Genomic DNA, 52,353 nt, shown 5'->3' with positions numbered 1-52,353 from the left:
GGCGGGCTTTCCCCCGCCGGGTTCATGGGAGGAAAACTATGGTCAGGCGCTTAGCGGCTGCCGTAGATCTTGTCGAGAGTGCCGCCGGAGGCGAAGTGCTCTTCCTGGATCTTGTCCCAGCCGCCGAAGACGTCGTCGACATTGACGAGGCGGATTTCCGGGAACTTGTCCTTGAACTCGGCCCCTACCTTCTCGTCATGCACGCGGTGACCGAACTCGGCGGCGATGCGCTGGCCTTCCTCGGTGTAGAGGAAGTCGAGATAGGATTTCGCGAGTTCGCGCGAGCCGCGCTTGTCCGCGACCTTGTCGACGATCGCGACCGGGAATTCGGCAAGCAGGCTGACCGATGGGGTCACGCCCTCGACCTTGTCTGCGCCGTACTGCTTGGCGATGCCGCGCGTTTCCGCCTCGAAGGTGATCAGCACATCGCCGATCTCACGTTCGACGAAGGTCGTCGTTGCGGCGCGGCCGCCGGTGTCGAAAACCGGAACGTTGTCGAAAATCTTGGTGATATAGGCTTCGATCTTCTCCGCATCGCCATGATAGGCCTCGTTCGCCCAGGCATAGGCTGCGAGATAGGTATAGCGCGCATTGCCGGAGGTCTTCGGGTTCGGGAAGACTGCGTGCACGTCGTCACGGGCGAGATCGCCCCAATCCTTGATGTTCTTTGGGTTGCCGGCGCGCACCAGGAAGGACGGGAAGGAATAGAAGGGCGAGGCGTCGTTGGCGAAATCCTTCTGCCAGTCTTCGGAAACGAAGCCCTGCTTCACCAGGAAGTTCACATCGGTCACCTGGTTGAAGGTCACCACGTCGGCCTCGAGACCCTCGACGATCGAACGGGCCTGCTTGGAGGTGCCGGCATGCGACTGATCGACGGTGATGCCGGGGTGCTGCTTGATGAAAGCCTCGTTCTCGGCCGCGAAGAGCTCGCGGGCCACGTCATAGGAGGCGTTGAGGATGGTCGTCGGCGCTTGCGCGAATGCCGGCGCGGCGAAAAGCGCGGCAATGGCGGTGCCGAGGATCAGGAGGCGGTTCATGAAAGTCTCCGGTAATTCGTCTGATTGGCGACGAAACTACCGAGAGCGACGGAGAATCACGAGAAACCGGCAACCGCTGCCGGTCTCGCGGTTGGAATTTTCCTCCATTTTCAGAGGTATTTGGCGACGCTTTTCCTCAGCCTCCCGAGTCAGAGCCGGTGGTCGGGAAAGAGCACCGCATGTTCCGCCACCAGATAGCGGTCTATGTCAGCCTCGCTCACCTGCGAAAGCGCGGCGGGAGACCATTGCGGATTGCGGTCCTTGTCGATGATCGCTGCCCGAACGCCCTCGTAGAAATCGTGGTTGCGGAGAACCTCCGAGCCCGCCGCGAACTCCCGCTCCAGGCACTCCACCAGTCCGGAACTGCCGCGCCCAAGCCGGATCAACCGCAGCGCCAGCTTGAGGCTGGTCGGCGAGCGTTTTGCGATGATCTCCCGAGCATTCGCGGCAAACTCGCCCTCTTCCTTCTCCAATGCCGCAACTATCTCCTCGACCGTATCGAAACGGAAGGCACGATCGATGAGGGCGCGTTCCGCCTCCAGCCGGCTTTCGCCCGGCATCACGGCGAAACGGTCGATGACCGCCCGCACCTGCTCATCGGACGCCCCGCCCTTGAGCTCGCCGAGCGCTTCCACCAGCGCAGCGAGCCTTTCCGAAGGAACGCAGACATCCGCGAGGTTGGCGTAGATCGCATCCGCTGCGCCGATCACCTCACCGGTCAGTGCAAGCCAGGTACCGACCTCGCCGGGCGCTTTCGGCAGGAGCCAGGTCGCCCCGACATCGGGAAAATAGCCGATGCCGGTTTCCGGCATCGCGAGCCGCGTGCGTTCCGTGACGATCCGGTGCCGGCCATGCGAAGCGAGCCCAACGCCGCCGCCCATAGTGATGCCGTCCATCAGCGCCACATAGGGCTTGGCATAGTGCGAGATCAGGTAGTTCAGCGGAAACTCCTCCCGCCAGAAGCGCGTCACTTCCGGATCGCCGGCCTTCCCTGCCTGGTAGATGACGCGGATATCCCCGCCGGCGCAGAGCCCCCGCTCCCCCTCGCCCTTCAGCACGACGCAGGAAACTTCCGGATCGGCTGCGAAGTCCTCCATCGCCTGCCGCATCTCGCGAACCATTGGAAGATTGAGGCTGTTCAGCGCCTTCGGTCGGTTGAGGCGAAGAAGCGCTACGGTGCCGGCACGGCCCAGAAGGATTTCATCGTTCTGGATCAGGGGATCTTGCATGCTTGTCTCCGGTTCGATGCCAAGTGTTAGCGATTGTCGGCCAGGATCATCTCGGCCGCCTTTTCGGCGATCATGATAGTCGGCGAATTGGTATTTCCGGAGGTGATATTGGGCATGATCGAGGCATCGGCGATACGAAGCCTGCCGAGAGCGCGCATTTTCAGCCTGATATCGACGACGCTTTCCGGGTCAGCGCCCATGCGAGCGGTCCCGACCGGGTGGAAGATCGTCGTGCCGATATCGCCCGCCGCCCTTTCCAGATCCTCGTCCGTCTCATAGGAGGGGCCAGGTTTGTACTCCTCCGGGTGGTAGCGGGCGAAGGACGGCATCTTCACGATTTCCCGCGTGAGACGCATTGCCTGCACGGCGATGTCGCGATCGGCAGGCGCGGAGAGGTAATTCGGCGCGATGGCCGGCTGCGCGGCGAAATCCGGGCTCTTGGCGTGCACCGAACCCCGGCTTTCCGGCCGCAGATTGCAGACGCTCGCGGTCATGGCCGGGAAGGCGTGCACCGGATCGCCGAACTTGTCGAGCGAGACCGGCTGGACATGATACTGCAGGTCCGGCGTCTCCTTGTCCGGTCCCGAGCGGGTGAAGATGCCAAGTTGGCTTGGCGCCATGGACATAGGCCCCGAACGGCGGAAGGCATATTCGAGTCCGATCGACGCCTTGCCGAGAAGGCGCGAGGCCTTTTCGTTGAGCGTCGGCACGCCTGTGACCTTGTAGACCATGCGCAATTGCAGATGATCCTGCAGGTTTTCGCCAACGCCCGCCACTTCCTTTACGATCTCGATCCCGGCATTTTGCAGCACATCGCCTCGGCCGATGCCGGAAAGCTCCAGGATCTGCGGCGTACCGATCGCACCGGCGCTGAGCACCGTCTCGCGCAGCGCGCGCGCCTGTTTCATCCCGCCTTCATGCTGGAACTCGACGCCCCTCACTTCGCCGTTCTCGATGATCAGCCGCCGGACATGCGCTTTGGTCAGTACATTCAGGTTCTTACGGCTCAATGCCGGCCGCAGGAACGCTTTGGACGTATTCCAGCGGATACCAGAGCGCTGGTTGACGTCGAAATAGCTGGAACCCTCGTTATTGCCGCGGTTGAAATCCTCGATAATCGGGATGCCGGCCTCTTCGGCCGCCTTTTGGAAGGCATCCAGCACCGCCCAACGGACGCGCGCCTTCTCGACCCGCCATTCACCGCCCGCGCCGTGCATCTCGTCGGCGCCCTTATAGAAATCCTGGGATTTCCTGAAATAGGGAAGCACATCGTCCCAGCCCCAGCCGGTGCAGCCCATCTGCCGCCAAAGGTCGTAGTCGCGCGCCTGGCCGCGCATGTAGATCATGCCGTTGATCGAGGAGCAGCCGCCGAGGATCTTGCCGCGCGGATAGAAAAGCGAACGGCCGTTCAGCCCCTCTTCCTTCTCGGTGGTGAAGCACCAGTCGGTCCGCGGATTGTTGATGCAATAGAGATAGCCGACGGGGATATGCACCCAGTGGTAATTGTCCCTACCGCCGGCCTCCAGCAGCAGGACGCGGTTACGGCTGTCGGCGGACAGGCGGTTCGCTAGCACGCAGCCGGCGCTTCCCGCTCCGATGATGATGTAGTCGTAGTTTTCCATGCTACCGTTCCAACGTTAGCCTGCTGCGTCTTACTTCCTGTCATTCCTGTCCTCGGACTTGATCCGAGGATCCGTCACAGGAATCCAGTGCGCCCAAGTCCTTGGGCGCAGGAGATTCTCTTGCGCATCATCATGAGAGCCCTTTCACGGCGCGGACGCGCCGTGGCTGGATTCCTGTGGCAAGCACAGGAATGACGGGGACGTGGCAACTCACCCGATAAGATGCACCCTCTCACCGGTGCTCGAAGCCGAGCTTCCGGCCGAGCCGCGAGGCGTAGAATTCTCCGATGAGGCCGCGCCGGAAGAGGAGAACGCAGACCATGAACACGACGCCCGTGATGATCGTTACCGGGAAATCTGAGGTCGCGAGATAGTTCTGCAGCGTCACCACCAGCCCGGCGCCGAAGATCGGCCCGATCAGCGTGCCGATGCCGCCGAGCAGCGTCATCAGGATCACCTCGCCGGACATCTGCCAGGTGACATCCGTCAGCGTCGCGAACTGGAAGACCAGCGCCTTGACGCCTCCCGCCAGCCCCGCGAGCGCCGCAGACATCACGAAGGCACCGAGCTTGTAGCGGGCGACGGAATAGCCGAGCGAGGTGGCCCGCGCCTCGTTCTCGCGGATCGATTTGAGGATCATGCCGAAGGGCGAGTTGATGAACCGCCAGATGATGAGCAGGCCGATGACGAACACCGCCAGCACGAAATAGTACATGTTGGTCGGCTGGTTGAGATCGACGAGCCCGAAAAGGTGGCCGCGCGGCACGGACTGGATGCCGTCTTCGCCTTGCGTGAACTCCGCCTGCAGGCAGAAGAAATAGAACATCTGCGAGAGCGCCAGCGTGATCATCGCGAAATAGATGCCCTGCCGGCGGATCGCCACGAAACCCATGACGAGACCGAGAATGGCGGCGCCGGCGACGCCGAGCAGAATCCCGAGCTCCGGTGTAAGTCCCCATTCCTTTACCGCATGGGCGGTGAAGTAGGCAGCTCCGCCAAAGAAGGTCGCATGACCGAAGGAAAGCAGTCCGGTATAGCCGAGCAGCAGATTGAAGGCGCAGGCGAAAAGCGCGAAGCAGAGGAGCTTCATCAGGAAGATCGGATAGAAGAAGGCCGGTGCGATAACCAGGAGGGCCAGGCCCGCCGCGAGGAAGATCGCATAGGTCATCGATGCGGTGGCCGAACGCTCCGTCCGTTTCGCGGAAGTAGTGCTGTGGGTGAGATCGGTCATATCACGCATCCCTTCCGAAAAGACCGGCAGGCCGGATCAGAAGCACGATCGCCATGATGACGAAGATGACGATGTTGGACGCCTCCGGATAGAAAACCTTGGTCAACCCCTCCGCGATGCCCAACATGTAGCCGGTAAGGATGGCGCCCATGATCGAACCCATGCCGCCGACCACGACCACCGCGAACACCACGATGATGATGTTGCTGCCCATCAGCGGCGAGACCTGATAGATGGGCGCGGCCAGCACGCCGGCGAAGGCCGCAAGACCGGCGCCGATGCCGTAGGTGAGCGTGAGCAGCATCGGCACGTTGACGCCGAAGGCCTGCACCAGAACGGGGTTTTCCGTCGCCGCGCGCAGGTATGAGCCGAGCTTGGTCTTTTCGATGAGCAGCCATGTGCCGATGCAGGCGGCAAGCGACACGACCACCACCCAGCCGCGATAGATGGGCAAGAACATGAAACCGAGATTCGTTCCCCCGGCAAGCGCGGGCGGCACCGAATAGGGCTGGCCGGCAGCGCCGTAGAGATAGCGGAAGGTGCCCTCGATCGTCAGCGCCAGACCGAAGGTGAACAGCAGACCGTAGAGATGGTCGAGCTTGTAGAGCCGCGACAGCAGCGTGCGTTCGATCAGCGCGCCGAAAAGGCCGACGATCACCGGCGCGAGGATGAGCGCGAACCAGTAGTTGATGCCGAAATACTGCAAGAGCAGCATGGCGGCGAAGGCGCCGAGCATATATTGCGCGCCGTGAGCGAAGTTGATGACGCGCAGAAGCCCGAAGATGACCGCAAGCCCGAGGCTCAAGAGCGCATAGAACGAGCCGTTGATGAGGCCGATCAGCAACTGACCGAGAAAGGCCTGGAGCGGTATGCCGAAGATCATGGTCATGGCGTCATACCCCCAACACTTTATGCAGCTTGTCCATGCGGGCAGGCAGTTCTGAAACCGGGAAATCCGCCACCATTCTACCGTGATCCATCAGGTAGAAGCGGTCCGCGACGCGGCTTGCGAAGCGGAAGTTCTGCTCCACCAGCAGTACCGTCATGCCGCGTTCCTTGAGTTTCTTCAAAACCTCGCCGATGCGCTGCACGATGACGGGCGCGAGCCCCTCGGTGGGTTCGTCGAGGACAAGGAGGCGTACGCCGGTGCGCAGGATGCGGGCGATCGCCAGCATCTGCTGCTCGCCGCCGGAAAGCTTGGTGCCGGGGCTCGAACGCCGCTCCTCGAGATTGGGAAAGAGATCGTAGATTTCCCGGATCGACATGCCGCCTTCTGCGACGACCGGCGGCAACATCAGGTTTTCTTCGACAGTCAGCGTCGAGAATATGCCGCGCTCCTCCGGCACGAAGCCGAGGCCCACATGCGCCGTGCGGTGCAGCGGCACGGAAAGCATGTCCCTGCCGTCAAAACGGATTTCGCCTTTCCGCTCGCGAATGATGCCCATGATGGTGCGCAGCGTCGTGGTCTTGCCGACGCCGTTGCGCCCGAGAATGGTGATCGTTTCACCCTCGCCCACCGTCATATCGACGCCGTGCAGGACATGGCTTTCGCCATACCAGGCATTGAGATTGGAGACTTGCAGAAGAGGTTTCATCTTACGCCTCCTCCGTGCCCATGTAGGCGAGCCGCACACGCTCGTCCCGGCTGACGGCGGCGTAATCGCCTTCTGCGAGGATCTCGCCTCGCTGGAGCACGGTGACATGATGGCAGATATCGGCGACCACCGATAGATTATGCTCCACCATCAGCACCGCGCGCTCCTTTGCGACCTTGCGGATGATGCTGGAAACCGTGCCTATATCCTCCTGCCCCATGCCGGCCATCGGCTCGTCGAGCAGCAGGACCTTCGGGTCGAGCGCCAGCGTGGTCGCGATCTCCAGCACCCGCTTGCGGCCATAGGAAAGATCGGCGGCAAGCGCGTTGCGCTCGCGCTTGAGGCCCACTGCCTCGATGAGTTCGTCGGCGCGGGCGTTCAACCGGTTGAGCGAAGACATGGGCAGCCAAAACTGGGTCGAGAGACTGTTCGGCCGCTGCAATGCCACCCGCACATTGTCCAGCACGGTAAGATGCGGAAAAACGGCGGATATCTGGAAGGACCGCACCAAGCCCATCCGCGCCACCTTGTCCGGCGGTGTCTTGGTGATGTCGGAGCCAAGCAGGGTGATGGAACCGGCCGTCGGCTGCAGGAACTTGGTCAGCAAGTTGAACACCGTCGTCTTGCCGGCCCCGTTCGGACCGATCAGCGCATGCACGCGCTGATGCCGCACGTCCAGATCGACGTTCTTCACCGCAGCGAAGGCGCCGAAGTTCTTGCTGAGGCCGCGGGCGGAAAGCACCACCCGCGGCTCGTTGTCCGTCAATGTCGCGGAGACCGCCATGAGATTTACTTCACCAGCTCGCAGCCGCTCTTGGCAGGGTCCATATAGGCTTCCTTGCCGGGAATGGTGGCGAGCACGTTGAAGTAGTCCCACGGCTCCTTGCTGTCTTCCGGCTTCTTCACCTGCAGCAGGTACATGTCGTGGATCATGCGCCCGTTCGCCGCGACCGTGCCGCCGCGACCGAAGAAATCGTCCACCGGCATTTCGTGCAGCGCCTTGGCGACAGCCTCCGTCTCGTCGGTGCCGGCCTTCTCGATGGCCTTCAGATATTGCAGCACCGAGGAATAGGTGCCGCTATGCACCATGTTCGGCATCTTGTTGGTGCGCGCGAAGAATTTCTTGGCGAACTCGCGGCTCTGGTCGTCGAGGTTCCAATAATAGCCTTCCGTCAGCGTCAGGCCCTGCGCCGCCTCGAGCCCGAGGCCGTGCACTTCCGCAAGCGTGAAGAGCAGAGCGGCGAGGTTCTGGCCACCGGCGGTGATCCCGAATTCCGCCGCCTGCTTGATGGCGTTGGAGGTATCGAGGCCCGCATTCGCCAGCCCGATCACCTTGGCGCCGGAAGATTGCGCCTGAAGCAGGAAGGAGGAGAAATCGGTGGTCGCCAGCGGATGTCGGACCGCCCCGACGACCTGGCCACCGCTCGATTTGACGAAGTCGCTCGTCTGCTGCTCCAGCGAATAGCCGAAGGCATAGTCGGCGGTCAGGAAGAACCAGCTGTCACCGCCCTGCTTCACCAGCGCGCCGCCGGTGCCGACTGCCAGCGCATGCGTGTCATAGGCCCAATGGAAGCCGTAGGGGCTGCACTGTTTGCCGGTAAGGTCGGTGGTCGCCGCGCCGGTGACGATGTCGATCTTCTTCTTTTCCTTGCCGAGCGCCTGCACCGCGAGCGCGACCGACGAGGTCGTCAGCTCCATGATGGCATCGACCTGCTCGGTATCATACCACTGGCGGGCGATATTGGAGGCGATATCCGGCTTGTTCTGGTGGTCGGCATCGACGATCTCGATCGGCATGTCGAGCACCTTCCCGCCGAAATCCTCGACGGCCATCTTCGCGGCCTCGACCGAGGACTTGCCGCCGAAATCGGCATAAACGCCGGACTGATCGTTCAGAATGCCGATCTTCACCTTGCCATCGGATACGCTCTGCCCGAGCGCGGCGGTGCTGCCGGCCAGCAGAAATGCCAACGAGGCAATGAGATTCTTTCGCATGAATTTCTCCTCCCAGAGAGTGCCAGATTGCGAATCTGTTCAAAATTGGCGAGCCGCCCTCCTCAAAGCGGTCATTCCGACCCCATGGTTCCGGAAAACTCCGGTTGACGCAAGGAGGCGCACCCAATTAATTGCAAACAGCATCTGTGCATTTTTGAACAGAACTGCGGGAGGAGCATGAGCGGAAATCCGAATTTCACCTGGGACGATCTGCAATACTTCCTGGCGGTCGCCCGAACCGGGCAATTGTCGACGGCGGCCCGTCACCTGCGCACCAGCCACGCCACCGTTTCCCGCCGCATCGACCGGCTGGAATTCGCCCTCAAGGTGAAGCTCTTCGAGCGCAATCCGCGCGGCTATGTTCTGACCGCCATGGGCCAGCGCTTCATCGACACTGCGGAAAAGATAGAACTGGAGGCGGACCGCCTGCAGGCGGACATCGTCTCGGGCAGCACGGCGCAACGGGGCGTCGTCCGCCTGAGCGCGCCGGAAGGCTTCGCGAACTTCTTCTTCGCCCATCGGATGGGCGAGTTCACGGCGCAGCACCCGAACCTCTCGCTGGAACTGGTGACGATCCAGCAGATCATGTCGCTTTCCCGCAAGGAGGCGGATATCGCCGTCACCCTCGATCCGCCGAAGGGCGGGCCCTACCTCATCGAGAAGATCACCGACTACACACTCAACGTCTACGGCGCGAAAACCTATCTCGCCCGAAACGAGCCTATCGCCTGCAGGGAAGACCTCCTCGCCCATCCCTTCATCGGCTATATCGAGGATATGATCTTCGCGCCCGGCCTCGACTATTTGGGCGACGTGCACCCGGGCATCAAGCCGCGCTTCCAGAGTTCCAGCATTTTCGCGCAGCTGACGGCGACGCGAAACGGCCTCGGCCTTTGCGTGCTGCCGCATTTCATCGCCCGGCACCAGCCCGATCTCGAGATCGTGCTGCCCGATGAAGTCGACCTCTTGCGGAACTACTGGCTGATCCGGCATCGGGACCTCAGCCAGATCCCGCGCGTGCGGGTGGTGGCGGACTATATCGTCGCCGCCGTAAACGCCAACAAGGACGCCTTCCTCCGCAAATCGTGAGGAAGGCGTCCCGTGTCCATCATTCGGCAGCGATAGGAAAGTCCTTGCGCTCCTCGAAGAGATCGCGCTGGTCGGCGCCTGTCTCTTCCTTGTTTTTCGGCTCGCGGCCGAAGAACAAGGCGTAGCCGGCGGGCAGGACGAGTATGGTGAGCACCGTAGCGACCAGAATGCCGCCCATCATCGCATAGGCCATCGGTCCCCAGAACACCTCGCGCGAGATCGGGATCAGCGCGAGTATCGCGGTCATCGCAGTCAGCGTGATCGGCCGGAAGCGGCGAACCGCGGCACCCACGATCGCCTCCTGCCGGGGCATGCCGGCGGCGATGTCCTGATCGATCTGGTCGATGAGGATGATGGAATTGCGGATGATGATGCCGAGCAGCGCGATGACGCCGAGGATCGCCACGAACCCGAAGGGCGCGCGGGTGATGAGCAGCGCCATGGCGGCGCCGATCACCCCGAGCGGCCCTGTGGCGAGCACCAGCATGGCCTTGCCGAAATGCTGGAGCTGGATCATCAGCAGAAGCAGGATGACGAACAGCATGATCGGCGCCTTGGCGGCAATCGAGGCCTGGCTTTCGGCCGAGTCCTCCGCGCCGCCCTGGATCTCGACCCTGTAGCCGGCCGGCAGGCTGGCCCGGAGATCGGCCATGTTGCCGTAGAGGTTGAGGGCAACCTGGGTCGGCTCGATGCCGTCCGGCAGGGTCGCCTTGACGGTGATCGTCGGCAGGCGGTCGCGACGCCATTCTATGCCCTGCTCGAATACCGGCATGACCTTGGCGACCTGCGAGACCGGCACGAAGCCGCCGAAATCCGTCGGGATATAGACAGACTGCACGGCCGAAAGCAGATTGCGGCTTGCTTCCGGCTCGCGGGCGACGATCGAGACCGTCTCCTCGCCGTCGCGGAAATCATCGAGCGGAGCGCCGGAGGCGGCGGCCTGCAGCATCTGACGGATACGCTGCGAGGTGACCCCGAGCGCGCGGGCGCGATCCTGGTCGATCACCAGCTTCATGGCCGGCACCGGCTCCATCCAGTCGTCGTGGATCGCGCCGAAGTTCGGCTGTTCCTCGAAGCGGGCCTTCACGGCATCGGCGATGCGGCGAACTTCTGCCTTGTCCGGGCCGGTGACGCGCATCTGCACCGGCCAGCCGGTCGGCGGGCCGAGGAAGAGCCTGTCCACTTTGCCGCGCACGGACGGGAAATCCTCCGCCAGGATGGCGCGCAGCTTGACGATCAGCCGTTCGCGGGCATCCACGTCCTTCGCCATGACCAGAAGCTGCGCATAGTTCGGGTTACGAAGCTGCTGGTCGAGCGGCAGGAAGAAGCGCGGCGCACCCTCGCCGATATAGGTGGCGACGAAGGTCTTGTCTGGATCGGGCAGGATCTGTTCCTCGAGAGCCTTCGCTTGCCGCTCCACTTCCTTGATGCTCGTCCCTTCCGGCAGCCACATATCGACCAGGATCTCGGGCCGTGAGGATTGCGGGAAGAAGCTCTGCGGAATGAAGTTGAAGGCGTAGAGGCTGCCGCCGAAGGCGGCGAACGTCAGCAGGATGACGATGATCCGGTGGCGCACCGCCCAGCTGATCGTACCGCGCAGGCGATGGTAGAAGCGGGTGTCGTAGACATCCTTGTGCGTACCCGCATGGGCGCGCTGCTTGAGCAGCATATACCCGAGCCACGGCGTGAAATAGACCGCCACGAACCAGGAGGTGACAAGCGCGATGCCGACCACGAAAAAGAGCGAGCGCACGTATTCGCCCGCGGTCGAATCCGCAAAGCCGACCGGTATGAAGCCGGCAGTGGTGATGAGCGTACCGGTCAGCATCGGGAAGGCGGTCGAACGATAGGCGAAGCTCGCCGCATCGAGGCGCTCGAGCCCCTCCTCCAGCTTGCGCTCCATCATCTCGACCACGATCATCGCGTCATCGACCAGCAGGCCAAGCGCAATGATGAGCGCGCCAAGCGAGATGCGCTGCAGATCGATGCCGATATAGTACATGATGGCGAAGGTGGCTGCGAGAACCAGCGGGATGGCGATCGCGATCACGATCCCCGAGCGCCAACCGATCGAAATGAGCGAGACGATCAGCACGATCACCAGCGCTTCCATGAGCGCGCGGGTGAATTCGCCGATCGCTTCCGTGACGACTTCCGGCTGGTTCGATATCTGCTCGACGGCGACACCCACCGGCAGCGTCTGTTCGAAATTATGATAGGTATCCTCGACCGCGTGGCCGACATCGGTGACCTTGAACCCCTTGGCCATCACGACGCCGATCTGGACCGTATCGTGGCCGTTGAAACGGAACTTGCGCTGGAACGGGTCTTCCAAGCCTTCGCTGACGGTCGCGATATCGCCGAGGCGGATCACCTGATCGCCGCTGCGCAGGCGCAGTTCCCGGATGTCCTCGGGCGTGGTGATGTCGCCCTCGACCGCAATGCGCACGGATCGCTCGCTGGTCTCCACACTGCCGGCCGGATCGACATTGTTCTGACCGGCAATGGCGTCGCGGATATTGACGACGGTCAGCCCGCGCTCGGCCAGAGCCTTCGAGGAGACGTCGATATAGATCTTCTGCGGCTGGTCGCCGAGGATCACTGCCTTCTCCACGCCAGGCGTCCCAAGCAGCATGTCGCGCGCCTGGATGGCGATCTTCTTGAGTTCCGGATAACTGTAGCCATCGCCGCTGATCGCGTGCAGCGTGATGAAGGTATCGCCGAATTCATCGTTGAAATAGGGACCGAGAAGACCTTCGGGCAGCTCCTGCCGGATATCGCCTACCTTCTTGCGCACCTGATAGAAGGCGTCGGCCACCTCCTGGGCATTGGTATCGCCCTTGATCTGGACGGTGGTGATCGCAAAGCCGGCGCGCGTATAGGACCGGACGAAATCGAGATGCGGGGTTTCCTGCAGCTTGCGCTCGATCTTGTTGACCACCTGGTCCTGCATTTCTTCGATCGAAGCGCCCGGCCAGACCGATTGCACCACCATCACGCGGAAGGTGAAATCCGGGTCCTCCTTCTGGCCCATGTTCATCACGCCCAGGACACCCATGACGATGATGAGGCCAAACAGGAAGCGGGCGATACTCGGATGGCCGATCGCCCAGCGCGAAAGATTGAAGGGTTCCTTGCCGGAGGAAGGATTGGCCTTGTTGGAGGAGGTCATGGTCGTGTCCTTCGGTCCGATCTCAGGGCTTCACGGAAGCCGTGGACATGCTGTTGACGTTGCCGAACCGGGAACTCACCATTTCCGGCAGCTTGACCTTCATGTCTTCCTTCATGAACTGCGTGCCGGCGGAAACGACCACGTCCCCGGTCGAAAGACCTTCCGAAATGCGCACGCCGTGATCAGAAAAGGCGCCGACCGTGACGGGCTGCGACCTGACGGTTCCCGCCTGCCGATCCACGACCCATACCACGGCCTTGCCGTCCTTCTCACCGAGGGCGGCAAGCGGAATCGCATAGCCTGGAACGGCATTGTCCTCGGTCGCTTCGATCGTGGCGGTCATGCCGAGCAGGACGCGCGGGTTTTCCGGCAGGCTGACACGAACGGCAAAGGTGCGCGACTGGGCGTCGGCGCTGCCGGCGACCTCGCGGACGCTGCCTTCGAGAACGAGATCCGGATCGGACCAGAAGCGGGACTTGACGGTCTTGCCGGGACGGAACTGGCCGATATCCACTTCCGGAACGGCGATCTGCACCTCCTTGCCGCCATCGACCGCAACGGTGACGACCGGCGTCCCCGAGCCGACGACCTGGCCGATATCGGCGCTGACGGTCGTCACGATACCGTTCTGGCCCGACCTTAATTCGGTATAGGCAACCTGGTTGCGGGCCTCCTCGAGCGCGGAAGCGGCAGACTGCTGGGCGGAGACCGCCTGGTCATGGGTCAGTGTCGCCTGTTCCAGTTCGGACTTCGAGGCGATGTTCTTGGAAAAGAGGCTTTGAGCGCGACGGCGGGCGAGTTCGGAAATCTCTTCCTGCTTCGTCGCGGATGCGAGATCGGCCTCGGCGCGGCGCAAGGCAAGCTGGTAATCAACGGCGTCCAGCTTCGCCAGCACGTCTCCGGGACCGACGCGATCGCCCACGTCCACGAGACGCTCGGTGATCTTGCCGCCTACGCGGAACCCGAGATTCATCTCGGTGCGCGCCTTGACGGAGCCGGAATACTCCAGCCGCCGCCCCTGATCGGGTTCGCCGACCTCGACGACCTTCACCGGCCGGATAGTCTCCTGGGCGTTTGTAGCCCCCTCACCTTCCGAACATCCCGCAAGAAGAGCCAGCGCCGCTGCCACGACGCCTCCCTTGAACAATAGCGAAACATTACGCCGTGTAGTCGAAACGAACATGAGCCGCACTCCTGATGGCGGTGATGAACTTTAGCACTATCTCAAAGCCCGCAGGCCGAACTCGACGAGGTCTTCCGGTTTGCCGATCCGGCTCTCGAGCAGACAGTCGGCGACGAGCTGCGGATGGCACAGTATCACCATGCTCGACATGAAATTTTCCGCAGCGAGCTCGACATCCTGGTCGCGGAACTCGCCGGCCTCGACGCCTTCCTTGATCAGGACGGCGATAAGCGCGCGAATTTGCTCCAGATGCTCCTCGATAGCCGGCCATTGCTGCTCGATGGCGATGATGACCATCTCGTGAACCTTCTGCTCGTCTATCATGGTCTCGAGCGTGATGCGGTGCTGCTGCAGTATATGATCGCGCAGCCTCTCGGCGGCACTGACCGGGCGCCCGGCATTGGCCAGAGCCACCTGATAACTGGCCTCGAGCATGCGTTTGGCAAGAGCCTGGTGGATATCCGCCTTGGAAGAGAAGAAACGGTAGATGTTGGCCGGCGACATGCCAAGCTCACGAGCGATGTCCGCGACATTGGTCTTGGTGTAGCCGTAGTGTCGGAACAGCCGCTCCGCCGCATCGAGGATACGGGCGACGTTTTCCTGACGGTTCGCTTCGATGGCCTGAGCGTGGGGTTCCATCTCGGTTCGGCTTTCTTTACGTGTGACGAATTTCATTTTTCATCAGCACTAAATCGACATCGCTCCTTTGTCAACTTCCCGCTGCGGCTGCTGCGGCAGGAAATTCACCGAGAGGATGGAACAAAATTGGACGAATGGCATTATGATGCGTTGCCGCAGGGGTGCATTGCGGGGTGTCGAATAAACATGCTTGAAAACTCTGGTATCCCGCTGATGAACGAGGAGCGCTACCGGCTTCTCATCGAGGCGATTACGGAATACGCGATATACATGCTGGACGTCGAAGGCCGTGTCGCCAGCTGGAATCCCGGCGCTCGCCGGTTCAAGGGGTATGACCCCGACGAAATCCTCGGCGAGCATTTTTCCCGCTTCTACACCGAGGAAGACCAGTCCGCCGGCCTGCCCCAGCGGGCGTTGGAAACGGCTGCCACGGAAGGACGCTTTGAAAACCAGGGCTGGCGTGTTCGCAAGGACGGAAGCCGCTTCTGGGCGCATGTCGTCATCGACCCCATCCGGGACAGTTCCGGCAGGCTCGCGGGTTTTGCCAAGGTCACGCGCGACCTCACCGAACGCAAGCAGACCGAAACGGAGCTGAAGGGCAGCGAACAGAAGTTCCAGCTTCTCGTCCAGGGCGTCACCGATTACGCCCTCTACATGCTCGATCCGGAAGGCTACGTCACCAACTGGAACGTGGGGGCCGAACGCATCAAGGGCTATACCGCCGACGAGATCGTCGGCTGTCATTTCTCGCAGTTCTATACCGAAGAGGACCGCCTCGCCGGAGAGCCGCAGAAGAGCCTCGACACCGCCCGGCGCGAGGGTCGCATTGAGAGGGAAGGCCTGAGACAGCGCAAGGACGGAACCCGCTTCTGGGCGCATGTCATCATAGATGCCATTCACGACGAGCGTGGAGAACTGATCGGCTTTGCCAAGATCACCCGCGACGTCACGGAAAAGATGGAAGCGCAGAAGGCGCTGAACCAGGCTCGCGAAGAACTTTTCCAGGCCCAGAAGATGGAAGCGATCGGCCAGCTCACCGGTGGCATCGCCCATGACTTCAACAACCTTCTGATGGCGATCCTCGGCAGCCTGCAGATCCTGCGCAAGCGCATGCCCAACGACCCTTCGCTCAGCCCGCTGGTCGATAACGCCATCCAGGGAGCCGAACGCGGCGCCGCCTTGACGCAGCGCATGCTCGCCTTCTCCCGCAGGCAGGATCTGAACATGCAGGCGGTGGACATTCCCGCGCTGGTCACGGAGCTGATGGATTTCATGCAACGCTCCCTGGGGTCGACGGTTCGGATCGAAACCAGGCTTGCCGAGCATCTGGCTCATGTGATGACCGACCCCGTGCAGCTCGAAACAGCGCTGCTCAACCTCGTCGTCAATGCGAGGGATGCGATGCCCGGCGGCGGGGCCATCATCATCGAAGCACGCGAGATCGACATCCCGGCGAGGCGGGGCAGCCTCAAGCCCGGCCGCTATGTGGAGCTCAGCGTCGCCGACACCGGCGAGGGCATGGACGAGGAGACCTTGATCCAGGCCACTACACCCTTCTTCACTACCAAGGGGGTCGGCAAGGGAACAGGGCTAGGTCTTTCCATGGTCCAGGGCCTCACCGAACAATCCGGCGGCAAGCTGGCGATCGAGAGCAGGAAAGGCGAAGGGACAAAGGTTTCGCTGTTCCTGCCGAGCGCGGATACTCCGGCATCCTCCCAACCCGCGGAAGCGGCAGCATCATCGGTGGCGGTTCCCAGGAAACAACTCACCGTTCTTGCCGTCGACGACGACGCGCTGGTGCTGATGAACACGACCCTCATGCTCGAGGACCTGGGGCATCAGGTGATCGAGGCTTATAGCGGCGTCGATGCGCTGAACACTCTCCGCAACGGCGACAACCGGATCGACCTTGTGATCACGGACCACTCCATGCCGCGCATGAGCGGCTCGGAGCTTGCCGCGGAAATTCAAGCACAGTGGCCGGATTTGCCGATCGTGCTGGCCACGGGCTATGCGGAACTGCCGAGCGGCGGCGACAACCGCCTTCCGCGGTTGGGCAAGCCTTTCTCCCAGGACCAGCTTCAGGATGTGATCACGACTGTATTGTGCACCAAGGCCTGAACAAAAGCGGGCGTGACGGCGTTGTTTTCCCGGTCCGACCAGGGAGAACGCCGCAATGGTATTCAAGCACCAGCATTTTCATGAGACGCCTGCCGAGGTGGAGGCGGAGTTCCCACCCCGCGCGACGGTGGAAAGCGCAGTTTCGGATGCGCTCGCGTCCGCGGGCGGAGTCGATGCCAGCGATGTGACGGTAACCGTAAAAGGCGGTGAGGTCACGCTGATGGGCACGGTCCAGGTGCCGGAGGAAATCGGGCGGGCCGAGGAAGTGGCCCGGAGCGGGTCCGGCATCACGTCAGTCCGCAACCTAATCCGTCACACCGCGCCTTCTTTCTTCAACGGTGGGCAAAGGCCACTCTGACCTACTGATCTTCTTCCTGAAGGAAGGGCAACCGCGTGTACGATTGCCCTTCTTTCAAACAAAGATCACCGTGGCAGCGCATAGGCGATGACATAGTCGCCGGGCTTGGTGCCGACCGATCCGTGACCGCCGGCGACCATCACCACGAACTGCCGGCCGTCATCCACCGCATAGGTCATCGGCGTCGCCTGTCCACCGGCCGGAAGGCGGGCTTCCCAGAGCTGGCGGCCAGTCGTGAGATCATAGGCACGCAGATAATCGTCCACGGCCGCACCGAGGAAAGCCACGCCGCCCTTGGTGATCATCGGACCGCCGATGCCCGGAACGCCGACCTTGAAGTGCAGCGGCAGCGGCGTCATGTCGTAGACCGTGCCGTTGCGGTGCTTGTAAGCGATCTCGCCGGTGCGCAGGTTCGCACCCGCCACATAGCCCCATGGCGGCGCCTGGCAGGGAATCTGCAGCGGTCCCAGGAACGGCCCCATATAGACGCCGTAGGGCGCGCCTTCGTTGCGGTTCAGCCCCTGTTCGCTACCCTTCTCGTCCGCACCCTTTGGCGGGATTTCCGAACGCGGGACGAGCCGCGAGGTAAAGGCGAGATAGGTGGGCATGCCGAACATGACCTGGCGCTCGGGATCGACCGCGACGCTGCCCCAGTTGAACGTGCCGAAATTGCCGGGATAGACGATCGTGCCCTGCAGCGACGGCGGCGTATAGCGGCCCTCGTATTTCAACTGGTGGAACTTGATGCGGCACACCATCTGGTCGAACATGGTGATGCCCCACATGTCCTTTTCTTGAAGCGTCTCGGGCTTGAACGTCAGCGCCGAGGTGGGCTGGGTCGGCGCGGTGAAGTCCTCCGGGATGGCTCCGCCTGGAGCCGGCTCTTCCGTCACCGGAATGATCGGTTCCCCGGAACGCCGGTCGAGCACGTAGATATCGCCCTGCTTCGTCGGCCCGACGAGCGCCGGCACCACGTTGCCGTCCGGTTGCGTGATGTCGAGCAGAACCGGCTGCGCGGGAACGTCCATATCCCAGAGGTCGTGATGAACGGTCTGCCGCACCCATCGATCGGCGCCGGTATTAATGTCGAGCGCGACGATCGAGGACGAATATTTCTCCACGTTTTCGCTGCGTCCCATGCCGAGCTGGTCCGGCACCTGGTTGCCGAGCGGGATGTAGACGAGGCCGAGCTCCTCATCGACGCTGAACACCGACCAGCTGTTCGGCGAATTGGTGCTGTAGGTCTGGCCAGGGGCCAGCGGCTGGGTCTGGGTGGGATTGCCGGAATCCCAATTCCAGATGAGCTGTCCGCTGTTGACGTCGTAGGCGCGGATGACGCCGGACTGTTCCTGGGTCGAATAGTTGTCGTTGACTGCACCGCCGATGATGATCTTGTTGCCGACGATCGCCGGCGGAGATGTGGAATAATAATATCCCGCCGGGTTGTACCTCATCCCGGTTTCCAGATGCAGCACACCCTGATCGGCGAAGGACGTGCATATCTCGCCGGTCTCCGCATTGAGGGCTATGAGGCGCGCGTCGGACGTCGGCAGATAGACGCGCTGGGCGCAGGCCGTGCCGGGTGCCGCTGCCGGATCGGCGTAATAGGTCACGCCGCGGCAGGTCTGGTGTTGCCGGTCGGGGTTCATTCCGGAATTGGAATCGAACTTCCACTTCTCCTGCCCGGTCGTCGCATCGAGCGCGATCGCCCAATTGTGCGGCGTGCAGAGGTAGAGCATATTGCCGACCTTCAGTGGCGTCACCTGATAGGTGGTCTCGCCGACATCGTCCGGCAGCTTCACGTCACCGGTCTGGTAGCGCCAGACTTCCTGAAGATCGGCGACGTTTTCCACATTAATCTGGTCGAGCGGCGAATAGCGCTGACCGTAAGGCGTGCGGCCATACTGGTGCCATTCCCCCGGAGGCACGTTGCCGCCAAGCGCGGGCGCCGCCGCAACCGCCTCTTCCGGAAGCTCTCCATCGATATTGTACGGGTCCATGAACATCGAAAGCACCGCGACCGCGACCGCGATCACGATCGATAGCGCCAGCGGCGTGGCGCTCGCGCCGTAGCGATAGCCCGTCGTGGGGCTGCTGAAACCGAGCGGCTTCCTTACCCATGGGGTGAGCAGCCACAGCCCGAGCAGGACGATGAGACCGCCGCGCGGTCCGAGCTGCCACCAATCGAAACCCACTTCCCATATCGCCCAGCCGAGCGATGCGAGGATGATGACCGCATAGACGCGCAGTGCCATCGCTCTTCGGAGAAACAGCAGGACGGCCGTCAGGATGAAGGCAAGTCCCGCAACGAGATAGTAAGCGCTTCCCCCGAGCAGCAGCAAATGGCCGCCGCCGATGGCCAGCGCGATCCCGATCAGCATGAATATGATCGCGGTGATCATGATGGTCATATCGGAAAATCCTGTTTCGCTGGAAGATCCCGGCACGACGACGCCGTGCTTCCCCGCCGCCTCAACACAACGCGCGCAAAAAAGTTCCAGGCCCAATCGCGGCGCGTGCAATTTTCCGGAACGACTCTACCCGCAGCATAGTTTTGAACGATCACGGAGATTCGATCAATGCTGACGTCGAATAAAGGACCGGCCTTCGAGACGCCCGGCGCGGAAGGCGGCACGCTTGTGGAGGTCCGGCGGGACGCGGAGGACTGCACCCGCTGCGACCTTTATCGCGACGCCACCCACATGGTCTTCGGCGAAGGACCGTCGAAGGCCGATATCGTGTTCGTGGGCGAGCAGCCGGGCGACAAGGAAGACTTGGCCGCCCGCCCCTTTGTCGGCCCGGCCGGAAAGCTCCTCGACAAATGCCTGGAGGAAGCCGGCATCGACCGCGACCGTTGCTACGTCACCAATGCCGTGAAGCATTTCAAGTTCACCCCGCGCGGCAAACGGCGCATCCACTCCAAGCCGAATGCGGGCGAGGTGCGGGCTTGTTCCTGGTGGCTTGCCGCCGAGCTGCGGCTCCTGAAACCATCGCTGGTCGTGTCTCTCGGAGCGACCGCCCTATATTCCCTGCTCGGGCGGCAGGCCAAGGTCACCCGCGACCGCGGACAAATCCTCAGCACGCCGAGCGGTGTGCCGGTGCTTGTGACCATTCATCCCTCCGCCCTGCTCAGGAGCCGGGACCGGACGGATGCCGAGATGAACCGCGCCCGGTTCGTCGATGATCTGCGAAGGATCGGTGATTTTTTGAAATGACAGAAGGACCGAGGATATCCCGTGGCATACGAACTCTATTACTGGGACGGCATTCAGGGCCGTGGAGAATTCGTGCGGCTAGCCCTTGAGGAAGCCGGGGCGCGCTATGTGGACGTTGCCCGGGGCAGCCGGGGAACCGCAGCGATGATGGACTACATTCATGGACGGCATGGCTTCGACATGCCCTTCGCCCCTCCGTTTCTGAAGGACGGCGATCTGGTGATCTCCCACGTCGCCAACATTCTCCACTATCTCGGGCCGAAGCTTGGCCTTCTGCCCGAAGATGAAAAAAGCCGCTGGTTCGCCCATGGCCTGCAGCTCACGATCACCGATTTCGTGGCCGAGGTGCACGACACCCATCACCCGCTGGGCTCGGACGACTATTACGAGGACCAGAAGGAAGCCGCCAAGGTGCGCGCGACGAATTTCCTGAAATACCGGCTGCCGAAGTTCATGGGCTATTTCAACCGCGTCGTCGGCGCCAATCCGACGCGGAGCGGCCATGCGGTCGGCGATCGGCTTACCCATGTCGATCTGTCGCTGTTCCAGCTTGCCGAGGGGCTCGCCTACGCTTTTCCACATGCGACCAGGAACCTCGACAGGGATTACCATCACCTCGGCAAGCTGCGCGAGATGGTGAGAGACCGGCCGAACGTCGCGGCTTACCTGCGTTCGGACCGGCGCTTGAGCTTCAACGAATCCGGCATATTCCGGCACTATCCGGAACTCGACGATGGGTCGGCGTAAGATGCTGCCGACGTCCGCATCTATTCGATGACGGCGCAGGCAAGCCGGTTGCCGGCGTCACCCGAAGGCTGGCTGGAATAATCGTCCTGGCCGCCATGCACCATCAGCGCGCGGCCGGTGATGCCGTTGTCACCCCCGCCGAGCGTGACTGCGCTGTTGAAGACCTGGGCGCGAAGCGTGCCGTCCGCTCCCACATACTGATTGGGCATGTCGCCCGCATGCGGCCCGTTCTCCGCCTCATAGCCATGCCGTGCGCCGGTCGGGTTGAAATGGCCGCCCGCCGATTCATGGCCGGTCGTATGATCGCAGGTTCCCGTCTCATGAACATGGAAGGCCACCCATTGACCAGCCGGAAGCCCGCTCACCTCGATCTCGATCAGGACGCCGGTCTTCGTGCCGGTCAGCGTCGCCGTGCCGACGTCCTTGCCGTCGGCGCCGACGAATTTCGCCGTGGCCGTCGCCGGCTCCTGCGCGATTGCGGCGGCTGCCAAAAGGGTCGGGAAAAGGGCTGCTGCGAGGGTTCGTCTCATGCCTTGTGCTCCTCTATGGTTCCGACGAGCCGCGGCAGAATGCCCGCTCAGCTCGCTTCCTCCCCCAGTTCCTGAAGAATCTGATGCCGCGCCCGATTGAGGCGGCTCTTCACCGTTCCGACCGCGCAGTCGCAGATCTCGGCGGCGGTCTCGTAGCTCTCGCCCAGGATGGCCACCAACGTCAGCACCTCGCGGTAATGCGGAGGAAGTTTCTGCAGGGCCTCCTGCACTTCCTTGGCGCGCATGCTGACCTCCTGCGTCGCAGGTATGGGCGTATCGCCGGAAATATTGTCTTCGATACCCGGAGCCTCCCGGCCCAGCACCTTGGCGCGCGTATAGAAAGTGTTGCGCATGATGGTGAACAGCCAGGATTTCAGCCTGGTTCCAGGCTCGAACTTGTCGAGATTGGCGAGTGCCTTGGTTAGCGTTTCCTGCACCAGATCGTCCGCATCGGTCGGGTTGCGGCAGAACGTACGGGCGAAAGCGCGCAGAGCCGGTATCAGCTTTACTATGTCCGCACGTGCAGGCTCGCCATTCAACTGTGATTCAGACACCGTTGCCTACCTCTTCGAAGTCTCGATGGCGGGAATGACGGTGGCAAACGCACGCCACGTATATTTGGTTCCCGGAACATGAACGGGCTGTTCATCTTCGTGACGGAACAAACTTCGCCCTGCCCCTGTTGATAGTTTTTTCCGGCTGTTTCGGCTTTTCATGGAGTACCGATCATGGCACCGCGCGCGAACTGGAAAGGCTATCTGAAGGTCGGCGAGCTGAGCTGCCCGGTGGCCCTTTATACGGCTGCCTCGACCTCGGACAGGGTGAGCTTTCACATCATCAACCGCGAGACCGGCAATCGGGTCCACCGCCAGATGGTCGATGCGGAAACCGGCCGGGAGATCGACAGCGAAGACATCGTGAAGGGTTTCGAGGTCGCAAGCGGCGAATACGTCATCCTGGAGCCGGAGGAAATCAAGGCCGCCGTCCCGGAAAGCGACAAGACGCTTTCGCTGGAAACCTTCATACCCTGCAATGGCGTCGATACGCTCTATCTCGACCGGCCATATTATCTGGCCCCCGCCGATAAGCCTTCAGCGGAAATCTTCGAGCTGATCAGGAAGGGGCTCCAGGAGAAGGACGTGGCGGCGCTTGCCCGCACCGTACTCTTCCGCCGCCTGCGCACGCTTTTGATCCGGCCCTCGAACGAGGGGCTGATCGCCACCACGCTGAACTACGACTACGAGGTGCGCTCGTCCAAGGAGGTCTTCTCCGACATCAAGGAATTCAAGATCGAGGGCGAGATGCTCGATCTCGCCAGGCACATCATCGACACCAAGAAGGGCGAATTCGATCCGACCGAGTTCGACGACCGTTATGAAGCGGCGCTTGCCGAACTCGTGAGAGCCAAGATCGAAGGCCGCAAGCCGCCGAAAAAGCCGAAGCGGGAAGAAAAGAAGGTCTCCAATCTTCTCGACGCGCTGCGCCAGAGCGCCCGCGGTTCGGCGCCATCCACCGGCAAGCCTCAAAGGAAAACCGCGCACAAGACTGCGCCTCGTAAAACTGCCGCTCCCCAGAGAAAGGCTGGCTGAACATGGCGCTCGAAACCTACAACCAGAAGCGTAACTTCAAGGCCACGCCCGAGCCTGCCGGAAAGGCCTCGCGAACCCGAAAAGCGAAGAAGACCGGCAATAGCTTCGTGATCCAGAAACACGCGGCGACAAGGCTGCACTACGATTTCCGGCTTGAAATGGATGGCGTGCTGAAAAGCTGGGCAGTTACCCGCGGCCCGAGCCTCGTGCCGGGTGAAAAGCGGCTGGCGGTGCATGTGGAGGATCACCCCCTCGATTACGGCGGCTTCGAAGGCACGATCCCGCAAGGCAATTACGGCGCGGGCGCCGTGCTGCTGTGGGACCGCGGCACATGGGAGCCGATCGGCGATCCGCACAAGGGCTACAAAAAAGGCCACATGGAATTCGAGCTGAAAGGCGAGAAGCTGGAGGGCCGCTGGCACCTCGTGCGCATGGCCAATCGAGAAACGGAGAAGCGCGAGAACTGGCTGCTCATCAAGGGCGAGGACGAATTCGCCCGCGCCGAAGGCGATCCCGATGTGCTGGAAGAGAAACCGCTTTCGGTGAAGACCGGCCGCGCGATCGAGGAACTGGAGGGCAGAAAGAACAAGAGCAATAGCCGAGGAAAGACGGCCAAGGCAAAAACCGCCGGCAGGGCCGAACCCGAGGCAGGCTCCGTCCCGGATATTTCCGGTCTCAAGGGAGCCAGGAAGGCTGACTTTCCGGATTTCCTCGAGCCGCAGCTTGCGACACTGGTAAAGACCGCCCCGTCCGGCAAGCGCTGGGTCCACGAAATCAAGCTCGACGGTTACCGTCTTCAAGCGCGCATAGAAGATGGCAAGGTGAAGCTTCTGACCCGGACGGGTCTCGACTGGACCGAGAGGTTCGGCAAGGAAATCGTCGCGGAATTCCGCAAGCTCAAGGTGGAAACCGGGATCATCGATGGTGAAGTGGCGGTCGAAAACGGCACGGGTGCCACGGATTTCTCGCTGCTGCAGCAGGAACTCAGCGCCGGCCGCAGCGATCGCTTCACCTTCTACGCTTTCGATCTGCTTTACCTGGACGGCTACGATCTCACCGGCGCACCGCTCCTGAGCCGCAAGGAGGCCTTGCAGGCCCTGCTGGCGGAAGCCGGCCAAAGGCTGCGCTACAGCGAGCACTTCGAGGATGAGGGAGGCCTGGTGTTGAAACATGCCTGCCGTCTGAGCCTCGAGGGCATCGTTTCGAAGATCGCCAACGCGCCCTATCGTCCCGGTCGCGGCAGGGACTGGCAGAAGTCCAAGTGCTCCGCGCGCCAGGAATTCGTCATCGCCGGCTACGTTCCCTCCTCCGTCTCCGACAAGGCGATCGGTTCGCTGGTGATGGGCTATTACGAAAAGGGCAAGCTGCTCCATGCCGGCCGCGTCGGCACCGGCTATACCAATGCGGTCGCCCGATCGCTCTTGAAGACGCTCAACGAATACCGGATCGACAAGAGCGCGTTTGACGAAAAGCTCGCGGCGGTGGAAAAGAAGGATGTTGTCTTCCTGAAGCCCGAGCTGGTGGCCGAAGTCGAATTCCGCGGCTGGACGGCCGATGCGCATATTCGCCACGCCGCGTTCCGGGGTCTCAGGGAAGACAAGAATCCGAAGGACATTGTCCGGGAGGGCGGACCGGTGAATGCAGCCGAAGAACCGAAGACGCCGGCCCGCACGGTCAACCTGACCCATCCCGACCGCCTCTACTGGCCGGATGCGGGCGTCACCAAGGCCGGGCTGGCCGATTATTACACCCAGGTCTGGCGGCTGATGGCGCCTTTCGTCGTGAACCGGCCGCTCGCGCTCGTGCGCGGTCCCGACGGCATCACCAAACAGCTCTTCTTTCAGAAGCACGTCTGGAAGGGCATGACGAAACACGTGGTCCCGGCGCCCGACCCGACCGATCCGGACGAGATAGATATCGCCATCCGCGATCTCGATGGGCTGCTCGGCCTGGTGCAGGGAGCCGCCCTCGAAATCCACCCCTGGGGCTCGACGCTCGACCATTGGGAAAAGCCGGACATGGTCAATATCGATCTCGACCCCGGCGAAGGCGTCACCTGGGACAGGATCATCGAAGCTGCCTTCGAGGTGCGCGAGCGCTTCGAGGCGATCGGATTGACGGGCTTCGTCAAGACCTCCGGCGGCAAGGGCCTGCATGTCGTGGCGCCGGTAAAGCCCAAGGCGGAATGGCCGGATGTGAAGACGGCCATGAAGGCACTTGCCGACGGCATGGCCGGCGACAGCCCCGACCTCTACGTCTCGACCATCACGAAATCCAAACGCAAGGGCAAGATCCTGGTGGATTACCTGCGCAACGGCCGCGGCGCCACGGCGGTTGCGCCCTACTCCACCCGCGCACGCGCCGGCGCTCCGGTTTCCATGCCGATCGCCTGGGAGGAACTGACCGGCGCGATAGGTCCGGCCTACTTCACCGTCAACAATGCCCTTCCCCGGCTTGCACAGATGGCCGCCGATCCATGGGCGGATTTTCGCCGGGCGGAGGCGGAGATCGCGGTCAGCGGAAAGACAAAGCGCGCCGGCAGGAAATAGGCCCTATTTGCGGGAAGAGCGCTCGGCGGCAAGGCTCTTCTTGAGCGCGCTCATGATGTCGATGACATTGCTGGGGCGCTCCTCCGCCGGCTGCTCGGCGCGCTTCTTCGTCTTCTTGCCTTTCTTGCGCTCGGAAATGATGTCGAGCAGCCGCTCCTGGACCGGATCATCCGCCAGGGAAGGTTCCCAGGATTCCGTCCGCTCCTCGATGAGCTTCTTCATCATCGTCAGGTGCTTGGCATCCGGTTTCGCATCTCTCGCATTCTCGAAATAGGGCTCCGGATCGCGCACCTCGTCACCGTAGCGGAGCGTCCAGACGACGATCCCCCGGTCCTTCGGCACGAGCATCACCGCCCGCTCGCGGCGGTACATGACGAGCCGTGCGATGCCGGCCGTGCGGGTCTTCGCCATGGCTTCCCGGATGACTGCGAAGGCTTCGGCGCTCACCTCGTCGTCAGGGGCGAGATAATGCGGCCGGTCGTACCAAAGCCAGCCGATCGACGCGGTGGGCACGAAAGTCTCGATGTCGATGGTGCGGGTGCTTTCAAGGCCGACATCCTCGATCTCCTCGTCCTCGAAGAGCACATATTCATCCTCGCCCTTGGGGTATCCCTTCACCTGGTCGTCGTCCTCCACCGCTTCCCCCGTCTCAGCATCGACATACTGGCTGAGCACGCGGTTATGGGTTTTGCGGTTGAGGTTGTGGAAGCGCACCTTGGCGCTTTCGGAGACCGCCGGCGTCATGGTGACCCTGCAGGTAACCAGGGACAGTTTGAGATAGCCTTTCCAGAAAACACGCGGCGCCATCGGGAGAATTCCTTGCCTCGACCGCAAGGCAAACGTCATCGCCGCCCGGAAGTTCCGGAACAAACTATTGCCGCAACCGTTTGGGCGGAACAAAGACAGGAGGGTAAAACCATGAACAACAAAGGCGCCCCTAAACCAGAAAAGGATGTGGATAAGAGAACCGTCCAACGCTCCGCGCGCGAACGCCAGGAGGCCAGCGAGCTGGAAGAACAGCTCGAAGAAGGTCTCGAAGACACCTTTCCGGCGAGTGATCCGATCTCGACAACCGTGACCTCGATACCTTCCGGAACTCCGAAACCGCCGCGTCGTTGAGCGCCCATACCCATTTCTACCCTCGTGGACAGCGCCTGCAAGCCAGGTCGCCGGCCAGGTCGCTGGATGTGTTCCATTTACTTTTTCGGGGAATTTCCGAAACTTATGATGTTGGTGTATGGAGGACTGGTGTAAAGTTCGATAAGCGGAGTAACTATCGGCATTGATGTGCCGGTTTGGACGCTTCAGAGGTCGGGATGACGAAAAAGATCGCTCCAGTCTCGGAGACGGAATTGAAATTGGGTCGTCGAGTGAGCCGCGAGGTTTCCGTACTCCTGATGGAGATACAGAAGGAACCGGTCCCCGATCGCCTGTTGCAGCTTGCCCTCGAGCTGCAGAAAGCCCTCAACGACAAGCTGGCTGAGCGGCCCGACTGAGCGAGCCTCGCTCCACCTCCAGTTCCTAATCGAGCTGGGTCGAGATGATATTGTCCACCTTCACCTTGCCAGCGACAATCCCTCGCGGACCTTCCGGACTGAACCTGCCGCTGTCGTCTTCTATCACCGTGTAGAGCTTTTCATTGCGGAAGGTGCTCGCCATCTCGGTCGAATTGCCTTCGGCGGGAGAAGCATCGATATCGGTGAAATCGAGTTCCGCCTGGCTGGCGACGAGCCGCGCATCGCCGGGCGTTCTCGCCCGTACCACGACCTCTCCCTGCGAGGGGGAATTCTGCCAATTCGGATCGTCCGCGGCAGCGATCGGCACGAGCCGATAGACCTTCAAAACTTCCTGCATCGGTATCTCTCCCGGAATTGCCTTGCGGGGCAAACGTTCGCCCCGCCCGCCGGTTCCCCCGAGAACGTGTCGGGAACCTCGCAAGGCCGTGCCCGTTTCTTCAGACCTCCTTTCAAACCGGTCGATCGGGATTTTCATGGAAGACCCAAGGCACTGCCGCCATCTCTGTGTCGACATGCAGCGCATGTTCGCTGAGGATACGCCCTGGAACGTGCCGTGGATGCAGCGCGTACGCGAGCCGGTGGCGGCGATTTCGCAAGCCCACCCGAGCGAGACCATATTCACCCGTTTCGTACCCGTGCGCGAGCCGTCCGAAGCGCGCGGCACATGGCGGAACTACTACCTGAAATGGCCGATGATGACCCGCGAGGTTCTGGGAGATGCGGTGGTCGACATTCTCCCCGAGCTTCGGGCGCTGGCGCCTCCCGCCGTGGTCCTCGACAAGCCGATCTACTCGCCCTGGCTGGACGGCCGCCTGCATTCCTTCCTGCAACAGCACGAGGTGACGACGCTGGTGATATCCGGGGGCGAAACAGACGTCTGCGTGCTCGCGGCCGTGCTGGGTGCCGTCGACCTCGGCTATGCGATCATCCTCGTCCAGGACGCGATCTGCAGCGCATCGGATGAGACGCATGACGCCTCGCTCGAGCTTTACGCCAACCGCTTCTCGACGCAACTGCGCCTGTCAAGCGCAGCCGAGGTCATCGACTGGTGGCGCTAAGCGGCTGGATATCCTTGGCGGAACCTTTGGCGCGGCCACCGGTTGTCTTTGGAAAGGGAAAGTCCCCAGAAGACAAGGAGGTGTCCCTCGATGAAAGACGAGCAACCGAAGTCCGGCCGCCCCGGCGAAACCTCTCAGTGGCCCCGTTGGGAAGGGCCGGCTGAAAGCCGCCCGAGCGGATACCTTCCGGGCGAGGCGAACATCTTCGCCGACAATCCTCAACAGCAGGTGCATCGCGGCAAGGGACCGAAAGGATACCGGCGCGCCGACAGCCGCATCGAGGAGGACGTGAACGAACGGCTGACCCAGGACCCCTTCATCGACCCGACGGATATTGCCGTATCCGTGAAAGACGGAGTGGTTACGCTTCAGGGCCATGTCGCGAGCCGGGCCGACAAGCGCCGGGCCGAGGACTGTGCGCTTGACGTGCACGGCGTGTCGGATTGCCTCAACAACCTGCGCATCATGCCGGAACGGCATTAGGCGCAAGTGAAAGGAGAAAGCGATGGCCGACAATCTCTGGTTCTTCGCCGTGGCGATCGGCCCGATCCTGCTCGGCGCCGCCATCTTCTACGGCATCATGCATCGTCGCCGGCTGAGCCGCGGCGAGCAGCACCGGCAGGAAGACGCCGTGGAACATCTTTACGATAAGCCGCCGGGTGGCCGCGAGCCTTCCACTCATCAGTCCACCCATCCGCGTTGAGCGGATCTACTATCAGGAACCTTCCAGCCCTCCGCTGGTTAGATGCCTCGCGAACCCTCGCCACGAAACACCCCGAACAAGGAGAGAGACAATGGCCACCAAGACCCTCGATGATCTTTTCTACGAGACCCTCAAGGACATCTATTACGCCGAGCGCAAGATCGTGAAGGCCCTGCCGAAAATGGCGCGCGGCGCCCGGAGCGAGAAGCTGAAAGCTGCGTTCGAAAAGCACAAGGAAGAAACCGAAGGCCAGATCGAGCGCCTGAACCAGGTTTTCGAGATCATCGGCAAGCGTGCCCGCGCCAAAACTTGCCCGGCGATCGACGGCATCATCGAGGAAGGCGAGGACATCCTTGACGAATTCAAGGGAACGCCGGCTCTCGACGCCGGCCTTCTGGCAGCCGCCCAGGCCGTCGAGCATTATGAAATCAGCCGTTACGGCACGCTGCGCGCATGGGCCAAGCAGCTCGGGCTGAAGGACGCCGTGAGCCTTCTGGAGGCGACGCTTGCCGAAGAGACCAAAACCGACGAGGCACTTACAGGCCTTGCCGAAGCTGCTCTGAATTCCGCCGCCCAGAAGGCAGCCTGACAGACATCAGAAATCGGGGCGCCGATGGCGCCCCCTCCTACCTATTTTTTCCCTAATGAAACCACCGGCTCCCTGATAGCGGAAACGTTCGACGGCGCCAGGAAACGTAGCTTCACGCCATCGATAATATAGGCCCGGCCGGTTGCGTCCGAGACTGGATCGCAGTACCTTTCGATAGGAATGCTTTTGCCCGGCCGAGTAACTTTTCCGGCCGTTGAAATGCTCCGTAACCGGGCAGATTTTCGCATTCCAATCTGCGGTCACGCGAGCAGAGATTTTCATTTTCCATACCCGGAACTTTTTCATTCCCGCGACGTTCGGGATTGGGCGAATGGAGACGAAATATGGAAGCCGAGGAAGACTGGATCAGGAAACGGGCTTATGCTTTGTGGGAAGCGGAAGGATATCCTTCCGGCAAGGACAGGGAACATTGGGAGAGGGCAAAACTCGAATATGCCACCCTTGTTTCCGCGCCGGCCAAACCGGCAACGGTCCGCCGCAAACGCAGTGAAATTTCCGAACTGACCGCTTCTTCGGAACCTGCCGTCAAGTCAGTCCCCCTGAAGGCGCCAGCCAAGAAGCGCGCGAAGAAAGTTTCGCTGGAACAGTGATGCCCGGCGAGGCCGGATCACGACCATATTCCGATGTCGTTCTACTGCGGCAAGCACCGTTGCCGCGGGCGTGATCTCTTACGCTGGAAACCGCCATGGCATCTGAACGCACGTATCCTTCAAATTCTGTCCCGAAAGGGAACGCCGGGCGTGTTCCCAATGTTTGGATCAATGAAGATCAAGCACGGAGGCAGGCATGACGAGCGTTCCCTTTCCAGCCAACATGCACGACGAACGGCACGACTTGGCGGATCGTGGAGCGGCTTTCGTCGATCACCCGATGGAAGCTCCTCGGATGAAGATCCTGTCCGTGACCTCGGAGATCTTTCCCCTGGTGAAGACCGGCGGCCTCGCCGACGTTACGGGCTCTCTCCCGAAGGCGCTAAAGCCCTACGGGGTGGAAACGACATCGCTGGTACCCGGCTATCCGCGCGTCATGAAGCAGTTGAAGAACGCCTTGCCGCTCATGGTTTTCGAGGATCTCCTCGGTGAAAGGGCTTCGCTGCTTCACACCAGGATCGATGATCTCAACCTTTTCATCCTCGACGCACCAACGCTCTATGATCGTCCCGGCGGTCCGTACGTAGACGAGCACGGGATCGATCATCCCGACAACTGGAGACGCTTCGGCGCTCTCTCGCTCGCCGCGGCGGAAATAGCCCATGGGGCCTTGCCCGGCTGGCAGCCGGACCTTGTCCACACGCATGACTGGCAGTCCGCACTTACCTCCGTCTACATGCGCGAAATGGGCTGCTCCACGCCGGTGGTGATCACCATCCACAACATCGCCTTCCAGGGACAGTTTCCGGCCTATCTGCTCGGACCGCTTCGCCTGCCGCCAAGAGCCTACTCCGTCGATTGCATGGAATATTTCCGAGACATCAGCTTCCTCAAGGGCGGGCTCCAGACGGCCGACGCGATAACCACCGTCAGCCCCACCTATGCGCGCGAAATCCTCACCCCCCGTTTCGGCATGGGTATGGATGGCGTCCTGAGCCAACGGGTCGCGGTGCTGCGCGGCATCGTCAATGGCATCGATCTCGACATATGGGACCCCGCGACGGACCCCTATCTGCCGCACAAATACGACATCAACTGCCTGCGCCGGAAACGCCAGAACCGCGCCGTGCTCATGGAAACACTGGGGCTCGACCCCACCGACGGTCCCGTTTTCTCGGCCGTCAGCCGTCTCACCTGGCAGAAGGGCATGGACATGCTCGCCGACGCGGCCGATGAAATCATCTGGAATGGCGGCAGGCTCGTCGTGTTCGGCCAGGGCGACCACCACGTGGAAGATCATCTTCTGGCGACGGCCGCGCGCTATCCCGGCCGGATGGCCGTCCGCATCGGCTACGACGAGCCGATGGCCCACCTGATCCAGGGCGGCTCGGACGCCATAATCCAACCCTCCCGCTTCGAGCCCTGCGGTCTGACGCAGCTCTATGCGCTGCGCTATGGCTGTGTGCCCGTGGTTTCCCGCACCGGCGGCCTTTCGGAAACCATCATCGATGCCAACGATGCCGCAATGTCGGCGCGGGTGGCGACAGGCTTCCAATTCCATCCGGTCAACACAGGCGGGCTGCGGCTTGCGCTACGCCGGGCGGCGCATGCCTATGCCGATCGCAAGAACTGGGCACGCCTTCAGAACCAGGGCATGAAGACGAAATTCTCGTGGGAGCGCAGCGCCCTGCAATATGCGGCGATCTACGCCAATCTCACGCGCCGCTCCGCGATCACGATCGGCCAGATCCGCATCACGCATTGACGCGGCTAAGGCCTTCGGAAGAGCGCGAGGCTGCGGCCTTCGAGTTCGAAATCCTTCTCCATGACGATCCTCTCGCCGTGTCTCGATAGATCGGAAGTTGTGAGCTCCAGCACCCAGCCTTCCTTGCCGAATTGCGGAATGCGGAAAGGCACGTTGCCTTCGAACGGGTTGAAGAGCAGCAGCACATCCGACCAGACACCGTCCTGGCCTTCGAGATCAGCGCGGGACAGATGAAGGCCGAGCGTCGTGCCGTCATCCCAGTGCTCCGGCTTCTGTTCGCCGCCCCCGGCATTGAACCAGTTCACCTCCATGCCGTCGCGCCAGTTCTCGCGGCGAAGCAGGGGCTGCTCCTGGCGAAGCTTGATGAGGTGGCGGGTAAATTCGCGAAGCTCCTCGCAGGTCTCGGGCAGGTTCTCCCAATGCACCCAGGAAAGCTCGCTATCCTGGCAGTAGCCGTTGTTGTTGCCCATCTGGCTGCGGCCGAACTCGTCGCCAGCAAGCAGCATCGGCGTGCCGTGCGAGAAGAACAGCGTCGCAAGGAAATTGCGCTTCTGGCGCTCGCGGATCGCGTTGATGCCTTCGTCGTCGGTCGGACCTTCCGCCCCGTAATTGTAGCTTCGGTTGTCGTTATGGCCGTCCTTGTTGCCCTCCCCGTTCGCCTCGTTGTGCTTGTCGTTGTAGGAGACGAGGTCGTTCAGCGTGAAGCCGTCATGGGCGGCGATGAAATTGACGCTCGCCCAGGGCCTGCGGCCGCGCTGATCGTAAAGATCGCCGGAACCGAGCAGGCGTGCGGCGAAATCATTGGAGACATTGGTGCTTTTCCAATAGTCGCGCACGGTATCGCGATATTTATCGTTCCATTCCGCCCAGCCCGGCGGAAAGCCGCCGACCTGATAGCCGCCGGGGCCAATATCCCAGGGTTCGCCGATCAGCTTGACCGTCGAGAGCACCGGGTCCTGCGTCATCGCATCGAAGAAGCCGCCGCGCTGGTCGAAACCCTCCGGCTCGCGACCGAGGATGGTGCCGAGATCGAAGCGGAAACCATCGACATGCATGTACTCGACCCAGTAGCGCAGCGAATCCATGACGAGCTGGAGCACCCGCGGATGCGAGGTATTGACGGTATTCCCGGTACCCGTGTCGTTGATGTAGTAGCGGTGCTGGTTCGGCATCGTCCGGTAGTAGGAGAAATTGTCGATGCCCTTGAACGAAAGTGTCGGGCCGAATTCGTTGCCTTCGGCGGTATGATTGTAGACCACGTCGAGGATCACCTCGATGCCTGCGTCGTGGAAGGCGCGCACCATTCTCCGGAAACCCTGGATGCCCTCGGGCCCGTAGTAGCGGGGAGCCAGTGCGAAGAAACCGAGCGTATTGTAGCCCCAGTAATTCCTGAGCCCCTTGTCCAGCAAGTGCTGGTCGTCGGGGAAATAATGCACCGGCATCAGCTCGACCGAGGTGATGCCGAGGCTCCTGATGTAATCGACCGATGCCTTGTGCCCCATGCCCTCGAAAGTGCCGCGCAACGCCTCCGGGATCGCCGGATTGAGCTGCGTGAAGCCCTTCACGTGCGTCTCGTAGACGATCACAGCAGGCCAGGGGATATTCGGCCTCTCGTGATCCTGCCAATCGAAAGCGTTCGGATCGATCACCCGGCATTTCGGCATGAAGGGCGCGCTGTCGCGTTTGTTGAAGCTGAGGTCCTTCTTTTTGTGCTGGAGATCGTAGCCGAAATGCGCCGCGTTCCATTGGATGTCGCCGACGAGCTCCCGTGCATAGGGATCGACCAGCAGCTTGTTGGGATTGAAACGGTGGCCGTTTTCCGGCTCATAAGGTCCGTGGACCCGGTAGCCGTAAAGCGCACCGGGCTTGAGGCCTGGAATATAGCCGTGCCAGACTTCGTTCGTATACTCCGGAAGCTCGAGGCGGGCCGTTTCTATTCTGCCGCTGCTGTCGAAGAGACAAAGCTCGACGCGTTCGGCATGGGCGGAAAAGATTGCGAAGTTGACGCCTTCGCCGTCGAAATTGGCGCCGAGCTGGTTCCACGAGCCCCGCTCAACGATAAACTGGGTTGATTTCGTATCCATGCCGCACCTTTAGGACAGACGCGTATTAATTGCGCGGCACGGCATTTCGTTCCCTGACGGGATTTGGCTATCGCTGGGTTGTTCCCGATGGTGATGTGGCCGGGCTTTGCCCGCCGGTTCCCGTCTGAGGCGTCGGGTCCTGGTCGGCCGGCGCCGTATTGCCGGTCTGGCCCGATTGCTCCGGAGACGTGTTGTCCATCGGGTCCGCCTGGTTGTCGTTGGAACTGTCGCTGCAAGCGGCAAGAAACAGCCCGGCCGTAAGGGCCGCTATGGCAGGTCTCATTTCTTCTTGTCTCCGTTGTTCTGCCCGTCGTCCTTATGACGGCGATGCGCGTCAAGCGCGATGACCTTCTCGATCGCCGCAACGTCTGCCGCCGCGGCAACCGGCACCGGATCGCTCGCAACCGCCTGAAGCACTTCCGGCGAGAGGGCGCCGTTGCGGATGACATATTCCAGCGCTTCGCGCGTCTGACGTTCGGCCTTGAGCTGGGCATAGAGAGCAAGGATCAGCCGATCCCTGATATCGTGACCGCCCCTGCCCGATCCCGATCCCGATCCGGCAAGTTCTGCCATGGGCGTTCCTCCAAATCTGTCATCGGATTAACTTTCGGTCGCTGCCATTGTTCCCTCTGGGGGACACTCCCCTATCTGGAAAGAGGGAAGACCTAGAACCCGAGAGGAGGCAATAAATGACCGCGATGACCGCGCAGGAATTGGAGGGCCGGCTGAACGCCCATCGCGAGCTGATGATCGACCTGCTCGCGGCAATGATCGGTGGGGAGGTTACCATCACCGCCTTCCTGCAGAGGCTGCGGGACGACGCGACCTTCAAGGACAACGAGGAAGATCCCGGCGTGATGCCGGAAGACGGCTTCGCCATCGAAAATTCCGGCGCAAGAGAGGTCCGCGCGATCCTGGAAGCTGCCCGCGCACGGGCAGCTGCGGACCGACTTGCGGACCGCCGTTCATAATTGTGACGAACTTGCCACCATTATGGCGATTTGGTGGAACCGCATGGGGTACTGCTTCGTTCTCCGCCTATAGGAGCGATGGAGGCATCTATGGTCAGAGAATGGGTGGAGGCCGCAAGTTTCATCCTTGTGGTGGCGGCATGTTATCTGATGATCGTGCCGGTCTGAGGCCGGCTCGCACGTGACGCACCCTTCGTGCGTCTACTCCGCCTGCAGCTCACGGCGGGAAAAATAGGCCGCGAGCGCCTCGATATCCCCATCATCCATATTCTTCGCCGCCTCGGTCATGAGGTGGCTGTAGCGCGTGCCGCCGCGAATGCCTTGCCGGAAAAGGCGGAGCTGATTTTCGATATAGCGGGCGCTCTGCCCCGAAAGCCGCGGATAGGTTGGATTGCCGCCCGCCCGCTCATGACAGGTGAGGCAGGCGGGAATCTTATCCTCAGCCCTTCCCCTCACCGCAAGCGCGCGCCCGCGCTCGACAAGTTCCTCTTCCGCCGATGCGGGTAGCCGCTCGGGCCTTTCCTGCCCGGCGTAATGCTTCGCGAGCTCCTGCAGCACGTCGTCATGCAGCGAGCCGGCGGCCACTTCCATGATGCCGCTTGCCCGCTTGCCCTCGACATAGCCCCGCAGGCTTTCCAGGAGATAGGGCTCCGATTGGCCGGAAAGGCTCGGGATGAGGCTTCCTCCCTCAAGGCGGCTTTCCGCGTGGCAGGCCTCGCAAGTCGCGAGCGTCTCCGAAAAGGCATTGGTGAAGACGGGGCGGCTGAAGCCCGCCAGCCGCTGATAGCCTTCCATGTCGAGTTCGGGCAGCTTGCGCAGGAAAGCGACCATTGCCCAGACCTCGTCGTCACGGCTCTCAGCCGGCCAACCCGGCATGCCGGTGAAGCGCACCCCATGCTTGACGATCTCGTAGAGCTGCTCGTCGCTCCAGGTCGGAACGGCCATTCTCAGGTCCGGCGGCACGGGCAGCATGGAAAGGACCGCCTGCGATCGCTCCGCCACCGGCGAACCATGGCAGATCGCGCAACCCGCCTCGTAGTGACCGGCGGCCGGAGGCAGCAAGGCGGGATCGGTGAGCGGCGGCGCCTTCACCCCGATGGCTGCCGTTTTGACCGAATTGCGCATCACCCAATGCAGGAACCAGTCCGTCACGCCCCAATGGCCGGTGCTCGCCCGCACGCCGACGAGGCCCGACCAGCCGACGATGAGGCCGAGGATCGGCAGCAGGATGACGATGACGATGAAATGCTTCCTGCTGATCCTCATCGCCCTGCACTCCCGGTCTCGTTCGGGATGCCCGCGTTCAGGCTGCGCGACAGCAGGGCCACGCCTCCAGCGAGATAGACGATGGCGCCCACCAGCAACATCACCACGCCGCCCGCCTGCTGATCAGCGATGGCCGAAAGCGGAATGCCGAAACAACTGACTTCCCCGGTTCCGTAAAGCGGCCGGGGAGAGAGGGAAAGCAAGGCTCCCAGCAGCGTCATGTGCATGGAGGTGAAGATGAGGCCGAAAGTGCCAGCAAGCCGCCGCTCCTCCCGGCCCACTGCCGCCCCGCCGAGACAGGAGAGCCAGAGGACGACGCCGGCGACGAAGAAGGAAGCCTGCTCGACAACGGTGAATATGATCGAGCTTTCCGACAGCGCCCGCAGCGCCGGCAGATGCCAGCCCCATACGGCAAAGAGCTCCACTATCGAGGCGAGGACCGGAGTGATCCAGTGCCGACCTGCCGTCACGTCGAAACGGCTACCGGAAAGGCCAAGGGCGACAAGCGGCGCGCCGCCGGCCACCACACCCATGTGAACGACCATGTGCACGGTGAAGGACGTGCGGTCGGCCAAGGGCAGCACAAGCCCCCAGAGCGCGGTGAGAAACATGAGACCGGCGAGCAGGGAGAATGTCTTCATTGCTGGCACCCCGCGATGAAGATCAGCGGGATTGCCACATAGATCACCGCGACGAAGCTGAGGCCCGAGAGGAGTAGCGTCGCAAATCCCTGAAAGAGCTTGCGGTCCTCGCGGGTCGGGTCGTCATGTGGCGGATCGTCCGAGCCGAACCCCCATTGCCGCCAGGCAAGGAGTGCCGCGATGACGATCATCGCGAGCGCGAGCAGCGTGAAGATGCCGAGACCGATCCTCATCGTGTCGATCGAGATTTCGACCGCCATTTCCTTGGCGCAGAAGATGGCCATGGCGACGTAACAGACCAGGAAGTGCACGGCCCAAACGACAGGCGCCGTGAACAATGTCCAGAGAGTTTCGACCTCGCGCGGGATAAAGCTCTTCATCTCCGGTCACCTCGCCAATGGGAAAAGGCCGATCACGCTGAAGGTGACAACGGCGGTGACGGCCATGAAGTGCCAATAGAGAACGACGTTGCAGATGTCCTGGTCGTATTCCGCCGTCATCCGCCCCGTCAGGCTGCGGGCGAGGCAGTAGAGCTGCATGATCGCTCCGACGGCGCCATGGGCGACGGTCCAGATGGCCACGATCCAGACGATCGCCGGATAGACATGCGCGGTCGGCTCCATGCCGTGGACATAGGGGCCGGCGAGACCCGCCGCGGAACCGGCGACCGTCAGCACGAAGGCGGCCACAAGGCCCAGCCGTGCGGCTGCGATCCGGCCACGGCCATTGAGTTCACGGGCAACGACCATCACGCCCCAGGCGATCAGGAAGAGAACCAGCGCGACCATGGGCCAGAAGACGCCCGGCCCCGCAATGCCGGCGGTGAAGTCCTCATGGATCGTCCAGTAGAAGAAGTAGCCGAAGATCAGGCTCGCAAAGGCCGTTCCGTCACCGACCATCGTGATGAACATAGCCCACCAGCCGACGGACGCCGGCCCCGAGACATAGATCGGCAGCTTCTCGCCGAGCCCCACGTCCATCTCGGGCGCCTCGGGAATGGGCGCGGTTCCTGTCCAAAGCCAAACGAGCACAGCGATCAGGGTGATGATCGCGCAGACGATCGTGGTGATCCACCAATGGAAGGTGAGCGCGATGAAGACGCCGCCGAGCGCCAGGGCGGCGATGATCGTAACATAGGAGACGCCGCCGACGCGCAGGCACTGGATCGGCTTCGCGTCGAGCACCGAAGTCACCAGCGTTTCGCGATAGCCCGATTTCGCATCCGGCAGGTAGAAGCGGCCCGCTTCGATATCCTCTTGGAGGTTGGGCTGGTCCCAAAGTGGATAACGGCTGTTGATGATCGGCACGGAACGCATACCCCAGGTCTCGTCGGGATCGTTGGTCCATTCCAGCGTTCCCGAATTCCAGAGATTGAGGTTCCTTTCGGAGGGCTTCGGCCTCGGCCGCACCACATCGATGACGAAGGTCGCGACACCCGTGGCGAAGATGAAGGCGCCGATGGTCGAGATAAGATTGAACCAGTCCCAGCCGATCCCTTCCGGATAGGTGAAGACCCTGCGCGGCATGCCCCGCAGACCGGAGAAGTGCATAGGAAAGAAGCCGATGTTGAAACCGATGAACATCAGCCAGAAGGCGACCTTGCCCCAGGCGTCGCTCAGCTTCTTGCCGGTGAAGAAGGGGAAATAATAGTAGACCCCGGCGACGACCGGAAACAGCATGCCGCCGATCAGTACGTAATGCAGGTGAGCGACCACGAAATAGGTGTCGTGCGCCTGCCAGTCGAACGGCACCAGCGCCACCATGACGCCCGTCAGCCCGCCGATCACGAAGATGATGATCCCGCCCGCCCCGAAGAGCATGGGCACGGAGAAGATCACCCGGCCCGCCAACATGGTGGCGATGAAGACGAAGATCTGCACGCCCGTCGGGATGACCACGGCTTCGGAGGCCGCTGAAAAGAAGGCGAGCGATATCTGCGGCAGTCCGGTGGTGAACATGTGGTGGACCCAGAGCCCGAAGCTTAAGAACCCCGTGCCCACGGCGGCGAGCACGATCCACGAATAGCCGACGATCGGGCGCTGCGCGAAGGTCGGCACGATCATCGCCATCAGCGCGATCGCCGGCAGGAAGATGATGTAGACTTCCGGATGGCCGAATATCCAGAAGAGGTGCTGCCAGAGCAGCGGATCGCCTCCCCGTTCCGCATCGAAGAACGGCCAGTCGAACATCCGCTCCATCTCGAAGAGGATGTCGCCGGCAATCAGCGGCGGAAAGGCGAAGAGGATCATGCCCGCGACGATCAGCAGGTACCAGGCGAACATCGGCATCAGGTTGACGCGCATGCCGGGCGCGCGGCACTTCATGATGCCGACGATGATCTCCACGGCCGCCGCGATCGACGCCACTTCGATGAAGGATAGACCGAGCAGCCAGATATCCGCACCGATGCCGGAAAATTCCTTGTCGGTGGCAAGCGGCGGATACATGAACCAGCCGGTATTCGGCGCCGAATTGAAGAAGATCGAGCCGCAGACGAAGATGCCGCCGATGAGGAAACTCCAGTAACCGAAGGCAGAAAGGCGCGGAAACGGCAGTTCCCGTGCGCCGAGCATGGACGGCAGGAGGAAGATCGCGATCGCCTCGAAGATCGGCACCGCGAAGAGGAACATCATCACCGTTCCATGCAGCGTGAACGCCTGGTTGAAGAAATCCGCCGTCAGGAGATCGTTGTTGGGCACGACGAGCTGCAGCCGTATCAGGAGAGCGAGAAGGCCGGCAAACAGCATGAAGATGAAGGCCGTCACGCCGTACCAGAGACCGATCTGGCTGTTGTTCACCGATGTCCAGTAGCGGATGCCTTTCGGCGTTTCCCACACGTCACGCAGCCGCGCCTCCTGGGCCGCTCTCTCCTCCGGTGAAAAATTGCCGAGCTCCCTCTTCATCTGAGCTCCTTCAGATAGGCGGCGATCCGCTCGACGTCGTCCTCGGGCAGCATGCCGAAAGAGGGCATCCTCGCCTGCGGTTTGATTTCGGTGGGATAGCGGATGAAGCGCGCGATATGCTCCTGCGTATTTGAAAGGGTTCCCGCGCCGACCGTCGCCCGTTCTCCGAACGCGGTCAGGTCTGGACCGATCGTCCCTCTCGCCTCGGTGCCGGAAATGGCATGGCAGGCGGCACAGCCGTGGCGCAGGAACAGCGCAAGGCCGTCCCCTCCGGTATTTGCCGAAGCGGCCGTGCGCGCCGAAAGCCAGGTGTCGTACTCGGCCGGTTCGAGCACCAGAACGGAAAAGGCCATCAAGGCGTGGGAGGGACCGCAGAATTCGGCACAGACGCCGCGATAGGTGCCGGGCCGCGATGCCTCCAGCATCAGCCGGTTGGTTCGCCCGGGGATCATGTCCATCTTGCCGCCGAGCGCGGGAATCCAGAAGGAGTGGATGACGTCCGGCGATTTCACCTCGAAAACCACCGGCTCGCCGACGGGCATCCGCACCTCGTTGGCCGTCTCGAAGGCGAGCTCACCATCCGAACCGAAATAACGCACCCGCCACCAGAACTGTTCGCCGGTGACCTCGATCCGCCGCATGCCGCCATCCTCTCCCTGAAACCAGGGGCGGATGTTCGGCATCAGCCATACCGCATAGGAGAGAAGGGCTGCGAGAATGAGCACGGGCAGGATCGCGCCGCACCAAAGGATCACCCGTCCTGCCGCCGCCTCCGAAAGGGCTTCACGCTTGAGACGTCCCGCATAGATGAGCGCGCCGACGACGGTGACCCAGATCAGCACGGCACCGACAAGCATGGTGAAGAAGAGCGTTGCTATGTCCCGTGCCTCCGGTCCCGCGGGATCGAGGGTGGATTGCACGCCGGAACAGGAGGCAAGCAAGAACGAGAGACCGAGGAAAATGCCGCAGGAGAACGGAAAGCCCCGGAAGGGAACGCCTCCACCGAAGCCGGCTTTCGATCGGATTGGCCGGCATTTGCTGCCGGTCAAGCGGTCATTTTTCATTCGGCACATGTTCGGCGAGCGGGGCTGGAGGTTGCAAACCGCAAAAACATTCCGCCAAAAACACGCTTCTCCGTAATTTGTTCCAACAGAGCGGTAACAAACTGTAACCGGCGGAGAAAAATTTGGAACGATTCCGGCTAGGAGGGGTTAGTCGTCTGCGTTGGGTTCGACCCCAATTTTCGCGACGGGAGAGAGATCATGCGAAACCTCATTGCCATGCTGAAGGAAAAATTCGTTCGGGCGGCTTCGATAAAGAAATGCGTGCAGCAGCAGAACGGCGAGATGCAAGTCGTGGTTCCGGAAGCCGTCGTGCTTCCGCTGCCGAAGGCACCGCGCGAGGAGATCAGCGTGCCGGCTTCCATCAACGGGCGGGATTTGTCGACCGGCCGCCTCTGACGGCGGCTGAAATCTCAAGCACGAAATCTCATGTGAAAGGAGTTCGCGATGGCTGCCATCGAGTCCGCAACCATTCTCATCCTTGCAGCCGACGGCTACGAACGTTCTGAATTGCGCGTGCCGCTGGAGGAACTGCGAAAACGCGGCGCCAAGGTGAAGATCGCCTCGATCAAGACCGGCGAAATCAAGAGCTGGGACCAGAAGGACTGGGGCGACACCGTACCCGTCGATCTCGCAGCCGCGGACGTCGAGACCGAGGAATTCGACGCGCTCGTCCTGCCGGGCGGTCAGATCAATCCAGACATTCTGCGCGCCAACGACGATGCAATGCGCGTCGTGCGCGATTTCGTGAAGAGCGGCAAGCCGGTGGCTGCCATCTGCCATGCGCCCTGGCTGCTCGTCGAAGCGGACGCGTTGCGTGGACGCAAGGCCACTTCCTATCATTCGATCCGCACGGATGTCCGCAATGCCGGCGCCACATGGGAGGACAAGGAAGTGGTCACCGACAACGGCATCATCACCTCCCGCTCACCAAAGGACTTGCCGGCCTTCGTCGCGAAAATCGTCGAGGAAGTACAGGAAGGCCGCCACAATCGCCGGGCAGCGTGACCGCCACGCTACGCTCTCAGAGCTCGGCGACAACCGCCCGCGATCATTCGCGGGCGGTTTCTATTCCGAGGTAGCCCACAGAAAGGCAAGCAGCCGGCGCTCATCCACCCGAAGGCCTCTCGGGCAGGATATTTCCTCCCCCAAAAGCTTCTCCAACGGCGAGATATCCTCCGAAAGCGCAAGTATGGAAGGATGGATATAGCTGGACCGGCAGACCGCCGGCGTATTGTGCAGCGCTTCCGCCGCCGCCTTGCACAAGGTCTTGATCTTGGGCCGTCTCCCCTCCTCCTTCACGATATCCCAGGCCTTGCGGAACGCAGCAAGGCTTCCGCCCCACGTGCGGAATGTCTTGGCCGATACGGCAAACCCGGCCGCCTTGGCGAGATAGGCGTTCAGCCTGCCGGAATCGACCGGATGCGGCACGCCGTTCTCATCCGGCCACGAGAACAACTGGCGCCCCGGCAGATCGGCGATCTCCTCGAATATACGCTGCAGCCGCCGGTTTCTAAGCGTGTGGCGGACGCGCTTGCCGCCCTTGGCCGTGAAGCGCAGCAGAACGGCATCGTCGGAAACGGTCATATGGCGCTTCAGAAGCGTGGTGGCACCATAGGTGCGGTTCTCACGCGCATAGGCCCGGCTGCCGACCCGCAAGTGCGTAACGTCCATCAGCGCCACCAGCGCGGCGATCACCGCATCCGACTTGTCCAGGCCCTGAGCGAGATCGCGTTCGGCGCGGCGGCGGATGCGCGGCAAGGCCTCGGCAAACTGGATCAACTGGTCGAATTTCTGCTCGCTGCGGAAATTCTGCCAGTCGGGGTGGTAGCGATACTGCTTCCGCCCTCGTGAATCATAGCCGGTCGCCTGTAGGTGGCCATTCGCATCCAGGCATATCCAGACATTCTCATAGGCGGGCGGCAGCCCGAGCGCGTCGATCCTCGCCCGTTCCTCCGGATCGGTCAGAAGCTCTCCATCCGGCAGGCGATAACAGAACCCTCGCCCCCGCCGGAGCCGGCGAATGCCCGGTTCCGTGTCGCTGACATAGGTAAGCCCGATGGATTTGAGGGAGGCGGCATCGATTTCGATGGTCTTCGGAAGTGCGTCCATGGCCGCTTAACGGCAGCCACGAAACGAAGTTCCTCGCGCGGCTCAATTGAAGGCGAGATCCTTGAGGCTTTCGGAGGAATCCCGCTCGAAGGCCGCACGGGGTGCCGTCAGTGTCCAGCGCAAACCTTCGTTCAGGAACTGCATCTCGACGGTTCCGCTGAAGGCGGCCGAAGCGTGTCGCTGGACGATAGTCGTGCCGAAGCCTGTCCGGGAAGGTTCCTTGGCAGGCGGACCATCCAGCTCCTCCCATCGGATGCGAAGCTTCGTCTCGTCGTCGACCTCGAGGTTTTCCCAGGTGAGGCAGACCTTGCCCTGAGGCACGGAGAGAGCGCCGTATTTGACGGAATTCGTAGCGAGCTCGTGCAGGACGAGCCCGAGGTTCTGCACCGCCTCCGCCTTCAACGTGAAATCTTCGCCGCGCATCTCCACCCGCTCGAAGGCTTCCGCGAAAGTACCCAGTTGGATTTCCACCACACGGCGGATCGACACGCCGGCCCATTGCTCCCGCGCCAAGGCTTCGATGGATTTGCCGAGCCCTTGCAGACGGTTGCCGATCGCCTTCTGGAATTCCTCCATCGTCGTGTCCTGGCGGGCGAGCTGCCGCATCATCGCCTGGACGAGCGTCAGGATGTTCTTCGTGCGATGAACGAGTTCATGGAGAATGAGGTGTATGCGGTCCTCGGCCTGGCTCCGGTCGAAGGAGGCGTTGGAAAGGGCGATGGCGATCTGGTTCGCCTCGGTGATCTTCGTTTCGACCGGCGAGACGATCTCGCCCTTGCCGATCCTTTCCGCCATTTCGGCGATCTGCCGGATCGGAATACGAAGCTGGCGCGCAACGAGCCAGGCGAACAGCATGCCGATGGCAAGGAACAGGAGGCTTCCCCCGATCAACTGCCGCATCGTCGAAAGGATGCTCGCCTGTGCCGATTCGATCGGTCCCCAGACGATCGCCTTCCACGACCATCCGGTAACCTGGGCATAGCCGTACATCTGCCGCGGGGCTCCGTCGACATCCTCGATCGTGCCGCTGAAGCCGCTCATCAGGCGCAGGGTCTCTTCCGGAAATGTGCTGCCGAAAGCGGGGCTTTTGTCGCCGCTGGAAGTCACGACCTTGCCGGTGCCGTCCACCACCGCCACCGACCAGTCCTTCACCAGCCCTTCGGTCGAGACCAGCCTTTGGAGATCTTCGACGTTCTGCGTCATGATGAGGGCGGCACCCACATGCGAAAGAGACCGCGGCAACGGCAGCGTGATATTGAAGACGAAACGGCCGCTCGTCGCTCCGAAGAAGACGTTGGAAACCTCGGTCACCCGCGATTTGAGCGCCGATTCCAGCGAGCCCACATTGGCGACCTTACCGAGAGGAGTGCCGAACGGCACCCGCGTGTTCAGGCGCTGCTGGCCGTCACGGTCGACGAGGATGACATAGACCGAATTCGAACGCAGGCTGTTCTGGGTTCGATTGTGAAAGGAGCGCAGGTCGCCGTTTTCGAGTTCCGGCGATGTGGCGAGGATGCGAAGCGTCGTCGACATGTCCTGCAGCTCGCGATCGATCGCACGCGCCACGAGCTGGGCGTCCTCCGCCGTTTCATTGGAGAGAATCTCGCGCTCGTTCGACTCCAGTTCCATCATCAGGAACGCGACGAACACAAGCAGCGGCACGGCGACCACCGCCGCGAGCGCGACCAGGTAGACACCGATGGACGCGGTTGGAAAAAGACGCGAAACCCTAATCATTTCGCGCCCTTGCCATACGCGGCACACTGCAGGGGCAACAAGCTCCCGCACGCATTTTCATTTCGTATCCCGCCCTTTTGCTAATATAGCAACGAATACTTTTCTATCCGCTTTTGCAGGCAGGGCCAAGGATTGATTGCCGGCAATGTTCCTTCTTCTTCATCAATGGGGGATCGGCCACAGGTAGGCGGCAGCCGCCCTGCAATCATGGATCCAGGGCGGCTGAAGGGCTCATCGGCTGAATAGATGGGCGATATCGCGGGGCGTCAGGAGGTGTGCTTGTGCCGTTCGCCGACGTCGAAATTGAGAGACCATTCGCTCTTCGGCGCCTTCCGTCCGGGAGGCATCTTGTGCGCCGTCGCATCTTCCGACCCGGTGATCTTCGTCGGCTTGGCACTCGCCACGCCGCTGGCTTTGGCACCTTCTCTGGTTCTTGCGAATTGCCCTTCGGCGTCGCGCCGAATGGTATCCGCCTTGTCGTCCTTGCCGGATTTCGTCATCAAACCGCTCCGCTTTCCCATGGACGCCCGGATGGCGCCCTCACTTTTGGCCTGTGAACCCGCATCTCAGACGGTGGTCGAACCACTCACAACGTCGGTAGAAGTGTTGTTCACCCGCAGATTGTTTTGCACGTGCCGAACGCCGGAGACGTCATCGGTGAGGTCTTCGGCACGTCGCTTGTCCCAACGGCTGGATACGAAACCATCAAGGGTGACCTCGCCCTCCTTCACGGTGACCGAAACGTTCGACGCATCGAGAAGCGGATCGTCGCTGAGGCGGTCGTTGACGTCCTCTTCGATGCGCGCATCCGAACGCCTGTAGCCGCGCGGCCCCTTACCTCGGTGCTCGTCCATCGCGCGGCGCTGCTCGGCTTCCTCGTCGCCGAACCAGGAAGCGACCTCGTCGCCCGCCCGCTCCATGAAGCCGCGCCGGCGGCCACGATCGGCGCCATAGTCTCGCTCGCCGCGGTAGCCCGAGCGATCATCGGAACCATAGCGCTCCGGGCCGTAGCCATAATCCGCTCCGTGACCGTAACGATCACCATAAGGCTGGCTGAAGCGATCGCGATTGCGGCCGGGCTCGTAGTGCAGGGTTGATGGTTGCGCGCGATAGGATTCGCGGGCCCAGACACGCGACTGGTCATTGTCGCCGTAGCCGCTGTCATAACCGAAATCGTCCGCAGCCCATTGCTCGCCGCGTCCGTAGCGCGAGCGGTCCTCGTCGCTTCGGCTGAGACCGCGTCGCCCCGGATTACTCTCCTCGCTGCGCTGGTAATCGCCGAAGCCCCGGACGTAACCTGTGTCACCCGGGCGATAATCGCCTGTTTCGCGGGAGGGATCCCGCTCGTCCCGCGTACGGTCGTTTCTGTATCCACCCGAGCGGGAATAAGGTCCGTTCGCCATTGCTTGTCTCCTCGATTTTCGGCTTGCTTCCACCGATCACAGAATACCAACCGAACCGCGGCGGCATGGGATTTGTTCCGCCATTTCCACCCTCCCGCAGCCTCAGGTGACGCTGTGACGCGCGATTTCCGACAAGCAGGTTTCGCCCGGAGGAACAACAAAGCCGGTTCGGGAATTTCCCTCCGGAATGGATTTGTTCCAGGCACACTTTCGCGAGAAAAGCCGTGGCCGATCAAAACAGACCGGTTCTACCCGATGGAGAGCTGACCGCCGTCAAGGATGAGCGCTCCTTCCAGGAGAAGACGTGGATCACTGAGCGCGTGGCCTGGATCGGCTTTGCCCTTCTGGTTATCGCAGCGCTGCTGGGTCTTGCTGGCGGCGGCGGGTGGGCTGCGCAGCGGGAAGGCCGGTACGGCTCTGCTCAAATGAAGATACCGGCGATCACCCGTTCCGATGCCCCGACCGAGCTGACGGCTCTCTTCGACGAGGCTGGCGAACGCAGCCTCGTCCTTTCCGCGGAATTCCTCGATGCCTTCCAGATCGAAGCCATCCAGCCTGCCCCCGAAGCCGTCCGGATCGAAGGGGAAAACCGCATCCTCCGGTTTCCGCCGGGTGAAGACGCGCCCTTGAGGGTGCGGCTTTTCCTGAAGACGCATTCAGCAGGGTTGTTCCGCTTCAATGCCGGCACGCCGGGCCGGACCTCGCCATTCACTCTGATCGTCCTGCCATGAGGTGAACCCATGGAATCCGTTATCCGCGGCGTCACGATGTATCTCGTCCTGCTCCTGATCATCCGGCTTTCGGGCCGACGAACGCTGTCGCAGATGACGCCGTTCGACCTGGTCCTGACCCTGATGATCTCCGAAACGACGCAGCAGGCGATGGTAGGAGAGGACCATTCGATCGCCAACGCGGTGATCCTGATCGTCACGCTTGTGGCGAGCGATATTCTCCTCTCCCATGTCAAGAGGTGGTGGCCGGCTGCCGGCAAAGCAATCGACGGCGTGCCGACCATGCTGATCGTCGAAGGTCAGGTGGATGAGCGGGCGCTCAAGCAAAGCCGCATCGAAATGACAGACATCATGGAAGCGGCGCGCCAAAGCCAGGGCATCCCGAAGCAATCGGAGATACGCTTCGCGATACTGGAGGCAAGCGGCAACATCAGCATCATTCCCTTCAAGGAAAGCTGACGCTCCGCCGGCCTGATCTCAGTCGATGCGCTCGCCGCTCTCCGGATCGAAGACGACCGCCTTGTCGAGATTGAAGGCGAACGGGAACTTCTGTCCCGGCGCAACATGCACGTCGGCGCGCGTGCGGGCGGTGAAGCTCATGCCGTGCAGCCTGCCGGTCACGAAGGTATCGGAGCCGGTCGGCTCCACCATCGTGACATCGGCATCGATATGGGCGATCGAGCGCGCCTGCGGATCGGCAAGCCCCGCATCGCTGATCGCTTCCGGCCGAAGGCCGACGATGACCTCCTTGCCCTGCGGCAATGCGGCTGAGACCGAAGGCGGTATGGCGATGGTGACATCGTCGCCGAAGAGGACGATGCGAGAGGCGCCGTCGCTGGAAACGACCTTGCCCTTCAGCATGTTCATCGCGGGAGAGCCCATGAAATCGGCGACGAAGAGATTGGCGGGATGGTTGTAAATTTCCGCGGGCGTGCCGACCTGCTGCACGGTGCCTTCCTTCAGCACGACGATCTTGGTGGCGAGCGTCATGGCCTCGATCTGGTCATGCGTCACATAGACGATCGTGGCGTTGGTATTCTGGTGAAGCGCCTTGATCTCGGCACGCACCTCGACACGCAGCTTGGCGTCAAGATTGGAGAGCGGCTCATCGAACAGGAAGACGCGCGGCTGGCGCACCAGCGCCCGGCCCATCGCCACACGCTGGCGCTGGCCGCCGGAAAGCTGGCTCGGCCGGCGCTTGAGCAGGTGCTCGATCTGCAGCGTCTTGGCGACCGACTTCACGGCCTCCGCGCGGGCGCTCTTGTCGACGCCGCGCATTTCGAGCGCGAAGGCGATATTCTCCTCCACCGTCATGTTGGGATAGAGCGCATAGGACTGGAAGACCATGGCGATGTCGCGCTTCGACGGATGCAGGTCGTTCACCACATGCCCGTCGATGACGATATCACCGGAGGTCAGCGGCAGAAGGCCGGCGATCGCGTTGAGCAGGGTCGACTTGCCGCAGCCAGACGGGCCGACCAGCACCAGGAACCCGCCCTTTTCCAGCTCGATGTCGATCCCTTTCAGAACTTCGGCATTGCCGATCTTCTTGCGCAGGTTCTTGATCTGAAGAAAGCTCATATGCCTTATCCCTTGACTGCGCCGGCCATCAGGCCACGCACGAAATAGCGTCCGGCGACGACATAGACGAACAGCGTCGGCAGCGCGGCGAAGACCGCGGCGGCCATGTCGACATTGTATTCCTTGACGCCGGTGGAGGAGGAAACGAGGTTGTTGAGCGCCACCGTCATCGGCGATGCCTCGCCGGAAGAGAAGGACACGCCGAACAGGAAGTCGTTCCAGATATTGGTGAACTGATAGATGATGGTCACGACGATGATCGGACCGGAGCTCGGCAGCAGGATGCGCCAGAAGATCCGGAAGAAGCCCGCGCCGTCGATCATCGCGGCCTTCACCAGCTCGTCGGGGAAGGCCTCGTAATAGTTCCGGAAGAACAGCGTGGTGAAGCCGAGGCCGTAGACGACGTGGACGAACACCAGTCCCGCGGTCGAGTTTGCAAGGCCGAAAGTGCCGAGAACGCGCGCCATCGGGATGAGAACCGCCTGGAATGGAATGAAGCAGGCAAACAGCATCATGCCGAAGACGAGCTTATGGCCGGGGAAGCGCCACTTGGTGAGCACATAACCGTTCAGCGCGCCGAGCAGCGTGGAGATGACGACGGCCGGCACGACCATGCGGATCGAGTTCCAGAAATAGCCCTTGATGCCGCCGCAGGTGACGCCGATGCAGGCTTCGCCCCAGGCTTTCACCCAGGCGGCGGTCGAGGGATCGCGCGGCAGGGCCAGCATGTCGCCGGCGCGGATCTCGTCGAGCGATTTCAGCGAGGTCGTGATCATCACGTAAAGCGGCAGCAGATAAAGCAGCGCCAGAATGATGAGGCACGCATAGATGACATAGCGCGCCGTATTTGCCGAGCCTGCGCTGACGGTTTCCTGGGCGGCGCTCATTGGTGCTTCTCCCGGAGCTCGGAATAGAGATAGGGAACGATGATCGCGGTAATGCCCATCAGCATCATGACGGCGCTTGCCGAACCCACGGCCATCTGGCTGCGCGTGAAGGTGTAGGAATACATGAAGGTGGAGGGCAGTTCGGTGGCGTTGCCGGGGCCGCCGCCGGTAAGCGCGATGACGAGGTCGTAGGACTTGATCGCCATATGCGCCAGAACGATGAAGGCCGACAGGAATACCGGACGCAGCAGGGGAATGATGATGCGGCGGTAAATGGAAACCGTCGGCGCTCCGTCGATCTGCGCCGCCTTGATGATTTCGCCGTCGATGCCGCGAAGCCCCGCCAGGAACATCGCCATGACGAAGCCGGAAGCCTGCCAGACGCCGGCGATCACGACGGTGTAGATCGCCATGTCGGTATTGACGAGCCAGTCGAATTTGAAGCTCTCCCAGCCGAGATTATGCATGGTCTTTTCAAGGCCGAGGCCCGGGTTCAGGAACCATTTCCAGGCCGTGCCGGTGACCACGAAGGAAAGCGCCATCGGGTAGAGGAAGATCGGCCTCAGCACTCCTTCGGCGCGGATGCGCTGATCCATCAGGATCGCGATGAAGAGGCCTATCGCAATGCACAGCCCGATGTAGAGCACGCCGAAAATGGCGAGGTTCTTCATCGCCATATACCAGTTCGGCTGCGACCACAGGCGATAATAGGCATCGAGCCCGACCAGATCGTAGACCGGCAGGATGCGGGAACGGGTAAAGGACAGATAGACGGTCCAGAGAATGAAGCCGTAGACGAAGACGAGGATGATCGCGAAAGAGGGCGCGAGCACGATCTTCGGAAGCGTTCCGCGCAGCCTGTCCGCGAAGGAAGGCCCCGAACGGCGCTGCTCCACGACGGGAACGGGTTCAATTGTCGTCATGATGATAACCTCCGGCCTGGGACCAGATGGAGAGAGTGGCAGGCAAGCAGGAACTTGCAAAGCGGCCGGGAATATTCCCGGCCACCTCTGATGACGGATATGTCGTAAAGGACGCGATCACTGCGCCGCGGCGACGGCTTCCGGCAGGCGCTGCAGTGCCTGCTCGGTCGTGAGCTGGCCGTTGAGGTGCTGCGTCACGACGTCGAATACGGCTTCCTTGACGGCGCCGGGCTGGGCATGACCATGGGCCAGCGAACCGGCGAGCGTGCCGCCAGAAGCAGCCTCCGCAAGGTCCTTCATGCCCTTCTTGCCGCAATCGTCGAACTCGGTATCCGGAACATCTGTACGGGCCGGAACGGAGCCCTTCACGGTGTTGAAGGCAATCTGGAAGGCCGGATCCTCGACGGCCGAAGCCATCTTGAGCTGGGCGTCGCGCTTTTCTTCGCCGATATCGAACATTACGAACTGGTCGGAGTTGAAGAGCACCGAGCCCTGGGTGCCGGGAAAGCGGATGCAGACGAAATCGGTGCCTGGCTTCTTCTCGGCGCGCAGCCATTCACCCTTCGACCAGTCGCCCATCTGCTGGGCGCCGGCCTTGCCTTCGATCACGAGAGCGGTGCTCAGGTTCCAGTCGCGGCCGGAGAAGTTCGGGTCGAAATAGGTGCGCAGCTTCGACATCGTGTCGAACACCTTCCTCATCGTGTCGCCGGAAAGCGATTCCGGATCGAGCTCGATGACGGCCTTCTTGTAGAAATCCATGCCGCCGGTCGAAAGAACGACGGATTCCCAGAGCGTGCCGTCCTGCCACGGCTGACCGCCATGAGCGAGCGGGGTGATGCCCTGTTCCTTGAACTTGTCGAGCAGCGCAATCAGCTCGTCGATGTTCTCCGGAGCCTTGCCGCCGGCCTTGTCGAGCGCGGCCTTGTTGAGCCACAGCCAGTTGGTGGAGTGGACGTTCACCGGAGCAGCGATCCAGTGGCCGTCATACTTGGAGAATTCCTGGAGTGCGGCGGGGATCACCTTGTCCCAACCCTGCTGGGTGGCGAGCTCGTCGAGATTGCCGACAACGCCCATCTCGGCCCAGTCCTTGATGTCGAAGCCGAGCATCTGCACGGCGGTCGGCGGATCGCCGGAGGTGACGCGTGCGCGAAGCGCGGTCATGGCCTGGACGCCGGAGCCACCGGCAACCGGCATGTCCTTCCAGCCGACGCCTTCCTTCTGCAGGTTTTCCTTGAGCACGTTGAGCGCCGCAGCCTCACCGCCCGAGGTCCACCAGTGCAGGACTTCGACCTCTTCCTGCGCCTGCACGGCGCCTGCCGTAAGCGCGATGACCGCCGCGCCGGCGGCGAGTTTGCTGATCATTCGAATATTCATTGAGAATCTCCCTTTGCATCCGGGCTCCTCTCCGGATATCGAGTTATAACGATATAAACGCCTCGCGAGTCAACCCGGCTTCAGGATTTTTTAAGCACTTGACCGGAGTGGCAAGCCGATGAAAAAATTGGGGAAATTGGTATCTACCAATTTTTACTCGTGAATCGAGAAAAACTCCCGGCGTGTTTGTCCGGACTTGTAAAGTTTTAGGAGGTGCTCGCCCTGCGTTTCCTGGGGCGAGATGGAGGAAGACGAATGCCGTTGGAGGACCCGGCCCACAAGGGACGGCGGGCAAAACCCGAGAGCGCTCCCGACCGGATGGGAAGCGATGCGAAACCGACACTGAAAACCGTCGCCGAACTGACCGGCCTTGCCGTGACGACGGTCTCTCGCGCGCTTGCAGGAGCGCCCCAGATCGCGCTGGAAACCCGGTTGCGCGTCCGCCAGGTTGCCGAAGAGATCGGCTATCTGCCCGACCGCGCAGCACAGCGCCTTCGGACCGGCCGCACCAATGTCATCAGCCTGGTTCTCGATC

Annotated in this window: 53 protein-coding genes (1 of these 53 cut by a window edge); 21 read left to right on the top strand and 32 right to left on the bottom strand. The window is 61.9% G+C overall.

The annotated features are described in order from the left end of the window. Positions 1 to 50: 50 nt before the first annotated feature. From cysP to ACE04I_RS22280, 8 genes are all read right to left on the bottom strand, one after another. Positions 51 to 1,037 carry a thiosulfate ABC transporter substrate-binding protein CysP gene (gene cysP / locus ACE04I_RS22315; RefSeq protein ID WP_046794822.1) on the bottom strand — a complete coding sequence of 329 codons (987 nt, stop codon included), beginning with the start codon at positions 1,035 to 1,037 and terminating at the stop codon, positions 51 to 53. Between the two features lie 149 nt (positions 1,038 to 1,186). Then, the gene (locus ACE04I_RS22310; RefSeq protein ID WP_046794823.1) at positions 1,187 to 2,266 is read right to left on the bottom strand and encodes an enoyl-CoA hydratase/isomerase family protein; all 1,080 of its coding nucleotides are present in this window, start codon (positions 2,264 to 2,266) and stop codon (positions 1,187 to 1,189) included. A 26-nt stretch (positions 2,267 to 2,292) separates the two neighbouring features. Continuing rightward, positions 2,293 to 3,888, bottom strand: coding sequence for a GMC family oxidoreductase (locus ACE04I_RS22305; RefSeq protein ID WP_046794824.1), 1,596 nt, complete (start codon positions 3,886 to 3,888; stop codon positions 2,293 to 2,295). Between the two features lie 232 nt (positions 3,889 to 4,120). After that, positions 4,121 to 5,119, bottom strand: a complete 999-nt coding sequence (locus ACE04I_RS22300; protein ID WP_046794825.1) for a branched-chain amino acid ABC transporter permease — start codon at positions 5,117 to 5,119, stop codon at positions 4,121 to 4,123. Between the two features lies 1 nt (position 5,120). Continuing rightward, positions 5,121 to 6,008, bottom strand: a complete 888-nt coding sequence (locus ACE04I_RS22295; RefSeq protein WP_046794826.1) for a branched-chain amino acid ABC transporter permease — start codon at positions 6,006 to 6,008, stop codon at positions 5,121 to 5,123. Positions 6,009 to 6,012: 4 nt separating this feature from the next. Continuing rightward, entirely contained in the window at positions 6,013 to 6,714 is a 702-nt protein-coding gene (locus tag ACE04I_RS22290; RefSeq protein WP_046794827.1) for an ABC transporter ATP-binding protein, read from the bottom strand. 1 nt (position 6,715) lies between these two features. Further along, positions 6,716 to 7,498: an ABC transporter ATP-binding protein gene (locus ACE04I_RS22285; protein ID WP_046794828.1), complete on the bottom strand. Its 783-nt coding sequence runs from the start codon at positions 7,496 to 7,498 to the stop codon at positions 6,716 to 6,718. 5 nt (positions 7,499 to 7,503) lie between these two features. Continuing rightward, entirely contained in the window at positions 7,504 to 8,709 is a 1,206-nt protein-coding gene (locus tag ACE04I_RS22280) for an ABC transporter substrate-binding protein (RefSeq protein WP_046794829.1), read from the bottom strand. A 177-nt stretch (positions 8,710 to 8,886) separates the two neighbouring features. Here ACE04I_RS22280 and ACE04I_RS22275 point away from each other — a divergent pair, with 177 nt between their 5' ends. Then, positions 8,887 to 9,798 carry a LysR family transcriptional regulator gene (locus tag ACE04I_RS22275; protein ID WP_046794830.1) on the top strand — a complete coding sequence of 304 codons (912 nt, stop codon included), beginning with the start codon at positions 8,887 to 8,889 and terminating at the stop codon, positions 9,796 to 9,798. Between the two features lie 19 nt (positions 9,799 to 9,817). Here ACE04I_RS22275 and ACE04I_RS22270 read toward each other — a convergent pair whose 3' ends face one another. The 3 genes from ACE04I_RS22270 to ACE04I_RS22260 are packed head-to-tail and all read right to left on the bottom strand — an operon-like array spanning position 9,818 to position 14,792. Continuing rightward, positions 9,818 to 12,970, bottom strand: coding sequence for an efflux RND transporter permease subunit (locus ACE04I_RS22270; RefSeq protein WP_046794831.1), 3,153 nt, complete (start codon positions 12,968 to 12,970; stop codon positions 9,818 to 9,820). Positions 12,971 to 12,992: 22 nt separating this feature from the next. After that, positions 12,993 to 14,153, bottom strand: coding sequence for an efflux RND transporter periplasmic adaptor subunit (locus tag ACE04I_RS22265; protein ID WP_046794832.1), 1,161 nt, complete (start codon positions 14,151 to 14,153; stop codon positions 12,993 to 12,995). A gap of 36 nt (positions 14,154 to 14,189) precedes the next feature. Further along, the gene (locus ACE04I_RS22260; RefSeq protein WP_046795093.1) at positions 14,190 to 14,792 is read right to left on the bottom strand and encodes a TetR/AcrR family transcriptional regulator; all 603 of its coding nucleotides are present in this window, start codon (positions 14,790 to 14,792) and stop codon (positions 14,190 to 14,192) included. A 180-nt stretch (positions 14,793 to 14,972) separates the two neighbouring features. Here ACE04I_RS22260 and ACE04I_RS22255 point away from each other — a divergent pair, with 180 nt between their 5' ends. Together ACE04I_RS22255 and ACE04I_RS22250 are read left to right on the top strand one after the other, a co-directional pair. Beyond that, a complete protein-coding gene (locus ACE04I_RS22255; RefSeq protein WP_487207618.1) occupies positions 14,973 to 16,913 on the top strand; it encodes a hybrid sensor histidine kinase/response regulator in 1,941 nt (646 codons plus the stop codon). Positions 16,914 to 16,968: 55 nt separating this feature from the next. Beyond that, the gene (locus ACE04I_RS22250; RefSeq protein WP_487207608.1) at positions 16,969 to 17,271 is read left to right on the top strand and encodes a BON domain-containing protein; all 303 of its coding nucleotides are present in this window, start codon (positions 16,969 to 16,971) and stop codon (positions 17,269 to 17,271) included. A gap of 65 nt (positions 17,272 to 17,336) precedes the next feature. Here ACE04I_RS22250 and ACE04I_RS22245 read toward each other — a convergent pair whose 3' ends face one another. Further along, positions 17,337 to 19,682: a glucose/quinate/shikimate family membrane-bound PQQ-dependent dehydrogenase gene (locus ACE04I_RS22245; protein WP_046795094.1), complete on the bottom strand. Its 2,346-nt coding sequence runs from the start codon at positions 19,680 to 19,682 to the stop codon at positions 17,337 to 17,339. Between the two features lie 168 nt (positions 19,683 to 19,850). Here ACE04I_RS22245 and ACE04I_RS22240 point away from each other — a divergent pair, with 168 nt between their 5' ends. After that, complete coding sequence (locus ACE04I_RS22240) at positions 19,851 to 20,486, top strand: UdgX family uracil-DNA binding protein (protein ID WP_046794835.1); 636 nt, start codon at positions 19,851 to 19,853, stop codon at positions 20,484 to 20,486. Positions 20,487 to 20,507: 21 nt separating this feature from the next. Further along, a complete protein-coding gene (locus ACE04I_RS22235; protein WP_046794836.1) occupies positions 20,508 to 21,233 on the top strand; it encodes a glutathione S-transferase in 726 nt (241 codons plus the stop codon). 20 nt (positions 21,234 to 21,253) lie between these two features. Here ACE04I_RS22235 and ACE04I_RS22230 read toward each other — a convergent pair whose 3' ends face one another. Together ACE04I_RS22230 and ACE04I_RS22225 are read right to left on the bottom strand one after the other, a co-directional pair. Then, entirely contained in the window at positions 21,254 to 21,763 is a 510-nt protein-coding gene (locus tag ACE04I_RS22230) for a superoxide dismutase family protein (RefSeq protein ID WP_046794837.1), read from the bottom strand. Between the two features lie 47 nt (positions 21,764 to 21,810). Further along, positions 21,811 to 22,317, bottom strand: a complete 507-nt coding sequence (locus tag ACE04I_RS22225; protein ID WP_245282090.1) for a sigma-70 family RNA polymerase sigma factor — start codon at positions 22,315 to 22,317, stop codon at positions 21,811 to 21,813. 174 nt (positions 22,318 to 22,491) lie between these two features. On the opposite strand from ACE04I_RS22225, the gene ku (ACE04I_RS22220) reads away from it, so the two are divergent. Continuing rightward, on the top strand, positions 22,492 to 23,352 hold the full coding sequence (gene ku, locus ACE04I_RS22220; protein ID WP_046794839.1) for a non-homologous end joining protein Ku: 861 nt from the start codon (positions 22,492 to 22,494) through the stop codon (positions 23,350 to 23,352). Between the two features lie 2 nt (positions 23,353 to 23,354). Further along, positions 23,355 to 25,901: a DNA ligase D gene (gene ligD / locus ACE04I_RS22215; RefSeq protein ID WP_046794840.1), complete on the top strand. Its 2,547-nt coding sequence runs from the start codon at positions 23,355 to 23,357 to the stop codon at positions 25,899 to 25,901. A 3-nt stretch (positions 25,902 to 25,904) separates the two neighbouring features. On the opposite strand, the gene ku (ACE04I_RS22210) is transcribed toward ligD, so the two are convergent. Then, positions 25,905 to 26,708 carry a non-homologous end joining protein Ku gene (gene ku / locus ACE04I_RS22210; protein ID WP_046794841.1) on the bottom strand — a complete coding sequence of 268 codons (804 nt, stop codon included), beginning with the start codon at positions 26,706 to 26,708 and terminating at the stop codon, positions 25,905 to 25,907. Positions 26,709 to 26,819: 111 nt separating this feature from the next. Between ku (ACE04I_RS22210) and ACE04I_RS22205 the strand changes: the two genes are divergently transcribed. Together ACE04I_RS22205 and ACE04I_RS22200 are read left to right on the top strand one after the other, a co-directional pair. Further along, positions 26,820 to 27,020, top strand: a complete 201-nt coding sequence (locus ACE04I_RS22205) for a hypothetical protein (protein ID WP_046794842.1) — start codon at positions 26,820 to 26,822, stop codon at positions 27,018 to 27,020. A 197-nt stretch (positions 27,021 to 27,217) separates the two neighbouring features. After that, a complete protein-coding gene (locus ACE04I_RS22200; protein ID WP_137326639.1) occupies positions 27,218 to 27,397 on the top strand; it encodes a hypothetical protein in 180 nt (59 codons plus the stop codon). A 25-nt stretch (positions 27,398 to 27,422) separates the two neighbouring features. Here ACE04I_RS22200 and ACE04I_RS22195 read toward each other — a convergent pair whose 3' ends face one another. After that, positions 27,423 to 27,755: a hypothetical protein gene (locus ACE04I_RS22195; protein ID WP_046794844.1), complete on the bottom strand. Its 333-nt coding sequence runs from the start codon at positions 27,753 to 27,755 to the stop codon at positions 27,423 to 27,425. Between the two features lie 136 nt (positions 27,756 to 27,891). Here ACE04I_RS22195 and ACE04I_RS22190 point away from each other — a divergent pair, with 136 nt between their 5' ends. The 6 genes from ACE04I_RS22190 to glgA all read left to right on the top strand — a co-directional run bounded on the left by ACE04I_RS22190 (position 27,892) and on the right by glgA (position 32,144). Next, on the top strand, positions 27,892 to 28,476 hold the full coding sequence (locus ACE04I_RS22190; protein ID WP_046795095.1) for a cysteine hydrolase family protein: 585 nt from the start codon (positions 27,892 to 27,894) through the stop codon (positions 28,474 to 28,476). A 90-nt stretch (positions 28,477 to 28,566) separates the two neighbouring features. Next, the gene (locus ACE04I_RS22185) at positions 28,567 to 28,959 is read left to right on the top strand and encodes a BON domain-containing protein (RefSeq protein WP_052760405.1); all 393 of its coding nucleotides are present in this window, start codon (positions 28,567 to 28,569) and stop codon (positions 28,957 to 28,959) included. Between the two features lie 22 nt (positions 28,960 to 28,981). After that, the gene (locus ACE04I_RS22180; RefSeq protein ID WP_046794845.1) at positions 28,982 to 29,179 is read left to right on the top strand and encodes a hypothetical protein; all 198 of its coding nucleotides are present in this window, start codon (positions 28,982 to 28,984) and stop codon (positions 29,177 to 29,179) included. Between the two features lie 91 nt (positions 29,180 to 29,270). Continuing rightward, on the top strand, positions 29,271 to 29,768 hold the full coding sequence (locus ACE04I_RS22175) for a YciE/YciF ferroxidase family protein (protein WP_046794846.1): 498 nt from the start codon (positions 29,271 to 29,273) through the stop codon (positions 29,766 to 29,768). A gap of 344 nt (positions 29,769 to 30,112) precedes the next feature. Continuing rightward, positions 30,113 to 30,379, top strand: coding sequence for a DUF2934 domain-containing protein (locus tag ACE04I_RS22170; RefSeq protein ID WP_046794847.1), 267 nt, complete (start codon positions 30,113 to 30,115; stop codon positions 30,377 to 30,379). Positions 30,380 to 30,674: 295 nt separating this feature from the next. After that, positions 30,675 to 32,144 carry a glycogen synthase GlgA gene (gene glgA, locus ACE04I_RS22165; protein WP_046795097.1) on the top strand — a complete coding sequence of 490 codons (1,470 nt, stop codon included), beginning with the start codon at positions 30,675 to 30,677 and terminating at the stop codon, positions 32,142 to 32,144. Between the two features lie 5 nt (positions 32,145 to 32,149). On the opposite strand, the gene glgX is transcribed toward glgA, so the two are convergent. The 3 genes from glgX to ACE04I_RS22150 form a co-directional block, all read right to left on the bottom strand. Beyond that, positions 32,150 to 34,228 carry a glycogen debranching protein GlgX gene (glgX, locus tag ACE04I_RS22160; RefSeq protein WP_046794848.1) on the bottom strand — a complete coding sequence of 693 codons (2,079 nt, stop codon included), beginning with the start codon at positions 34,226 to 34,228 and terminating at the stop codon, positions 32,150 to 32,152. Between the two features lie 67 nt (positions 34,229 to 34,295). Continuing rightward, positions 34,296 to 34,511 carry a hypothetical protein gene (locus ACE04I_RS22155; RefSeq protein WP_137326640.1) on the bottom strand — a complete coding sequence of 72 codons (216 nt, stop codon included), beginning with the start codon at positions 34,509 to 34,511 and terminating at the stop codon, positions 34,296 to 34,298. Then, positions 34,508 to 34,801, bottom strand: coding sequence for a hypothetical protein (locus ACE04I_RS22150; protein ID WP_046794849.1), 294 nt, complete (start codon positions 34,799 to 34,801; stop codon positions 34,508 to 34,510). The genes ACE04I_RS22155 and ACE04I_RS22150 overlap by 4 nt, the downstream gene beginning before the upstream one ends. Positions 34,802 to 34,917: 116 nt before the next feature. On the opposite strand from ACE04I_RS22150, the gene ACE04I_RS22145 reads away from it, so the two are divergent. After that, positions 34,918 to 35,199 (top strand): hypothetical protein, encoded by a 282-nt coding sequence (locus ACE04I_RS22145; protein ID WP_046794850.1) that lies wholly within the window; start codon positions 34,918 to 34,920, stop codon positions 35,197 to 35,199. Positions 35,200 to 35,400: 201 nt separating this feature from the next. On the opposite strand, the gene ACE04I_RS22140 is transcribed toward ACE04I_RS22145, so the two are convergent. Genes ACE04I_RS22140 through coxB form a run of 5 tightly spaced genes read right to left on the bottom strand, consistent with a single transcriptional unit; the run spans position 35,401 to position 41,058 of the window. Beyond that, positions 35,401 to 36,465: a c-type cytochrome gene (locus tag ACE04I_RS22140; RefSeq protein WP_046794851.1), complete on the bottom strand. Its 1,065-nt coding sequence runs from the start codon at positions 36,463 to 36,465 to the stop codon at positions 35,401 to 35,403. Further along, entirely contained in the window at positions 36,462 to 37,106 is a 645-nt protein-coding gene (locus ACE04I_RS22135; RefSeq protein WP_046794852.1) for a cytochrome c oxidase assembly protein, read from the bottom strand. The genes ACE04I_RS22140 and ACE04I_RS22135 overlap by 4 nt, the downstream gene beginning before the upstream one ends. Further along, positions 37,103 to 37,486: a hypothetical protein gene (locus ACE04I_RS22130; protein WP_046794853.1), complete on the bottom strand. Its 384-nt coding sequence runs from the start codon at positions 37,484 to 37,486 to the stop codon at positions 37,103 to 37,105. Before ACE04I_RS22130 ends, ACE04I_RS22135 begins: the two co-directional genes overlap by 4 nt. A gap of 6 nt (positions 37,487 to 37,492) precedes the next feature. Beyond that, positions 37,493 to 40,009 carry a cytochrome c oxidase subunit I gene (ctaD, locus tag ACE04I_RS22125; RefSeq protein ID WP_046794854.1) on the bottom strand — a complete coding sequence of 839 codons (2,517 nt, stop codon included), beginning with the start codon at positions 40,007 to 40,009 and terminating at the stop codon, positions 37,493 to 37,495. Further along, complete coding sequence (gene coxB / locus ACE04I_RS22120) at positions 40,006 to 41,058, bottom strand: cytochrome c oxidase subunit II (RefSeq protein WP_487207607.1); 1,053 nt, start codon at positions 41,056 to 41,058, stop codon at positions 40,006 to 40,008. The genes ctaD and coxB overlap by 4 nt, the downstream gene beginning before the upstream one ends. Positions 41,059 to 41,271: 213 nt before the next feature. On the opposite strand from coxB, the gene ACE04I_RS22115 reads away from it, so the two are divergent. After that, the gene (locus ACE04I_RS22115; protein ID WP_046794855.1) at positions 41,272 to 41,469 is read left to right on the top strand and encodes a hypothetical protein; all 198 of its coding nucleotides are present in this window, start codon (positions 41,272 to 41,274) and stop codon (positions 41,467 to 41,469) included. A 48-nt stretch (positions 41,470 to 41,517) separates the two neighbouring features. Beyond that, complete coding sequence (locus tag ACE04I_RS22110) at positions 41,518 to 42,078, top strand: type 1 glutamine amidotransferase domain-containing protein (protein ID WP_046794856.1); 561 nt, start codon at positions 41,518 to 41,520, stop codon at positions 42,076 to 42,078. Between the two features lie 60 nt (positions 42,079 to 42,138). On the opposite strand, the gene ACE04I_RS22105 is transcribed toward ACE04I_RS22110, so the two are convergent. The 4 genes from ACE04I_RS22105 to ACE04I_RS22090 form a co-directional block, all read right to left on the bottom strand. Then, positions 42,139 to 43,155, bottom strand: coding sequence for a DNA topoisomerase IB (locus ACE04I_RS22105; protein ID WP_046795099.1), 1,017 nt, complete (start codon positions 43,153 to 43,155; stop codon positions 42,139 to 42,141). A gap of 69 nt (positions 43,156 to 43,224) precedes the next feature. Beyond that, positions 43,225 to 44,919, bottom strand: coding sequence for a sensor histidine kinase (locus ACE04I_RS22100; RefSeq protein ID WP_487207606.1), 1,695 nt, complete (start codon positions 44,917 to 44,919; stop codon positions 43,225 to 43,227). Positions 44,920 to 45,185: 266 nt separating this feature from the next. Next, the gene (locus ACE04I_RS22095) at positions 45,186 to 45,419 is read right to left on the bottom strand and encodes a hypothetical protein (protein WP_046794858.1); all 234 of its coding nucleotides are present in this window, start codon (positions 45,417 to 45,419) and stop codon (positions 45,186 to 45,188) included. A 66-nt stretch (positions 45,420 to 45,485) separates the two neighbouring features. Continuing rightward, on the bottom strand, positions 45,486 to 46,322 hold the full coding sequence (locus ACE04I_RS22090) for a BON domain-containing protein (RefSeq protein WP_052760406.1): 837 nt from the start codon (positions 46,320 to 46,322) through the stop codon (positions 45,486 to 45,488). Positions 46,323 to 46,546: 224 nt separating this feature from the next. On the opposite strand from ACE04I_RS22090, the gene ACE04I_RS22085 reads away from it, so the two are divergent. Together ACE04I_RS22085 and ACE04I_RS22080 are read left to right on the top strand one after the other, a co-directional pair. After that, the gene (locus ACE04I_RS22085; RefSeq protein WP_052760407.1) at positions 46,547 to 47,053 is read left to right on the top strand and encodes a hypothetical protein; all 507 of its coding nucleotides are present in this window, start codon (positions 46,547 to 46,549) and stop codon (positions 47,051 to 47,053) included. Positions 47,054 to 47,062: 9 nt separating this feature from the next. Beyond that, positions 47,063 to 47,512, top strand: a complete 450-nt coding sequence (locus ACE04I_RS22080) for a DUF421 domain-containing protein (protein ID WP_487207605.1) — start codon at positions 47,063 to 47,065, stop codon at positions 47,510 to 47,512. Between the two features lie 18 nt (positions 47,513 to 47,530). On the opposite strand, the gene ACE04I_RS22075 is transcribed toward ACE04I_RS22080, so the two are convergent. The 4 genes from ACE04I_RS22075 to ACE04I_RS22060 form a co-directional block, all read right to left on the bottom strand. Further along, entirely contained in the window at positions 47,531 to 48,634 is a 1,104-nt protein-coding gene (locus ACE04I_RS22075) for an ABC transporter ATP-binding protein (RefSeq protein ID WP_046794861.1), read from the bottom strand. A gap of 5 nt (positions 48,635 to 48,639) precedes the next feature. Further along, entirely contained in the window at positions 48,640 to 49,521 is an 882-nt protein-coding gene (locus ACE04I_RS22070) for a carbohydrate ABC transporter permease (RefSeq protein WP_046794862.1), read from the bottom strand. After that, positions 49,518 to 50,444, bottom strand: coding sequence for a carbohydrate ABC transporter permease (locus ACE04I_RS22065; RefSeq protein WP_046794863.1), 927 nt, complete (start codon positions 50,442 to 50,444; stop codon positions 49,518 to 49,520). Before ACE04I_RS22065 ends, ACE04I_RS22070 begins: the two co-directional genes overlap by 4 nt. Before the next feature lie 117 nt (positions 50,445 to 50,561). Next, the gene (locus ACE04I_RS22060; RefSeq protein ID WP_046794864.1) at positions 50,562 to 51,818 is read right to left on the bottom strand and encodes an ABC transporter substrate-binding protein; all 1,257 of its coding nucleotides are present in this window, start codon (positions 51,816 to 51,818) and stop codon (positions 50,562 to 50,564) included. Between the two features lie 255 nt (positions 51,819 to 52,073). Between ACE04I_RS22060 and ACE04I_RS22055 the strand changes: the two genes are divergently transcribed. Continuing rightward, positions 52,074 to 52,353, top strand: partial view of a LacI family transcriptional regulator gene (locus tag ACE04I_RS22055; RefSeq protein ID WP_052760408.1) — the 5' end (the start) only. The gene runs 773 nt beyond the window's last position; 280 of the gene's 1,053 nt are visible here — the first part of the coding sequence; it begins with the start codon at positions 52,074 to 52,076; its stop codon lies beyond the right edge, outside the window.

The organism is Rhizobium moroccans (genome assembly GCF_057559155.1).
Note: the sequence above shows the minus strand (reverse complement) of the source record. Positions and strands in the feature narration are given on the sequence as shown.

Excerpts from the sequence above, each read along its gene's own strand:
- ACE04I_RS22265 (WP_046794832.1), bottom strand. The coding sequence starts at position 14,153 with ATGTTCGTTTCGACTACACGGCGTAATGTTTCGCTATTGTTCAAGGGA.
- ACE04I_RS22155 (WP_137326640.1), bottom strand. The coding sequence starts at position 34,511 with ATGAGACCTGCCATAGCGGCCCTTACGGCCGGGCTGTTTCTTGCCGCT.
- ACE04I_RS22090 (WP_052760406.1), bottom strand. The coding sequence starts at position 46,322 with ATGGCGAACGGACCTTATTCCCGCTCGGGTGGATACAGAAACGACCGT.
- ACE04I_RS22270 (WP_046794831.1), bottom strand. The coding sequence starts at position 12,970 with ATGACCTCCTCCAACAAGGCCAATCCTTCCTCCGGCAAGGAACCCTTC.
- glgX (WP_046794848.1), bottom strand. The coding sequence starts at position 34,228 with ATGGATACGAAATCAACCCAGTTTATCGTTGAGCGGGGCTCGTGGAAC.
- ACE04I_RS22185 (WP_052760405.1), top strand. The coding sequence starts at position 28,567 with ATGAAAGACGAGCAACCGAAGTCCGGCCGCCCCGGCGAAACCTCTCAG.
- ACE04I_RS22290 (WP_046794827.1), bottom strand. The coding sequence starts at position 6,714 with ATGAAACCTCTTCTGCAAGTCTCCAATCTCAATGCCTGGTATGGCGAA.
- ACE04I_RS22130 (WP_046794853.1), bottom strand. The coding sequence starts at position 37,486 with ATGAAGAGCTTTATCCCGCGCGAGGTCGAAACTCTCTGGACATTGTTC.
- ACE04I_RS22110 (WP_046794856.1), top strand. The coding sequence starts at position 41,518 with ATGGCTGCCATCGAGTCCGCAACCATTCTCATCCTTGCAGCCGACGGC.
- ACE04I_RS22285 (WP_046794828.1), bottom strand. The coding sequence starts at position 7,498 with ATGGCGGTCTCCGCGACATTGACGGACAACGAGCCGCGGGTGGTGCTT.
- ACE04I_RS22180 (WP_046794845.1), top strand. The coding sequence starts at position 28,982 with ATGGCCGACAATCTCTGGTTCTTCGCCGTGGCGATCGGCCCGATCCTG.
- ACE04I_RS22135 (WP_046794852.1), bottom strand. The coding sequence starts at position 37,106 with ATGAAGACATTCTCCCTGCTCGCCGGTCTCATGTTTCTCACCGCGCTC.
- ACE04I_RS22250 (WP_487207608.1), top strand. The coding sequence starts at position 16,969 with ATGGTATTCAAGCACCAGCATTTTCATGAGACGCCTGCCGAGGTGGAG.
- ACE04I_RS22075 (WP_046794861.1), bottom strand. The coding sequence starts at position 48,634 with ATGAGCTTTCTTCAGATCAAGAACCTGCGCAAGAAGATCGGCAATGCC.
- ku (WP_046794841.1), bottom strand. The coding sequence starts at position 26,708 with ATGGCGCCGCGTGTTTTCTGGAAAGGCTATCTCAAACTGTCCCTGGTT.
- cysP (WP_046794822.1), bottom strand. The coding sequence starts at position 1,037 with ATGAACCGCCTCCTGATCCTCGGCACCGCCATTGCCGCGCTTTTCGCC.
- ACE04I_RS22310 (WP_046794823.1), bottom strand. The coding sequence starts at position 2,266 with ATGCAAGATCCCCTGATCCAGAACGATGAAATCCTTCTGGGCCGTGCC.
- ku (WP_046794839.1), top strand. The coding sequence starts at position 22,492 with ATGGCACCGCGCGCGAACTGGAAAGGCTATCTGAAGGTCGGCGAGCTG.
- ACE04I_RS22170 (WP_046794847.1), top strand. The coding sequence starts at position 30,113 with ATGGAAGCCGAGGAAGACTGGATCAGGAAACGGGCTTATGCTTTGTGG.
- ACE04I_RS22295 (WP_046794826.1), bottom strand. The coding sequence starts at position 6,008 with ATGACCATGATCTTCGGCATACCGCTCCAGGCCTTTCTCGGTCAGTTG.
- glgA (WP_046795097.1), top strand. The coding sequence starts at position 30,675 with ATGAAGATCCTGTCCGTGACCTCGGAGATCTTTCCCCTGGTGAAGACC.
- ACE04I_RS22065 (WP_046794863.1), bottom strand. The coding sequence starts at position 50,444 with ATGACGACAATTGAACCCGTTCCCGTCGTGGAGCAGCGCCGTTCGGGG.
- ACE04I_RS22275 (WP_046794830.1), top strand. The coding sequence starts at position 8,887 with ATGAGCGGAAATCCGAATTTCACCTGGGACGATCTGCAATACTTCCTG.
- ACE04I_RS22190 (WP_046795095.1), top strand. The coding sequence starts at position 27,892 with ATGGAAGACCCAAGGCACTGCCGCCATCTCTGTGTCGACATGCAGCGC.
- ACE04I_RS22305 (WP_046794824.1), bottom strand. The coding sequence starts at position 3,888 with ATGGAAAACTACGACTACATCATCATCGGAGCGGGAAGCGCCGGCTGC.
- ACE04I_RS22245 (WP_046795094.1), bottom strand. The coding sequence starts at position 19,682 with ATGACCATCATGATCACCGCGATCATATTCATGCTGATCGGGATCGCG.
- ctaD (WP_046794854.1), bottom strand. The coding sequence starts at position 40,009 with ATGAAGAGGGAGCTCGGCAATTTTTCACCGGAGGAGAGAGCGGCCCAG.
- ACE04I_RS22095 (WP_046794858.1), bottom strand. The coding sequence starts at position 45,419 with ATGACGAAATCCGGCAAGGACGACAAGGCGGATACCATTCGGCGCGAC.
- ACE04I_RS22200 (WP_137326639.1), top strand. The coding sequence starts at position 27,218 with ATGACGAAAAAGATCGCTCCAGTCTCGGAGACGGAATTGAAATTGGGT.
- ACE04I_RS22230 (WP_046794837.1), bottom strand. The coding sequence starts at position 21,763 with ATGAGACGAACCCTCGCAGCAGCCCTTTTCCCGACCCTTTTGGCAGCC.
- ACE04I_RS22140 (WP_046794851.1), bottom strand. The coding sequence starts at position 36,465 with ATGAGGATCAGCAGGAAGCATTTCATCGTCATCGTCATCCTGCTGCCG.
- ACE04I_RS22080 (WP_487207605.1), top strand. The coding sequence starts at position 47,063 with ATGGAATCCGTTATCCGCGGCGTCACGATGTATCTCGTCCTGCTCCTG.
- ligD (WP_046794840.1), top strand. The coding sequence starts at position 23,355 with ATGGCGCTCGAAACCTACAACCAGAAGCGTAACTTCAAGGCCACGCCC.
- ACE04I_RS22195 (WP_046794844.1), bottom strand. The coding sequence starts at position 27,755 with ATGCAGGAAGTTTTGAAGGTCTATCGGCTCGTGCCGATCGCTGCCGCG.
- ACE04I_RS22260 (WP_046795093.1), bottom strand. The coding sequence starts at position 14,792 with ATGGAACCCCACGCTCAGGCCATCGAAGCGAACCGTCAGGAAAACGTC.
- ACE04I_RS22205 (WP_046794842.1), top strand. The coding sequence starts at position 26,820 with ATGAACAACAAAGGCGCCCCTAAACCAGAAAAGGATGTGGATAAGAGA.
- ACE04I_RS22115 (WP_046794855.1), top strand. The coding sequence starts at position 41,272 with ATGCGAAACCTCATTGCCATGCTGAAGGAAAAATTCGTTCGGGCGGCT.
- ACE04I_RS22060 (WP_046794864.1), bottom strand. The coding sequence starts at position 51,818 with ATGAATATTCGAATGATCAGCAAACTCGCCGCCGGCGCGGCGGTCATC.
- ACE04I_RS22300 (WP_046794825.1), bottom strand. The coding sequence starts at position 5,119 with ATGACCGATCTCACCCACAGCACTACTTCCGCGAAACGGACGGAGCGT.
- ACE04I_RS22175 (WP_046794846.1), top strand. The coding sequence starts at position 29,271 with ATGGCCACCAAGACCCTCGATGATCTTTTCTACGAGACCCTCAAGGAC.
- ACE04I_RS22240 (WP_046794835.1), top strand. The coding sequence starts at position 19,851 with ATGCTGACGTCGAATAAAGGACCGGCCTTCGAGACGCCCGGCGCGGAA.
- ACE04I_RS22145 (WP_046794850.1), top strand. The coding sequence starts at position 34,918 with ATGACCGCGATGACCGCGCAGGAATTGGAGGGCCGGCTGAACGCCCAT.
- ACE04I_RS22280 (WP_046794829.1), bottom strand. The coding sequence starts at position 8,709 with ATGCGAAAGAATCTCATTGCCTCGTTGGCATTTCTGCTGGCCGGCAGC.
- ACE04I_RS22100 (WP_487207606.1), bottom strand. The coding sequence starts at position 44,919 with ATGATTAGGGTTTCGCGTCTTTTTCCAACCGCGTCCATCGGTGTCTAC.
- ACE04I_RS22070 (WP_046794862.1), bottom strand. The coding sequence starts at position 49,521 with ATGAGCGCCGCCCAGGAAACCGTCAGCGCAGGCTCGGCAAATACGGCG.
- ACE04I_RS22150 (WP_046794849.1), bottom strand. The coding sequence starts at position 34,801 with ATGGCAGAACTTGCCGGATCGGGATCGGGATCGGGCAGGGGCGGTCAC.